Origin of the sequence: Lysinibacillus sp. Bpr_S20 (genome assembly GCF_023337835.1) — a bacterium.
In the GTDB taxonomy this organism is placed as follows: Bacteria; Bacillota; Bacilli; order Bacillales_A; family Planococcaceae; genus Lysinibacillus.
Genome location: NZ_JALNLQ010000006.1, coordinates 114,580 through 172,250 on the forward strand (window position 1 = coordinate 114,580; position 57,671 = coordinate 172,250).

The following is a 57,671-nucleotide window of genomic DNA, read 5'->3' on the forward strand; positions in this document are numbered from 1 at the left end:
GTTTGCCAAAGTATTCAGTCTACATTCCCAGTAACTGTGGAATTCTTAGCGACTTTCTGCGAGCCAAGAGCAGAATTACCATTCGCATGTCCGGGTGTAGTTCGCCCACAACAGTGCCCTGCTATATTCCCACCTGTCGGTTAATAGTACTAACACATAGAAGAAAGTCATATTGTAAAGAGAGGTTAATCCTCTCTTTTTTTTTTATGAAAGGACGAAGTTGTCACATATTGAGTTTACTTTGATTAATTAAATACTATTAGTAAGGGGGTACTGATTATGATTACTCGCATCGATCGTGTTGAAGGAAAAATAAATGAACTAAAAGAACAAACGGATTTTTATGTTCATGAAATTAAAAAAACGGTTGAGAAGCTTATTATTCCGGATAGTGTCAACATCATTAGTTATTTCACATCCTCGTTCAATATTTCTTATCATCCTGATGAGGAAAGCTTATGCTTGGGCTCTTATCATATTCGCAATATAGGTAGTCAGCCTATAACAAATCCGTATCTATGTATAAAACTGCCTGAAGACTCTCCATTCTCTTTCTCTGGAAGGTATGTCTATGAACATTTTGCACCGAATTTAAAAGGAAACAGTAGCTGGGAGCGAATCAATGATCAATCAAGCAAGGAGGAATTCTGGCTTAGACCTATAGGGAAAACAACATTAGAGCCAAACGAAACACTTTCATTCCCTAACTTTCAAATCAAATGGGGTCATAATTTTTCTTATTCGGGAAGTATCATGGGTTTTACATATTGTGATCAGCTAAAAGATGGTGCTGTTGTCTTAAATCCTATTAATCTCAATGGAATTAGTCATACACAGGAGGATGAAAATGAGTGAGTCTGAAAATATAAATCAAAAAATAGATAATGTTGTCCATAAACTAATGAAGGAACAGCTTGCGAATCTACCTACCAAAAATAGTGTGGAAAATAATAGCTTCGCTTATCTTGAAAAAGGCACGTTGAATCTACTTCTTGCCTATTTACTATCTGGAGAAAAGAGCAAAGCTGAAGAAATTGACGATGAAGAATTAGAAATGAAGCTTATTAAGCAGCTTGATGAAATGTTAGAGGAGAGTAAGGAGCAATTTGAAGAGGTCATTCGTTTACTTAAAAGTTTGTCGTGATAGGAGGTGCAAGTGTGGATAATGATATTGTTAATAACAATGATCCTATTCAACTTCAGCAGATGATCATTTTTTTAAGAGCGGAATTAGCGAAATATAAAAATGAAGTTAAAAGGCTAAGAGATAGTGATTATTATTCACTAGTACTGAGACTAGAGCGAGAAAATGTTGAATTAACAAAGCAGAAAAAAGAGCTTTCGATGGAGGTTTTAAAGCAGAAGAGAGACCATGAAAGAAAAATGAAAACTTACTATGATGATATACAAGCAAGGGAAATCCAAAAGAAAAAACAACTTGCTTCTATAGAGGGTTTATTAAAAGAATTAGAAGAATTGCGTGTAGAAAATAAGCTAATGAAGGAAAAATTAAAATTCACTAAAGATGAATTACATTCTACAAATTTAGATGCTAAGTATGAGACTATAGTGGATGTCTTTGAAAATAAGTTAAATGATTTTACAAATGATATAAGCCAACAAATGAAGACTATCATTGAAGCCTTTGAAAGATCCCGTATAGAGCAAGCTAATTCAGAAGACCTTCATAAGCATTTGGCCAAAGAAATAGAAGGAAAAAGCAGAGAGATAGAAAAATTATCAGAAGAATTAGCGGATATGAAAAAACAAAACTTTTCACGAGGTGGGAAAACGATCTTGAATGCAGGGGTTCTTTCACACTTAGATACCCAAGTGAATAAGGTATTGGCTCAATCAATTGAATTTGAGAAGCAATTGAATCATAAGTTACGTTTGCTTGGTGAATTAGAGCATAAATTGAACGAGCTAACTTTAGAAATAAATGTTCATAAAACGAAATAAATTAATTTGGTGAGGGCTGTTTCGAAAGTAAAGAACTTTTGAAACAGCCATTTATGTTATGAGGGAATACAGGCAACTCTCTTCAAACGAAGGAAATTTTTTTCTGCATTGAATAACAAAGAAGATTTCGGCTAGGATTCCGAAATCTTCTTTTGAAATACATGATTATAATTCGTCGCATCCCGTAAAGCTTTTTCCTCAACTGGAATACGCACGGACAGCATGGTCACATTTAAAAGTGTAAAGCAAAATGCTGTGAAGTATGCTTGAAACATTAAAGGCAGTAGAATAATTTCTAAGCAAACAACGGCGTAATTAGGATGACGCATAAATGTGTAAGGACCTTTCCGTACCACTTTTGCATTAGGCAATATGAGTATTTTTGTGTTCCAAAAGGACCCTAACGACCGAATACACCAAATACGTAAAGCTTGAACGGCAATAAATAATAAGAACAATATCGGAAATAAAGGCGATACACTTTTGTGATTAGTAACTACTTCAATAATTAAAAATAGGAAAAAACCGACATGCAAAGAAACCATATATGGATAATGAGAGGAGCCAACTTCATATGCCCCTTGCGAAAGCATCCAATTTTCATTGCGTTTTGCAATGAAAACCTCTGTCAATCTTTGTAGAATGACTAGGATTAAAATAATGTAAACAATCATGCTACTCCCTCCATTTAAGTAATACAGCTTCTGCACAGAAGCCAGGGCCGAGAGCGACGAGCAAACCATTATCCTTTACTTGTCCTTCGTTTAACATAAATTGCTCTAATACATATAGCACCGTAGGAGACGACATATTTCCATGATATTTTAATATTTCCCGAGAAATGTCGGTTTTTTGGGGAGCTAGATAGAGAGTATCTTCATAAGCTGTTAACACTTTTTTACCGCCAGGATGTGCAATGAAATGATTGAGCTGTTCACTGTAAAGTTCATGTTCCAATAAAAATTGTTCAATGAATGGGCCGAGCCAATTGGTGATGATGGCAGGAATACTCTTCTGAAAAACGACATGTAGACCATTATTTTTAATATTCCACCCCATAACATTTTCTGAATCCGGCATCCACTTAGAGCCGGTTCCAATAATAGTAGGGATTGATTTTTTAACGTCGATATTCACTTCATCTCCACAGACGAGTATACATGCTGCCCCATCTGCAAAAAGAGAGGCACCGATTAAATTACTTTTTGAAAAATCATTTGGCTGAAAGGTTAGACTACAAAGCTCAACACAAACGACAAGAACTTTTGCTTCCGGATGGGCACGACAAAAATCATAGGCTCTACTAACACCGGCCGCACCACCAGCGCAGCCAAGCCCCCAAAGTGGAATACGCTTAAGCCTGTCTGAAAAAGGAAGTTGATTCATAACCCGTGCATCAATACTTGGTGTGGAAATGCCTGTGCTACTCACAAAAATAATGGCATCAATATCTTTAGGAGAAATCGGTGATTGTAAAAACGCTTCATTTTGTAAACAAGCTTGAATAACGTCAACGCTATATTGTGTAGCTAGCTCAATATATAAATTGTTACGTTCCTCAAAGGAATGATCAGTGCGATGCCATTCAGGTGGCACACAAAAATGACGTGTTGCAATACCACCATTCTCAAACACTTTTAAGTAGCGTTCTAATTTAGGGATTTTTGCATGAAATAGCTCCTTCGTTAGCTCCTCTGCATTAGTCTGTTGTAATGTGTACGGTGGCTTGTATGTACTGATCGAAATGATTTTTGACAATTCAACATCTCCTTTGCCAATAGTGGTCTTGTTTATTGTATGCAGGGAGGTGGGAGATAAATGCTTGTTAGATTACATTGGGCGCATCACTCGTGGATGACATTTGTTAAAACATATACTATGTAAGTAAGTCGGAACGGAAATCAACCATAAATTTTGGTGGTAGTCCTTATATTGACAGTTACTGAATATTTCGTTATATTGAAACTAACAAAATCGGAAGTAGGTGATGTGACATGATGAATAGAGCCGCTTTTAACGAACAGCAATTCGGTTTGTTCAATTTCACACGCCTAAAATATATTATTTGACCACGCATTGTAGATCACAATAGTGGTGATTTGTATATGCTCTTAAATGTGCCTGTGAAACCTTGTAACTGCCGAATTGCGCAGAGACAAGGTTTTTTATGTTTTTAACGATTGATGACAAATGATATGCACATTTAGGAGGAAGACGAATTGAATTTAACAACTTTAGGATTTTCAACATATTTTGAAGAGCAAATGATTGGATTTAAACGGGAGGCTAAGCTGGCGAATTGTGTACCGGCAAGGGTTACCTTAGAGCATAAGCATTCCTATCGTGTACTGGCTGAAGAAGGAGAGTGGCTGGCAACGATCGCTGGACATTACGCGTATACATCATTAGCGCGTGAGGATTTCCCGGCAGTTGGGGATTGGGTGCTAGTTGAGAAAATGCCGGGTGAGGACAAGGCGATTATTCATAAATTATTTACACGAAAATCAGTGTTTTCCCGCAAGGCAGCGGGGCTGGAAATACAAGAACAGATTGTAGCATCGAACGTGGATATCGTGCTTCTAGTGATGAGTTTAAATGCTGATTTTAATATTCGCCGTTTAGAACGTTATTTAGTAGCAGCGTGGGATTCGGGTGCGAAGCCAATCGTTGTTTTGACGAAGGCTGATCTCTGTGAAGATGTTTCAAGTAAGATAAGTGAGGTTGAGTCTGTAGCGTTCGGTGTGGATATTTTTGTGACTAGTGCTCTGTCAGGTGAGGGCTTAGAAGATATTCGTGCGCTATTTACAGAAGGTGTGACAGGAGCATTGCTCGGCTCTTCTGGTGCTGGGAAATCCACATTAACAAATGCTCTTAGTGGTGAGGAGCTTATGAAAGTTTCAGGTATTCGTGAAGATGATGCGAAGGGGCGCCATACAACCACACATCGAGAGTTAGTTCTATTGTCAGGCGGCGGCTGTTTAATTGATACGCCTGGAATGCGAGAGTTACAATTGTGGGATCAGAGTGATAGCCTATCCTCTAGTTTTCAAGATATAGAGGAACTTTCTGCAGCCTGTCGCTACAGGGATTGTAAACATCAGAAGGAGCCTCATTGTGCTGTACAGCAAGCCATTACAGATGGTGCGCTTGAACAAGGACGTCTCCAAAGTTACTTTAAATTGCAAAGGGAGCTTGCTTTTATCGAACGAAAAGCAAATGCACAAGCAAAATTAAATGAGCAACGCAAATCAAAGCAAATTGCGAAAGGAAGGAAAGGGAAAAAATCAAATTAAACGCAGCTTGGAATGAGGGTGAGCGAGATATCAGCGATATTGAAAGCTTTATCAGCGCAAATGACACTTTATCAGCGATTTTCAAAAGTTTATCAGCGATAATCACACTTTTATCAGCGATTTCATAGTCGGGGGACACACGCATGACAATCCAAAACATAAATCATTTATTATTTTCAGTCTCAAATTTAGAGGAATCCATCGCATTTTATGAACAGGTTTTTGATGCGAAATTATTAGTGAAAGGTAGAAGCACAGCCTATTTTGATGTAAATGGGCTGTGGCTTGCCCTTAATGTTGAAAAGGATATTCCTCGTAATGAAATACATCAATCCTATACACATATAGCGTTTTCGATTCAGGAGGACGATTTTGACAACATGTATGAGAAGCTAATCCAACTTAATGTCAATATCCTAGAAGGCAGACAAAGAGATGTACTAGATAAAAAATCAATCTATTTCACAGATCTAGACGGTCATAAATTCGAATTCCATACAGGAACTTTACAGGATCGATTGGATTATTATAAGAAGGAAAAAACGCATATGGAGTTTTTTGATTAAAATAGAAAAATGGGTGTCTCTATCTGTAAAAAGGAGGACATCTATTTTTTTTTGCAACGTGTTGAACAACTTAGAGAAAGAGATATACACTTTGTTATTTTAAACTTAGGAATAGATACCAGAACACCAACTGGTAAATTCTTTTTAACGGTAATGGCAGCCTTTATTGAACTAGATCGAGAAATGATTAAAGAGAAGCAACGTTCAGGAATTAAATTAGCCAAACAAAAGGGGAAATATCGAGGAAGGGTTAAAAAATATACAGAAAAGCATCAAGGTATGAATCATGCCATTGAATTACGTAAAACTACCAATAAAACTGTAAAGAAGATATGTGCAATTATAGGAATCAGCCAGGCGGCATTTTATCGTAGGCTAAAGGAAATGGAAAAAGATAATGGATAACAATTTTAATACATTTAATTATTTTGCAACCGATTTACTTCCTCATTCGACTTTTTTGTGTAACGGAGAGGAGAACCAAAATGGATCTAGCAAAATTAGTGAAAAAAGCAAAAAAAGGTGATGATGAAGCATTTGAACAACTGATTGGTTCTGTTCGACAAAAGCTGTACCGAACAGCCTATGCATATGTTAGAAATGAACAAGATGCTCTTGATGTCTATCAGGAAACAATTTATACAGCCTATATTTCCATAAAGACATTAAAAAAGCCTGAAAGTTTTTCGAGTTGGATTACAAAAATTCTAGTATTTAAATCCATTGATTTTATTCGTAAAGAGTCCCGCCATTTTACTACAGATAATGAGGAAATCTTTACTGAATTAATCGCTTCTGAAAATGTTGATTTTATCATGCATTCAATGGATTTATCAGAAGCCTTTAAATTCTTAAATCCTACTGTTAAGACCATTATTTTGTTGAGGTATTATCACGATCTGTCCATTAAGGAAATTGCCACCATCATGAATTATCCGGAGGGAACCGTGAAATCACACTTAAATCGAGCGAAAAAAGAGCTAAGACCCATTTTAAAGGAGGGCTATCTTTATGAATAAAGACAAATTCAATCGATCTTTCGACAACATTAATGTACCTGTTGAAAAGCTAATGGCAAGGGAGAAGACGGCTATTTTTCAAGCTAAGAAAAAAAGAAAAGTAGGAAGAACCATAAAACAGTCAATCTTGGTTGCATGTGGGTTATGTCTATCTTTGCTTGGTTCTGGATTTGTTTCAACAGGCATGGCGGAAGCCTTATCAAATATCCCCCTAATTGGTCCAATTTATAAAGATTTTAGAGACATTGCCTCAGAGAAAATTGAACACGATCAACTTACGACAGTAATTGATAAACAAGATAGTAAAAACGGCTTAACGATGACTGTAAAAGAAGCAGCTTATGATGGCAACCGGCTAATCGTAACAGTAGTTTACACAGGTCAAAAAGAACTTTCGATGAAGGAAGAAAAGGCCGGCTTTAGCTATATAACAATTAATGGACAACAAGAAATTAAACCAGCGATTGGTTCAACAGGTCAGGACGACTTAAACTCGAAAACAATAATTGAACATCATCAATTTACCTTCTCTCAATTTAATGAATTTGGCGATAACATTGAGATTGAGGTCCATGGAGATAACTTATTTGGCTATGAGGGCAAGTTGAAGGTGGCTTTCCCACTTGAAAAAATAAAAGGCGATGTGTTTGAGTTTTATCCAAAGGTTACAACTAAAACGGTAGATGAAGTTTATAAGTTAACAGCGGATAAAGTAACCTTTTCACCGCTATCAACCAGAATAGACCTAACGATTGATTACCCTGCTGAAATGGATAAAAACGATACTTGGCCATGGTTTGATTTCTCTGTAGTCGATGATAATGGTCAGGTATATGATAAACTGAAACTACAATCAGGCATGGCAGTTGGGAACTATGGTCATCATATGGTACTGACACTGCCTCCAATGGATACGATACCAAAATCATTTACACTCAAGCCAAGTCGACAAAATAGTGAAGGATATAGTGAAGAAATAAAGGCATTAGAATTAGTCGTTCCTTTAAATAAAAGTAAATAATGACCTCGTTTGCTTCGTTTACTCATATCGCGGAAGTACCTTAAGCTAACGAACACGCGATAGTTGAATAACGAGTTTAATTAAAAGTCGTCATGAAAGCTGGATTCCATAGCTATTGGAATCCGGCTTTTTCACATTAAATTTCCTTAACGTTGTAAATCTGCATTTTCCTGACCAATTAGATAGAAATGATAAATGGCCATTTTTTGAGTTTAAGGTAACTGATAGTGAAGGAGAGTTACACGAGAATATACAAATGGGTGCGACCAAGGATAATAGACATCATATTATTCTAGAGCTGCCTCCTATGGAGAAAATGCCGAAATCTTTTACACTTAAACCAGGTAAGACGAATGAGCAGTGTTATTGGGAGGAAATGAAGGAATTAGAAATGGTAGTACCCCTAGAGCCTTAAAAGTTATGATCCCCTTTAGTTTTAGGAACTGAAGGGAGCATAAAATTTTAATGGCATTAAAGAGAAACAATAAAAGAGTAGAAAGCGTTCATAACATTAGAAGGGGTGATTTTGTGAAAAAAGCTATTATTTTTGATATGGATGGTACTTTATTTCAAACAAACCTAATTTTAGAGCCAGCGTTATCGGCAACATTCGATGTTCTACGTGCAAAGGGTTTGTGGCAGGGAGAAACACCAATTGAGAAATACCGCGAAATTATGGGTGTTCCATTACCTGTTGTCTGGGAAACGTTATGTCCTATGTATACGCTAGAGATACGTGAAGAAAGTAATGCCTTATTCCATGTTAAGCTTATTGAACAAATACGTAATGGCCAGGGCGCATTGTATCCACATGCAGAGCAAACACTTGCTACTTTAGCAGAAAACTATGAGTTATTCATCGCGAGTAATGGACAAACAGAGTATTTACAAGCAATAGTAGAGACCTATCAATTACAGCGTTTTATCAAAGGTACATATAGTATTCAGTCTGTTTCGAGTGGTCATAAATCTGATTTAGTGAAGAAGGTCATCGAGGAAAATGCCATTCAACGTGGAGCAGTTGTAGGTGATCGTTCTTCGGATATTCGGGCAGCTCAAGATAATCAGTTGCTTTCAGTTGGTGTACGTTTCGACTTTGCGCAGGAAACAGAATTACAAAAAGCGGACATAGTGATTGATCGTTTAAAAGAATTACCTGGTTTAAAGCTAGGATAAAATTTTATCGACGACATTTTCTGATTATCACCCAACTTTTTCGTTTTATCGACATGCATTGCAATTCAACAGCAGAAAGAGTAAAATGGTGGAAATCTATAGTAAAAGCACTGATAAGGAAAAGTAAATTGGATAAGCATTATATAGAGAGCCTCTGTTGGTGGAAATGAGGTAAATGCCCCCTTTTGAAAATGACCTTTGAGCTTCGTACCGAAAGCAAATTTGCGAGTAGATTACGACGAGATGGGCACTCGTTACAACAGCGGCAGTATCTCTCATTGAAATTTGAAATGAGACGCACTGATGGAGGCAAATAGTGTGAGCTATTTGTAAATATAGGTGGTAACACGGGTATACTCGTCCTAATCAATTTTGATTAGGGCGTTTTTTTATACACTTTTTAGGTGTGCAGATGAGAGGGATATAGATTTTTATCGGCACGCCTTACACTTTTTAATTTTTTCGAGGGGAGCAACTTAGGATGACAATTATTATTGGAGGCGCGTGGCCATATGCAAATGGTTCTTTGCATTTAGGGCATGTCGCCGCATTATTACCAGGTGATATTTTGGCTAGATATTACCGACAAAAGGGCGAGAAGGTTTTATATGTTTCGGGAAGTGATTGTAATGGTACACCGATCTCCATTCGGGCTGCACAGGAAAATACGACAACGGAAGCAATTGCTAATCATTATCATGAAGAATTTTCAAGATGCTTCAATGATTTAGGATTTACCTATGATTTGTATACGCGAACAGATGCGCAGCACCATCATGAATCTGTTCAGACAATTTTTTTACAGCTGCTAGCGAATAATTTTTTATATAAAAAGAAAATTGAACAAGCATACTGTGAAACAGACAAGCAGTTTTTGCCTGACCGATTTGTAGAAGGGGTTTGTCCGAACTGTGGTGCGAAAGCGCGAGGTGACCAATGTGATAATTGCTCGACAATTTTAGATCCGCTCGATTTAATCGATAAACGCTGTAAAATTTGTGGGAATGAGCCAATAATCAGGGAGACAGAGCATTTTTATTTTGCTTTTAGTCAGTTTCAAGGGAGACTGGAGACTTATTTAGCAGAGGCGAAGGCAGAAAAACGCTGGCGAGACAATGCCTTAGGTTTAACAGAGCGTTACTTAGCAGAAGGTGTTCCGGACCGAGCTGTAACAAGGGATTTACCAAATGGAATAGATGTGCCAGTACCAGGTTTTGAAGGCAAAAAAATATATGTGTGGATTGAAGCTGTAGCAGGTTACTTAACAGCGAGTATTGAATGGGCGAAGCAGCATAATATAGCAATTGAAGATTTGTGGAATGAAGAAACGATTTCATATTACGTTCATGGTAAGGATAACATCCCGTTTCATACAGTGATATGGCCAGCTATTCTGATGGGGATAGGAGCAAAGGCCTTACCTACACATATTGTATCAAACGAATATTTGACATTAGAAAAACGAAAATTATCAACGAGCCAAAACTGGGCGGTATGGGTACCTTATATTTTGAGTCGATACGATGCCGATTCTCTTCGTTATTTTTTAACAATAAATGCGCCAGAAAATCGTGATACTGATTTCTCATGGCGAGAATTTATTTATAGTCATAATGGTGAATTACTCGGTGCTTATGGTAATTTTGTCAATCGTACATTGAAGTTTTTAGAGAAATCGTTTGCTAGCCAAGTACCCCATGCAGAGGTAGATGATACTATTCGAAAACGTACGATTCAGTTGTTTGGTGATGTCGGGATCCATATAGAAGCGGGTTATTTTAAACAAGCTTTAGAAGCTATTTTTGAATATATACGTGCGGCTAATCGATATTTTGACGAGCAGCAGCCGTGGCTACAAGTGAAAGACAAAGTGGAAGCTGGCAATCGGACACTAGCCACGTGTGTTTATATTATCGCTAATCTTGGACAACTGTTACATCCTTTTTTACCGTTTTCAGCTGAGAAGGTAAGAAAAATGTTAGGAATCAACGAAGTGAAGTGGCGTGAACAAGTGGACTTACCAACAAGTATTAGCGAGGTGACGCCACTGTTTGAGCGTCTTGATGTTGAATTAATTGAAGAGGAATATCGAAAGTTAGTAGAGGGCAGTCGATAGGAAAAATGAAAGCAGTATGACACTATTGGGCCATACTGCTTTCGACTATTTAGTTCATAACAGGCGTTAATTTAGCAACAACGATACTATTGATCGCATTAATATAAGCTAGCGCACTTGCTTTCAAAATATCTGTATCCGCAGCTTTGGCGATATATTTTTCACCGCCATGCTCAATTGTAATTTTTACTTTACCAAGCGCTTCTTTACCACGGGAAACACTATTGATATTATACTCTACAAGTTTTACATCTATATTTGTAATGTCTGCGATGGCTGAATAAAGGGCATCAATTGGGCCAGAGCCAACAGCGCTTGCTTTAAATATCTCGCCACCTTTACGTATTTTCACACTTGCTGAAGGGAAGCTTGCGTTGCTGACGACTTGTAAATCATCAAAGTCAAAGAATTGATCACTGTAATGAGTGGCATTAGCATTGTTCGCATCATGCTTTTCATAATAGCTTTCCACAATGACATATAAATCGTGATCGTAAACTTCTTTCTTTGCATCAGCAAGCTTTAAGAAGCCTTCGAAGATTCCTTCAAATTCATCCGTTGAAAGATTGGAAAATCCAAGTTTCTCAAGGGCATTTTTCACCGCATGACGCCCAGAGCGAGCTGTAAGGACTAACTCCATATCGTCAAGACCGACATCTTCTGGATGTACAATTTCATAGGCATCACGAGATTTAAGAAGGCCGTCTTGGTGAATACCAGAGGAATGGGCAAAAGCATTATCCCCAGTAATCGCTTTGTTTACTTGTACGTCTAAGCCCATGAAGCTTGAAACAAGACGAGACGTATTCATAATTTCTCTTGTGTTAATACGTGTCTCAGCATTGTAAACAGAGCTACGTGTTTTCAACGCCATGACGACTTCCTCTAATGCTGCATTTCCTGCGCGTTCGCCAATGCCGTTAATTGTACATTCTACTTTATCTGCACCGTTTTTAATCGCAGCTAGTGTGTTCGCAGTAGCCATACCCAGATCATTATGGCAATGAACACTCAACAAAACGCTATCGTTTAGGTTTTTCATACGCTCATTTAGTTTATAAATCATCGCTCCGAATTCTTCTGGTTCTGCAAAGCCGACTGTGTCAGGTACATTAATCATTGTTGCACCAGCTTTCATCACGGCTTCGATTGTTTTCCAAAGATACTCGAAATCAGAACGAGATGCATCTTCTGTTGAATATTGGACTTGTGGTAGAAGCGTTTTTGCATATTTTACTGCATCAACGCCAATTTGTAGAATCTGATCCTTGGATTTGCTAAATTTTTTCTCAACATGAATATCAGAAGTACCAAGCACCATATGAATCATCGGATTTTCAGCGTATTTTACAGCGTTATATACTGCATCAATATCTGATTGTACAGCACGTGCTAAAGCAGTAATCATAATATCACTTGTATGCCCGACTTTTTGTGCGACAGCTTTAACTGCATCAAAATCTCCTTGTGATGAAGCCGGGAAACCAGCCTCGATAATATCGACGCCTAATTTTTTGAGTTGCTGTGCAATCTCTACTTTTTCGTATAAATTCAGTTTTGCACCAGGCACTTGCTCGCCGTCACGTAAAGTTGTATCAAACACCCAAATTTTTCTTCCCATTTTCAAACACTCCTTTTGTTGTAGTTGTCAATATATTGATAGTGTCTCTGTTAGAGACATAATCCACACCTAGGCTAATAAACTTTTTGGAAACAAAAAAACTCGCCTCTATATAAAAATATAGAGACGAGTTATGCTCGCGGTACCACTCTAATTGACCTTCTCTTTACAGAAAAAGTCCCCTTATCGACAGCTATCACTGTCTATCCCGTTAACGGGGGAAACCGACGTCCCTTACTTGAAGTTCAGGGAGTGGCTCATGGACGAGTTCAAAATGTGTGCCTATCGGTTTGCACCAACCACCGACTCTCTACAAGTACACTGCATTTCTACTATTTCCAATCTTGGCCTACAATGTGTTGTTGAAAGCAATGATACTTGGATAACGGCTGAATGTCAACAATATTCTAAAAATTATTTTTTTTCTATCTATTTTAGTGGATCAATAATTTATAATGAAGTCAACCATTTGATAATAATAAAAAACTCTCTTGTTTTTGGCTAATATCTCAAATTTGGGGATGGTATTGTTAAAACGTATGCCATGTATCTAGGTTGATTGGAGTGGAGGCTGGGTGACTCCTTGGGGATCAGCGTCACAGATAAGACCCTGCAGCGAAGCGAAGCGGCTTATCGGACGCCCCCAGGAAAGCGCCCAGCCGGAACGGAAATCAACCCCACGTTATGATAATTAATTCCTTAATCCACTGTAAAACGCGAAACTTGCGTTTGTAATTCCTCGGCCATGTTTGATAGTGTGGCAGCGGAAGCGGCAACTTCCTCAATAGTCGCTAGTTGTTCCTCAGAAGCAGAAGCTACACTTTGCAGATTTGAAGAGGACATCTTTGCGATTGTTGCAATTTCATCGAAGGATGCATAAATTTGTTCTGCACTTGATGACATTTCCTCTGAAACTGTTGTTGCTTCTTGAATTTGCCCAGATACTTGTTCAATCAGTTCAACGATTTTTGAGAAGCCTTCCTCAGCTACTTTTACAACTTGCATACCCACTTGTACCTCTTGCGTACCAGTATCCATAACGGTTACGGCATGGTTTGTATTGTGTTGGATTTCTGAAATCAAAGTAGCAATTTGTTCAGCGGATTTCTTAGATTGCTCAGCTAATTTTTTCACTTCACCTGCAACTACTGCAAAGCCACGACCATGATCTCCTGCACGTGCTGCCTCAATTGCAGCATTAAGTGCTAGTAAATTTGTTTGCTCGGCGATATCCGTGATGAGACCAATAATATTTCCAATTTCAACAGAATGGTTTTCTAAATTTTTTACAACGCTAGCAGATTCTAAAACCGCTGAATTAATTGTGTCCATCTGTGTAATAACGCGGTGAAGCGATTCATTTCCTTTATTAGCCTCCGTATTTGTTTCTATAGCAAGCTCTGAAACGGCAGCTGTCGTCGCAGCCAATTGTTGAATGCCTTTCGTCATAGATTTCATAGCTATTGAGCTTTCAGTTGCATTTTTGCCTTGAGCCTCAGAGCCACTTGCAACTTCTTGTATAGAGGAAGTGATTTGTTCTGTCGCTTGGATGGTTTGCTCGGCACTTGCGGTTAATTCAGCAGCAGCCCCACTTACTTGCACGGTGTTATGACGTACATTTGAAATAAGGTCCTTTAAATTTACCGCCATTTGATTAAAGGCGAGTGCTAAATCACCTACTTCATCACGGTTTTTAATGTGAATTTGCTCAGTTGTTAAATCACCCTCAGCAATCTTTTTCGCAGTCTTTGCCATACCTTTGATAGGGCGGGAAATAAGGCTTCCCATGACCATGGCAATTATCAGACTAATGACAACAGCAAAGATGCCAAGAATAATCATTTGAAATTTAATGGATTGTATTTCTTTTGATGTAGCAGCGATTTTCCCTTTTATATATTCATCTTGGTAGTCAGCAAGATTAGCTACGCGTTGATCGAATTGTTTATTAATGAGGCGGCCTTGTGAGCCATCAAGCTTTTCATATTGCTCAGTTTCTCCTGCAGCTTTTAATGAAAACATTCGATCTGCGAACTTTTGTACATCTTGTTCACTTTTTTTGATTGCCTCTAATAATTCAATAGATTTTTGAGAATCGAATGATGCCATTAACTCATCATATTTCTTTTTAAATTCTTCACGTGACGCCGTATTACTTTGGAAATTTTGCTTGTCCCCAAGTAAAAGATAGCCTCTCATACTTACAAGTTCTTGTTTAGCAATTGCACGTAGCTCTTGAATATTCATAGATTTAGTTATTTGTTCCTCGAGTAACACACGATATGATTTGTTAACAGAATCAAGCTGTTTGAAATTTACGCCGATTATTCCAACTAACACTAAAATAACAATAAAAAAACCGAGTACTAACTTCTTATAAATCGTAAATCGCATAGTTGTCGTTCCTTTCGCAGTAATTTAGTAGAATTGTTACAAAAAAATGAAATATGTATATACCATTTATATCAGATTATATGAATTTTACAAAGTATTATGAGTATTTGAACTATATACATTAGGAATAATAAGGTAATTAGTTGTAGATTGCATGATAAAAAAAGTATAATAAATTGCTATTTTCCTGTATTTGAAAGTGGAAAATTACCTGCATATCTCAAACAATTGTGACAATTTGCATAAATTTGAAACTAATTGAACTGTAGTAACGTAAAATTATTAATAAAGGAATAAGCAAGGATGTGTGAAGATGTATAGACCTGTTTTAAAATTGCCAAAAACAAGATATGAAAAGGTTTGGGACTATATCGGCGGTGGGGTATTTGTACTGTCCATTCTTTATATTTTGGTTATGTGGGGCAAACTACCCGAGGAGATTCCAGTTCACTTTAATGGTGCAGGAGAAGTTAATCGCTGGGGTTCAAAAATAGAGGTACTCATCATGCCTTTTATCGGAATATTTCTATGGATTTTTCTGGGGGTTCTTGAAAGGGCTCCGCATATGCATAATTACCCAGTACGCTTAAATGAAAGTAATGTAGAGGCATTTTATTTAAATAGCCGAAAAATATTAAATGAAATAAAAAACCTCTGCCTCATTTTATTTGCAGCTATATCAATCCAAATGGTCCGTATTGCACTTGGTGGGGTAGAGAGTATTGGTTGGTGGTTCCTACCGATAGTGCTAATTGGAACAGCCATTCCGATTATTAAAGGAATAGTAGCGCGTACCAAAATAAAGTAGCTTATTTCAATATAAACTAAACGCTCGAGAATATTTGAGCGTTTTTTTTGTACGAAAATTTCACTAAATCAGCTATACTATCAAAACTAAGAGAAAATTGTATGGATAAGTAGAAGAGGTGTCAAAACTATGCAAAAGAAATTTAAACTTAAGGATGGACTATCCATTTGGATTCATAATCAACCAAAGGAGATGATACTAGAGGGAATATCGCAAATAGGCAATGCACCCCATGATCGAATCATTGCTTTTGTGTTTACTATTGATGAAATGGTTATGTATTTGCAAAATGTACTAAAGTTAAACATGCTTGTGGAGCAGGGTTATTTATTTTTTGTTTATCCGAAAAAAGGAAATAAAAAATATGAACAGTTTATTCATCGTGATGAAATTTTCCCAGCCATTCAAGTGGACGAAGAAAAATACATTGTTGGCAGTGATTATAAATTTGCAAGTCTTATGTCATTGGATGAGACTTTTTCTATAGTAAGCATAAAGAGAGATAGTAAGGGGCGTGGCAAGAAGAAAACAGCAAGTAGTCAATGCGTTAGTGACTATGAAGGCATGATTCCTCAGTTGTGTGATGCACTTGCTGAAAATCCGGATGACTTAACATTTTATAATGGATTAACACCGGGGTATCAAAAGGATTGGGCCCGTTATATCTATAGTGCGAAAAAGGAAGAGACGCAAGTTGCACGTTTAGAGGAGATGCGTGAAATTATTAGATTAGGCTACAAAACAAAGGAACTATACCGAAAAGCAAAGGCAGAAGGTAAAGCATAAACAACAACAAAGAGACTTTATTGATTTCTTTTAGTGATGCAATATTCATGGAAATTGGCGATCCTATGATTATGCTACACATTACGCAGCATTGTGAAAAAATTAGGGGTGTTTTTTAGTATGAAATTTAAGTTGATTGGAGTGTAGACTAGGCGACTCCTTGGGGATCAGCGATAGGGGAACGAAGGCTAAGAACATTACATCCTGTGATAACGCCTACGTGACCAACCTCGTGTTGGCCCAAGCGGCTCATCGGACGCCCCCAGGAAGCTCTGCTCTGCGCGAAAGCGAAGCGTCAGCGGCAATGTTTTATCTGTGCGAAAGCGAAGCGTCAGCAACAAATGTTTTCTGTAGCGAAAGCAAAGCGGCAGCTACAAATGTTTTCTGTAGCGAGAGCAAAGCGGCAGCTACAAAGCGCCTAATCGTAACGGAAATCAATTCTACGTTATGGAACGACCCTTCTATAACAGCAATAATACTATGTTGAAAAGGGGACAGAGTATGAAAAACACTTATATTGAGCAAGTAGATGAAAAATGGCAGGAGGGTTTTGCCAAACTTGTAGATGTAGTAGCAAGCAATTTGCCAGAGGGTTTTGAAGAAAGTATGATTTATGACATGATAAGCTACGTTGTCCCGTTATCTACTTATCCGAAGGGCTACCATGTTACACCGAATACTCCTTTACCCTTTATAAGCTTAGCTGCACAAAAACGTCATATTGCGGTTTATCATATGGGTATTTATGCAGATCAAGCATTACTCTCGTGGTTCCAGGAGGAATATGCGAAACGAGTACCGACAAAGCTTAACATGGGGAAAAGCTGTATTCGTTTTACAAATACTAAAAATATCCCATATGAATTAATTGGAGAGCTTGTTTCGAAAATGACACCAGCACAATGGATAATAAAATATGAAGGGGAGTTAAATAAATGAAAAGTGCCACTACATTTTTAATGTTTCAGGGACAAGCTAAAGAAGCTATTCAGCAATATCAACAATGGTTTCCGGAGTTACAGGTAGAAAGCTTAACTTATATGGAAAACTCACACCATGTTGCGATGGCTATTCTTCATTTAAAGGGTTTGAAAATGATGGTGAATGACAGTGTAATACAGCATAACTTTACATTTACACCGTCAACTTCTATTTTTGTGGAATGTGAGTCTGTAGAAGAAATCGATAGTCTTGTTACACAAATTTTAGAGGGTGGACAGGCGTTGATGCCACTTGATAATTATGGATTTTCTAAGAAATTTGCCTGGATTCAGGATCGCTTCGGTGTATCCTGGCAACTAACGTATAATTGACTATCAAAAGAAATATATATATAAATGGATTAAATAACGCCATTATCAGTAAAAAGGGGAATAGAATATGGCAGTAACTTTAGTAAGACATGATATAAAATATGCTGAAGCAATGCATGCACTGTCTTCCATGCCACAGGTTCGAGATGCACTAGGGCTACCTGCCGGTAAAGTGGAAGATACTATTAATTTTATTAAACGTGAATGTGTGGATGAAGAAGCTGGAAAGACAGTTCCTCGTGTTATTTTAGATGAGGAAGGACAACTTATTGGTGTGACGGCGTTAATGTTTATTGACCACAATAAAAAGAGCTGTCATATTGGTTCATGGCTAGGCTATGAATTTTGGGGAAAAGGCTATAATCTTCAATCAAAAATTGCAATTTTAGATATTGCATTCTTTGAGCTAGGGCTAGAACGTGTTTTTGCAGGAGCTAGAAAAGTTAATATTCGCTCACAAAAGGCACAGGAAAAGTTGCCTTTTATTAGACTAGGAGTTGAGACTGATTTTCCGCAGGAGCATTCGTGGCTAGAGGTTAAAGAAAAGCAGCCTTGTGTTTTAAATGTTTTTGAGCGTAAGGATTTTGTTCAATATCGTACATCCTTAAAGAAAGTGGAAGGTCAGAGGGAAGACTATTTACCACACTTATTATTAGCTGATGAAAGTGAAGAAGCTGTTCGAAAATATTTAAATGACGGTGAACTATATGAGATTAAATGTGGTGAGCAGTTAGCGGGTGTGGCTTTACTTCTTGCGCAGAATGATACGACAGTAGAGTTAAAAAATATTGCAATCGTACCGAAGTATCAAGGTAAAGGGCTTGGGAAGGAAGCACTAAAACATATAACAACAAATTGTCTATCTCAAGGCTATCAAACGATAATCGTCGGAACGGCAAATTCTAGTATTGATAATATTGCATTTTATCAAAAAGCAGGTTTTCGTATGGAAGCGATTGAAAAAGATTTTTTCAGTAATTATCCAGAGCCAATTTACGAAAATGGAATTCGCGCACTCGATATGATTTTCTTTTCAAAGGCATTGTAACATAATATAAACATAAAAATACCCGTCCAACTTGAGTTGTGCGGGTATTTTTATTCGCCAAGCAACAGTGCCATCAACTTTTCTTTCGAATGTAAAAAATCATCAAGCGTATAGCGATCTAAGACTGTTAAATAAGCTTGTAATGCTTCATACAAAACGCCTTTTAGCTGACATTCTGGCGCAATTTTGCATAAATTATTTTCTTTGTCAAAGCATTCGACAAGATGAAAATCCTCTTCTGTATGACGTACGATTTCGCCAATTGTAATAGTCTTTGGATCAATCGCTAGGCGAATTCCACCTCCACGTCCTCGAATCGTTTCAATATAGCCCAATAATCCAAGCTGGTGTGTCACCTTCATTAAATGGTTTTTCGATATATTATAAGCATTTGAAATTTCTTGGATAGTTGATAATTGGCCATCTTCCTTTGCACCCAAATATATGAGTGTTCGAAGGGAATAGTCTGTGTATAAAGTTAAGCGCATAAGAACACCCTACTTTCTATAGTTCAAAATAATTATAGCATTTTTACTTTAAAGTATTATAATTTCCAATGTTTTTTTAAAGATGTATTTAAAATACATTAATTATGTCCATTTTGTTAAAGATGTATTTAATATATTGCTTTTAAAAAAACAAAGCGCTATATTGTAATCACGAAAGGATGGTTAGCGATATGTTAAAACAAGAAACAGTACAAATTATTAAAGCAACAGTTCCGGTATTAGAAGTTCATGGAGTGGAGATTACTAAAACGTTTTACAAAAATCTGTTTGAAGCTCATCCAGAATTATTAAATATTTTTAACCATACAAATCAAGAAAAAGGTCGTCAACAAACAGCGTTAGCAAACACAGTTTATGCTGCTGCGGTTCATATTGAAAATTTAGAAGCTATTTTACCAGCGGTGATGTTAATTGCTCATAAACACCGTAGTCTAGGTATTTTACCTGAGCATTATCCAATTGTTGGAGAAAACTTATTAAAAGCGATTAAAGAAGTGCTTGGTGATGCAGCGACAGATGATATTATTAATGCTTGGGCTGAAGCATATGGCATAATTGCAGACATCTTCATTCGAGTAGAAGAAGAGCTATATCAAAAAGCTGAACGTAATGGTGGATGGCGCTTATTTAAACCATTAAAAGTGGCGAAAAAAGTAGTAGAAAGTGACCTTGTTACATCTATTTACTTTGAAAATGAAGATGGTTCAAATCTACCAGCTTATGAGCCAGGTCAATATATCAGTATCCGTGTAAAAGTGCCAGGCGAAGAATATTTAATGAATCGTCAATATACACTTTCACAAGCAAGTGCAGAAGACGGCTATCGCATTTCAGTGAAACGTGAAAGCGATCATACGCCAAATGGTAAAGTATCTAACTTTATTCACGATGTATTAGAAGTGGGAGATTTAGTAGATGTAAGTTCTCCAGCAGGACTATTTGTCTTAGAAGAAACTACTGCTCCGATTACATTTATCAGCGGTGGTATCGGTGTAACACCATTAAACAGTATGTTACAATCACTAAAAGATGATGCAACAAATGAAGTGAGCTTCATCCAGTGCGCACGCAATGAAAAAGTTGTAGCGTTTAGCGATGACATTCAAAAGAAATTAAATGTGCTACCAAATACAACATACACAGCATTATATTCGGATGAAAATAAGAAAATCTCAAAAGAATTATTAGCGGAAAAAGTAGCCGATAATGCAGATGTTTACGTATGTGGACCTGTTGGCTTTATGGAAGCTGTCATTGAAAATTTACATGAGATTGGCGTAAAAGACGAAAAAATTCATTATGAATTCTTTGGTCCAGCCATGAAATTAGTAAAATAAGATTTTCAAAATTATGGGTGACGTGCTTTTATTTAAAAGCACGTCATCTTTTTAATTTCATAAAGAATTAGTTTTTAAAATAATCTGGTCGATGAAATCCTTCGTAGGCTTTATTAGATTCAATAAATTTTTGAAAAGCTGCAGAATGATATGCTTCAATTAAATCCTTTACAAATTTTTTATCTTTATCCTCAGTACGAACTGCTAATAGGTTTTGGTATTCGAAGGTTGGGTTCTCTAATGCTAAGTTCGATGATAGTTTTCTTCCAGATGACAAAATAAAGTTACCATTTACAAGTGCAAAATCTACGTCAGGCAGTGAACGTGGCAATTGTGCTTGCTCCATTTCGACGAAATCAATAGTGTATACATATTTACTGATATCTTGTTTACTCACTGTAGTGGATGAATAACCTTCTTTTAGTTCAATCCATCCAAGATCGTCTAAGATTCGTAGAGCACGTGCAATATTATCTGGATCATTAGGAATTGCTACTGTATATTCTTTATTTTTCTCTAAACTGTTGATAGAATCAAAACGATCTGAATAGACCCCCATTGGTGCAGTAGGAACTTTAAGTATTTCTGTCAAATCTAAATGCTTCTCTTTTTTAAAGTTTTCCAAATAGGCCGTGTGCTGAAAAATATTAGCATCAATTGAGCCATCACCTAAAGCGATATTAGGCTGGACGATATTACTGAATTCAATTGTTTCAATTGTGTATCCTTTTTCTTTTAGTATCGGTGCAATGCCGTATTGAAATTGGTCGCTGTATGGACCGGGTGTAAAACCTATTTTAATTGTTATATTTGATGTATCTTGTGCAGTTCCGTTTGAATTACAAGCTGCTAACACTGATATCAATAGCATAGTACTTAAAAGGAAAAGAAATTGTTTCATTATTTTATCCTCCATTATCTAAAAAAGTAATATTGACACTGACTACTAAATATAAGCAATAAAAAAACGCGTAAACGACAATTGTTTACACGCCTCCGGTGATTCCGGTCAGTAATTATTTTAATACCAATTGGATTAGTGGGATTATAGCAAACGCTTTTTAAAAATCAATAAGTTTTTAACTTCTTTCAGTAAGTGTTTTGGTAGCGAAAGCGAAGAGACAGGTAACAGAAGTCTCCCACTTCTATAGGTGGAGAGATGAATGCGGCGGACTCAATTATGTCGAGGCATCATTGATTAATTGATTTTTTAAAATATACTTGACTTATCGGTTTTGTTTGGTTTAATATGTAAATTAATTTATATAATGTGGCGACTGAAAAAATCGGAGCTTTAGTTTTAGAACTGAAAGCTCCGATTTTGTTTTTAGCCTAAAAAATATTCATAGTGACCATAAAAATGGAGCTCTCATTGATGTCTTAAGCAAAGATTTGCGAAGGAGATTTGGTGGGAGTTTTTTGTGTTCATGAAAAGGAGTTGGAGATAATAAATGTCTTTTAGTGGAAGTTTGAAAGATGGAAGAAGTGTGTGGCTAGACGGAGTAAAAGTGGACGTAACAACTCATCCTGCTTTTACGGGAACATTAGTAACTATCACAAATTTATTAGCACTTCTAGATGATGAGAAGAAACAAAGCATTGCAGGCTTTAAAAGTCCGAAAAGTAATCGATTTGCTCATAGTGCATTTTATATTCCACGTAGTTATGAGGACTTAATAAAGCGTAAAAAAGCATTTGCTCTATGGTCGAATAAAACATATGGAGTGATGAGTCGTTTATCTGATTATGCTAATTCTCTAATTACCGGATACTATTTGGATCGTCATCAGTTTGCGCAATATGATGTTGGATTTGTTGAAAAAATAACGAAATATTATGAGTTAGCTAGAGATGAACGGCGAATTGTTACTACTGCAATTTTGGATCCTCAAATTGATCGTTCGAAACCAGCAGAAGAGCAAGATGAAGACGCATTATTGCATATTATACGGGAGACCGAGGAGGGGGTAGTTGTACGAGGGGCTAAAATGATTGCAACTGGTGCTCCGTATGCACATGATGTCATTGTTACCTCTCCGCAAAAATTATCATCAAATCAAATAGCACAAGCAAATATGTTTATTGTGCCATTAAATTTACCTGGGCTACAAATTGTTTGTCGAGAATCATTTGCTTCAAATAAAGAGCATCATAAATTAAGTTCAAGATTCGATGAAATGGACGCTGTTTTATTATTTGACGATGTTTTAATTCCGTGGGATAGGGTGCTTATTAAAGGTTCACCTGAGGGCGTGTTGAAAGCTCATCAGCATCAGCAAATCGATGCGCTAGCACAGCATCAAACGGTGGTTCGTTTACTATCAAAATTAGAATTTATTGCTGGAGTTACAACAGCAATAGCTCAATCAATTGGTGCAGATTACTTTCTACATGTTCAAGAAAAAATAGGGGAACTTTATACACAAATTGATAGTATTGAAGCTTTATTAATTTCATCAGAAAAAGAAGGGCTTCTAAATGAGCAGAATGTTTATTTGCCTAATATTACGCCACTACAAACAGCAAGAAATTTAGGTACCCATTTCTATGGCCGTGCTCTAGATATTTTAAAGCAGATTGGTGCAGGAGGCTTTATTCAATTATCGTCATTTCCAATTCCAGAAAACCATGAACTATACCCATTATTCTCTAAATACTATAAAGGGGCAAAGGTGGATGCACGAACAAAAGAAAAGTTATTTAGAATTGGGTGGGAGCTTATTGGCAGTCAACTCGGCTCACGTCATGATTTATACGAACGGTTTTATACAGGGGATCCAATTCGCGTTTATGCATTGCAGTATGAAACTTATGATAAGTCCTATTTAAAAAATAAGTTAAATCATTTTTTGAATAATTTAGTTGAAAGGGAGGTAAACGAAGATGAATACGCCGATTCCGTATTTGCAGAGGTTGAATAATGGGCGAACAGTTTGGTTAGATGGGGAGATTGTTAATAATTTAGAAAACCATAATGCCTTTAAAGGGATTGTTCAAACAATACAGCATTTATTAAATTTACAAACAGTGGAGCCGACAAAATCGATTTTAACGTATGAAACAGAAAAAGGTGCAAACGCCCATTTATCTTTTTTAGTTCCAACATCAATCAATGATTTGAAAAGGAAAAGTTTAGCTTATAAATGTTGGGTAGATGAAACATTTGGCGTAATGAGCCGTTTATCCGAATATTCTCGTTCGCAGTTAGTAGGTTGGTATGCAAGTAGACAACAATTAGATGTTTTGTCACCGGGCATTGCAACAAAGCTTGAAAAACTATACGAAGCGGCACGTGATTTAGATTTATTATCAACGGTAGCAGCACATGACCCGCAAAAAAACCGTTCAAAATCTGCTGAAGAGATAGAGCATGGGAAATTACGTGTAGTTACTAAAAATGAAGAAGGTATTTTTGTGAGTGGTGCTAAAACAATTGCTACAGCAGCACCATATGTGGATGAACTGCTCATAACTTCTTATCATAAGCGAGGATTAGAGGAAGCACCAATGGCAAATGTATTTTATGTTCCAACTTCAGCTCAAGGGCTACATATGGTATGTCGAGAATCGTTTGCTTCAACTGATACAAACAACCACCCTTTAAGCTCTCGTTTTGATGAAATGGATGCTGTCTTAATTTTTGATAATGTTCTAATCCCTTGGGATAGGGTGTTGGTAGCAGAAGATCCTGAATTAGCTTGGAAGCTACGAATTGAAACGGCATCATCTTTGTTAAGTCAGCATCAAACGGTTGTACGCCTGATTAGTAAATTAGAATCGGTCGTCTCAATTGGCAACGCACTAGCGGAAACAGCTGGAGCGACGGAGTTTTTACATGTGAAAGAGAAGTTGAGTGAGTTAATCATACAGTTAGAAACTATAAAGGGCTTATTAAATGCGGCTGAATATGAAGCTATCGAACACAATGGAATATATCTACCTAAACAACGATTTTTAACGACTGCCCGAAATTTAGGTACACGTTATTATCCACGTGCTTTGGAAATATTACAGCAAATTGGAGCAAGCGGATTACTGCAAGTGCCGTCTACTATTGAAGAAATCAATGGGCCAATAGGCGACAAGTTACAGGCGTATTATGGAGGTACACATACAAGTGCATTTGCAAGAACCAAATTTATTAAACTAGCTTGGGATTTAATAGGTAGTCAACTTGGAGCGCGTCACGAATTATATGAACGTTTTTATTCAGGTGATCCTGTTCGTACCTTTGCAGCGCAATATCAAAATTACAGTGAAAAGGAACGATTGTTAAAGCTAGTTGAAGAATTTAATTAGGTAAGGAGAGAGGACTATGAAACCACATTTTTATTGGTTTGCTCCTACAAATGGAGACGGCAGGTATTTAGGGTTAAAGCAGCCTGAAAGAGAGCCGACCTTTGAGTATTTAGTAGATATAGCTCAAACTGCAGAAAAAGCAGGATTTGAAGGGATTTTGATTCCAACAGGTATTCCTTATTTAGATTCTTGGCTTGTAGGGTCTGCGATCGTTCATCAGACAAAGCATATAAAACCGTTAATTGCATTTAGACCCGGCTTTGTTTCACCGACAGTTGCATCTAAAATGGCAGCAACTTTAGATCAATTTTCGAAGGGAAGAGTGTTGGTTAATGTTGTAACGGGCGGTTCAGAAAAAGAGCTAGCACAAGACGGCGACTATTTATCACACCAACAACGCTATGAACGTACAGATGAATTTTTAACTGTAGTGAAAGAAACATGGCGAGGAGAATCGTTTCATCATGATGGCGAGTTTTTTAATGTAACTGAAGGAAAGTTGATTCCTACTCTCTATCAAGAAAAAGGTATTCCTATTTATTTTGGAGGTTCTTCCGATGTGGCTAAGGAAATAGCTGCTAAAGCTGCAGATGTTTATTTACAATGGGGGGAGCCAATTGCGAGCATTCAGGAGCAAATTCAAGATGTTGAAAGACGAGCTAAAAAGTATAATCGTCAATTAGAGTACGGTATTCGAATTCATATAGTTGTACGGGATACAGAACAAGAGGCTTGGGATGCTGCTTATAACATTATTAGTAAAATTGAAAATCCTGTACAATCGAATCTTAATCGATATTATGAAACGGTAGATTCAGTGGCTCAAAAAAGAATGAATGTCCTTACTGCTGAAAACGAGCGATTTGATCAATACAGTTGGGCAGGTATCGGGAAAATTCGAAAAGGTGCAGGAACCGCCATTGTTGGTACACCGGAGCAAGTAAAAGCAGGGTTGCAAGCGTATATTGATATCGGCGTAAGGCACTTTATTTTATCAGGCTTCCCTCATAAAGAGGAAGCGGAAATTTTCGGAGAAAAGGTATTACCATTATTTGAAAAAATGGAGTGATCATTAAATGGAATTTGTTATTTGGGGCTCAAATTTAGCAGGTGGATTTTTACGTTCTAGGATAGAGCAAAATACAGAAGGAAGCTTTGAGTACAATAAAACATTGATAAAATTAGCTGAAAAGTTAGATATAAATGCTGTTTTATTTCCGATCCGATATATGGGTAATATTGGTGGTAATGATAGTGCTGAAGAAGGGCAGCTGGATGCCCTAACGATTGCGGCAGCGTTATTTGCTGAAACGAAAAATATTCACTTTATAGCAGCTGTTTTGCCTGGGTTCATCCATCCAGCAACTTTAGCCAAAATAGGTTCAACAATAGACGTCATTTCAAATGGGAGATTTCATATTAATTTAGTGAGTGGTTGGTTTAAAAAAGAGCAAGAAACCTTCGGTATTGAGTGGATCAACCATGAAGATCGGTATCGACGTTCAACAGAGTATTTAGAGGTATTGAAAGGTCTTTGGTCACAAGATAACTTTAGCTATGAGGGCGATTTCTATACAATAAAAAATGCTACGCTTACACCAAAACCAATTCAAAAGCCATATCCTTCAATTTATCAAGGTGGTAATTCAGAAGACGCTCAAGTTATGGCAGGCGTACACAGTGATGTTTATTTTATGAACGGAGCTCCGATTGTAGAGTTGCAAAAACAGATTGAAAATGTAACTGAGATTGCGAAAAGAAAGGGTCGGACGATAAAATTTGCTGTTAATGCATTTGTGATTGCCCGTAAAACTTCTGAAGAAGCGTTCCGAGAATTTCAATCTATTATTGACCATGCCGATGAAGAAGCGATCCTGCAGTTCCAGAATCGCAAAGAAACGTTAGGGATGTGGAAAAATGCCACTCAGTTAAGTGATTTTGTAGCTAATAATGAAGGTTTTCGTACTGGGTTAATCGGTAGTTATGATGAAGTAATTGCTAAATTACAAGAATTAAGTAGCATCGGTATTGAAAAGGTACTAATTACATTTAAAGAACCGTTAAAGGAATTACCGGAATTTCATAAACATGTTAGCACAAAACTAAATCACAGTATTTTTAACCATTAAAACATTGTAATTCTATAGGCAAAATACAAAATAGGGGGTGTTATAAAGCATACTTTTATTTGTGCAGAGCGTACAATTCCTTTGAAATTATACTGTGAAAAAAACGAAAACAATCTATAAGAAACCTTTACAAAGAAATTAAAAATTTACATGAGATTGATGTGAAGGGCAAAAAAATTCATTATGAATTCTTTAGTCCAGCAATACAGTCAGCAAAATAAAATAAATAAACATATGAGCCCTTGTTATAAGCAGCAGTTATCTGCACTTGTAGCAAGGTTTTTTTGTGTGCATAGGCACGAAAGAGTTATTAGATTTTTCGCAGTTTTAAAAAAGTAATTGAATTCTTAGTAAAACAAGTGGTAATATAACTTATAAGAATACTAGGGTATTGAAAGGGGAATTGTGGATGGTCCAAATGGTTATTACAGGACTTATTTGTGGAGCTTTACTTGGATTTGTTATGCAGCGTGGTCGTTTTTGCTTAACTGGTGGCTTCCGCGATATGTTTTTGACGAAGGATAATCGTATGTTTTACGCATTACTTATTGCAATAGCAATTCAAAGTGTGGGTGTATACACCTTAATTAGTCTAAAGGTATTTGAATTTAGTGCTGGTTCTTTACCAATCGTAGCCGTTATTGTAGGTTCATTTATTTTTGGAATTGGCATTATTTTCGCTGGTGGTTGTGCAACAGGCACTTGGTATCGGGCAGGAGAAGGTTTAATTGGTAGTTGGATTGCATTAGCTGGTTATATGCTCGTAGCGGCAATGATGAAGTCAGGTGTATTGTTGCCCTTAGATAAGGCTATGAAAGAAACGAGCGTAGAAACTAATTCTATTGCCGAGACAATTGGCGTAAACAACTGGTTGATTATAACGATTTTCGTAGTAATAGTTGCATGTATCATATACCGTGAGTTAAAGAAACCACGATTGAAAATCCCAGGGTTAAAGCCGAAAAAAACGGGATTAGCACATATTTTATTTGAAAAACGTTGGCATCCATTTATCACTGCAACAATTATAGGTGTGATTGCAACTTTAGCATGGCCATTAAGTGTTGCTACTGGGCGCATAGGCGGGCTAGGCGTTACAACACCATCTGCTAATATTTTGCAATTTTTAGTGACGGGGGAAATTAGCTTCATCAACTGGGGTGTTTTCCTAGTACTAGGAATTTTCTTAGGATCATTATTCGCAGCAAAAATGAGCGGCGAATTTAGATTCCGTATTCCAGATACAAAAACGGCGATTAACAGCTTATGTGGTGGACTTATGATGGGATTCGGAGCAGGTTTAGCGGGAGGTTGCTCGATTGGTAATGGCTTGGTGATGACAGCAATGATGACTTGGCAAGGGTGGATTTCATTAGGGTTTATGATTTTAGGTACATGGACAGCATCTTACTTTGTGTTTGTACGACCAAGTAAAAAAGCGAAGCAGGCTACGCACGTAGTAACAGCCTAAAAAAAGGAGTGTTTTCATATGAAAAAAACATTAGAAGTAATGGGGATGGTTTGTCCATTTCCTTTAGTAGAAGCAAAAGAAGCTATAAAAGATTTAAATTCAGGCGATGAATTAGAAGTGCAATTTGATTGCACACAAGGAACAGAATCCATTCCTCGGTGGGCTGCTGAAGAGGGGCACGAGGTAACAGAGTATGAACAAGTTGGCGAAGCTGCTTGGACCATTACTATTAAAAAGAAATAAGTCTTCAATATAACGAGAAATTCGATGATAGAATCGTCGAATTTCTCGTTTTTTTTTATAAAAGAGAGGTGAAGATTGGGATAAAACCAGAAATTAACGGGGATGAAATGTTGATATAAGGGGAATTAACAATGTAGCGATGTTTAACTTCTTTCCGATTTCCGACGCAATGATGTCGAGGTGTACTTGATTAAAAAAAGTTAGAGCTTCGATGTTGACATTATACCTAATGGGGTATAATATGAATCTCGTAAGCAAGTTCAATCAATCGTTTTGAAGGGAGGCGTGAATAGTATGGCTTACGGTACAAAAACAGCTAATCGAGTGAAACGAATAGAAGGTCAATTGCGTGGTGTTTTACGCATGATGGAAGAAGAAAAAAACTGTAAAGATGTGATTACACAGCTATCTGCCGTGCGTTCTGCGGTTGATCGAACTATTGGAGTGATTGTTAGTGAAAATTTATTAGAATGTGTAACGACTGCTGAAGGAGATGCTGAAAAAGTGAATACAGCTATCCAAGAAGCGATGGATTTAGTCGTGAAAAGCAGATAAATTTTATATACCCTTAATAGTATATGGAAGGAGGCTATGTTAATTGGGAACATGGATTTTGCTTGCTGTTGTAGTGGCATTTTTTATTTGGCGCATGAAACCGGCAAAAGGAGTACGAACAATCTCGACAGCGCAATTAAAAAACATCTTGAATGAAAAAGACAAAGTATTTGTTGATGTGCGAACACCAGCTGAATATAAAGGTCGTAACATTCCACAATTCAAAAATATCCCTCTTGGTTCAAGTTTCGATAAATTACCTAAAGATAAAGAGATAGTGGTCATTTGTCAAAGTGGGATGCGTAGTAGTCAAGCGTGTAAGCAATTAAAAAAACGAGGATTTGAGCGTGTGACAAATGTCCGCGGTGGCATGAGCGCGTATTAGGAGGAGAATAGCATGAAGGAAATTTCAGCTAAGGAAGTACAACAAGCTTTCGAGCAGGGTCAGTCATTGAATTTAATCGACGTGCGTGAAGTTGATGAAGTGGAAGTAGGGCATATTCCTGGCATTATTCATATTCCACTTGGTTTACTTGAATTTCGTATGCACGAACTAAATAAAGATGAATCATATATTATGGTTTGTCGATCAGGTGGTCGTAGTGGTAGTGCTACTCAGTTTTTGGAAAGCCAAGGCTTCGATGTTTCCAATATGGTTGGAGGCATGCTAGCTTGGGAAGGCGAAGTAAAGTAGCCTATAACTCTTGCTATATTTTTTTAGAAAAAATAATACCCATATAGGTATGAAGGGGGAAGTTATGAGTATTAAAGCAGATTTTCAGCTAGATGCTAAGGGGCTTTCTTGTCCTATGCCGATTGTTAAAACAAGAAAGGCAATTGCAGACTTAGTAGATGGCCAAATTTTAGAAGTATCAGCGACAGATAAAGGTTCAAAGGCGGATATTGCTGCATGGGCCGAATCTGTGGGGCATCAATATATTGGGACAGTGGAAGAAGGAAGTGTGCTGAAGCATTACATTCGTAAATGCTCAGACGACACGATGGATGAGCAAGCATTTGAGCAAATAATTGAGTTAGATGAGGCTATGAAGAGAGAAGGTCTCATTCTCGATGTTCGTGAGGAGGCAGAGTTTGCTTTTGGCCACATCGAGGGTGCGAAGTCTATCCCGATGGGTGAATTGGAAGCGCGTATTGGTGAGCTTGATAAAGAGCAAGAGATTTATGTCGTATGTCGGACAGGGAAGCGTAGTGATTTAGCTGCTCAAAAGCTTACGGCACATGGTTTTACAAAGGTATTTAACGTTTTGCCGGGGATGACTTCCTGGACAGGGAATTTAACAAAAAACATTTAGGAGGAATTTATTATGTCAAATAAAGTAGCGATAATTGCAAGTAACGGTGGTCTTTTCGATGCGTATAAGGTGTTCAATATTGCGACGGCAGCGGCCGCAACAGAGAAAGAAGTAGCGATCTTCTTTACATTCGAAGGGTTAAATTTAATTCATAAACAAGGAATGCATGCATTACCTATGCCTGCGGGCGCTGAGCATTTTGCAGAAGGGTTTGCTAAAGCTAATGTACCAGCAATTCCGCAATTAGTGGAGATGGCGCTGGAATTAGGTGTGAAAATGATCGCTTGTCAAATGACGATGGATGTAATGGGTTTAACGACAGATGATTTTATTGAAGGTGTCGAGGTTGGGGGAGCTGTAACGTTCTTAGAGTTTGCAAAAGATGCAGCACCGTCACTAACATTCTAATTAACATGAATGAGTCACTATATAGGCGGAGAGGACAATCCTTTCCGCTAAAAAAATCAACAAAATAATACCTTGGGGGGTAACGGAAGTGTCAGTTCTAAAATGGAGCGCAGCAGAAGTAGCGAAAAAAGTAATTAATAATGAAGAATTATTTATTTTAGATGTTCGAAATGCTGATGCATTCGAGGATTGGAAAATCGATGGTCATAAATTTGAATACCTTAATATTCCGTATTTTGAGCTATTAGATGGCGTTGAGGATATTTTACCGAAGATCCCAACCGATAAGGATGTGTTAGTCGTTTGTGCGAAAGAAGGATCATCGCTAATGGTAGCTGAGATGTTATCCGAAGCAGGTCGTACAGTGGCTTATTTAGCTGGTGGGATGAAAACGTGGAGTGAATATTTAGAACCGATTAAAGTTGGAGATTTAACAGGTGGTGGAGAGCTTTATCAATTTGTACGTTTAGGGAAAGGTTGCCTTTCTTATATGGTCATCTCTGAGGGTGAAGCAGCAATTATTGATGCTGTACGTTTTACGGACGCATTCACAAGCTTTGCGGAAGAGAAAAACGTAAACATTAAATATGTGTTCGATACACATTTGCATGCGGATCATATTTCTGGTGGCCGACATATAGCTGCTACTACTGGTGCGACGTATTATTTACCGCCGAAAGATGCAGAAGAGGTTGTGTTTGATTATACACCTTTACTTGATGGAACAACTGTACAAGTTGGTGCATCCAAAATTGACGTAGGAGCAATTTATTCGCCAGGTCATACAATTGGTTCAACGTCATTTGTTGTGGACAGCAAGTATTTATTGACTGGAGATATATTATTTATTGATTCAATTGGACGCCCTGATTTAGCGGGTCTTGCAGAAGACTGGGTTGGTGATTTACGCGAAACACTTTATAAACGATACAGAGAATTATCGAATGATCTAATTGTTTTACCAGCTCATTTTATGATCATTGATGAATTAAATGAAGATGGAACTGTAGCAAAACATCTTGGACAATTATTTGCGGAAAATCACGGTTTAAATATTAAGGATGAAGCAGAGTTCAGAAGCGTTGTGACAGAGCATTTGCCTCCACAGCCAAATGCATATCAAGATATTCGTCAAGTAAATATGGGTAAGATTACGCCAACGCAGGAAGAGCAAACAGAGATGGAAATTGGTCCGAATCGTTGTGCAGTTCGATAGAGTTGTCTATCCCGTACTCGTAAAAGTTCGGTGAATACTAATAATTCTTGGGGGATGAAGAAAACTCCCAATGGTAAGATGCAATAACTATACATGCTTACAGCGTGTTAATAGCGCGAAGCGAAGGCGCTCATCCTTCGTAAAGTGTAAAAAATACAGAACAGGCAAAATCGCTTACAACCTTTGCCGTTCCAAAGGAGAAAAAATATGAAATCAACTTTACAACTAGATGCAAAAGGTTTATCTTGTCCAATGCCTATAGTGAAAACGAAAAAAGCTATAGATACATTAGCTTCTGGGGAAATTTTAGAGGTTCAGGTAACAGATAAGGGAGCTTTAGCGGACATCCCTGCTTGGGCCAAAGCCGGTGGTCATATCATTTTAGACAAAGCTGAAGACGCTGGTGTTATTACGTTCTTTATTCAAAAAGCTTAAAACTGGTGAGGGTTGTTTGAAGGTAGAACAGCCCTCCTTTCATTTAACTTATTTTAGTGGGTGTCCGTACATCCAGTGAAATAGAGGAGCTCAGGCTAAGAACTTTATATCCTTAAAAGTAACGGAAAGAAGGAAAAGTATGGATGTAGCATGGATGATTACAATATTTTTAATTGGCTTTGTAGGTTCATTTGTATCAGGAATGCTAGGAATTGGCGGAGCCATTATAAAATATCCAATGTTATTATATATCCCACCTTTACTTGGTTTTGCAGCATTTTCCGCACATGAAGTATCAGGTATTAGTGCGGTTGAAGTGTTATTTGCCTCTATGGCTGGGGTATGGGCATATCGAAAAGGTGGTTATTTAAATAAATCACTGATTATATATATGGGTGCTGCCGTATTAGTAGGAAGTTTTGTTGGTAGTTTTGGCTCCAAATTTTTATCTGAAGTGGGCGTTAACATCGTGTATGGTGTATTAGCGTTAATTGCTGCAGTGATGATGTTTATTCCTAAGAAGCAGATTGACGACAAGCCTTTAGATGAGGTAACGTTCAATAAACCGATAGCGGCCATATTAGCGTTTATCGTTGGTATTGGATCGGGGATTGTTGGAGCGGCTGGTGGATTCTTGTTAGTACCTATTATGCTAGTCGTATTAGGTATCCCGACACGTATGACAATAGCTACAAGCCTCGCGATTACCTTTATATCCTCAATAGGCGGGACAGTCGGAAAATTGATGACGGGACAAGTTAATTACTATCCTGCAATCATTATGATTATAGCTAGTCTAATTGCTGCCCCATTAGGTGTAAAAGCGGGTAAAAATGTAAATACAAAAATTTTGCAAGTTATTTTAGCGGTTCTTATATTGGCGACCGCTATTAAAATTTGGATGACTATATTGTAGGAGGCATTAGTAGATGAAAATTGAGATTTTTTCGGACTTTACATGTCCTTTCTGCTATATTGGCAAACGGGAATTGGAACGTGCTATTAATTTAGCGGGTTATTCGGGAAAGGTAGAAATTGAATACAAAGCATACCAAATTGGTCCGGATACGCCTAAGAAAGATGCGCCAACTTTATATGAGGGTATGGTTGCGAAATTTAACGCTACATTAGAAGAAGTAAAGGAAATGACTAAGGGCATAGCGGTACGGGCCGAAGCGACTGGCTTACATTACAATTTTGAAGATATGAAAACGGCTCATACCGAAAAAGCTCATCGATTAGCAAAGTGGGTAAGACAGTTTGGTAAAGAGTCAATCTATACGGAAGAGCTTATGAGAGGTTACTTTACGGAAGGAAAAGACTTAAACGATGATATGTTCTTGTTAGAAGTCATTGAAAATTTAGGCTTAGATGTTGAAAAAGCAAAAGGTGTTCTGGCGTCAAACGACTTCAGTGAAGCTTTAGACAAAGATCGATATGACGCCCAACAACTAGGTGTACAAAGTGTGCCGTTCTTTGTGTTTGAAAATCGTTATGGTATTAAAGGTGCGGAGCCAAATGAGGTTTTTGTACGAACTTTACATCAAGCGGCAGAGATAGCGGGTATTCAGCCGGTTTTAAGGATGACGGGTGATGGTGAAGCTATTTGTGCTGATGGTGAATGTAAATTATAAGGGGGGAATGCCGAGTGCGATGCTGTGCTCGGCATTTTTATTTACGCGAAAGCCAAGTGTTGCAGTAGATGTTTTAGTAAAGTAGTAGCTAGCATTACGCTAAGGCAAAATTAATTAGGTCAGGAAATAGTACATACTGCAAGAGGTATTAAGTCTCGATTGATGTGTTATAGAACAAAAGAATTCATAATTTTATCCTCTAAATGGTTCTATTTACGCGAGGTGTGAGAAATTTCACATCGGAAAACATGCTATTTTGCTAAAATATAGGTGATTATACAAAGGGGGGTATTATAGATGAAACCTATAGTAGCGGGAGTAGCGGGAGTAGCGGGGACGGTGCTGTTAGCAGGTACACTTTTTGTAGGAGCAGCCATTAGCGACAAAATTTTAGGGGATGCAGAAAGCAAAGAAGCCGCTGAACAAACAAAAATACCGACAACAGCAGCTGCTCAGTCAGTTGTCTATGCGCCACCAAGTATTGAAGAAGTACCAGATGGGCCAATGAAGGAAGCAATATTATATGGTTATGAGCTTGTCAATAATACACATGTTGCTGCAGAAGAATATGTTGGGAATCAATTGTCTTGCACAAGCTGTCATGCAGGGGCAGGTTACGATGAGCAAGTATCGTCGTTAGTAGGCGTTATGGCGGATTATCCCCAATATATCGCGCGCTCTGGTGATATTGTAACGATTGAGGAGCGTATTAATGGATGTATGGTTCGCAGTATGAACGGTAAGAAATTCGACATGAATAGCAAAGAGCTAGAAGCGATGGTTTCGTACTTCGCCTATATTTCAGAAGGTGTACCGATCGGAGCAGAACGTGAATGGGTGGGTACAAGTACTATGAAGGACATTCCTATACCAGATGTTAAGAATGGTGAGGAAGTATATGCTCAGTCTTGTATCGCTTGTCACGCAGCTGATGGCTCAGGCAATGGTGCTAATACAGGCCCGGCATTGTGGGGTGAAAAATCATTCAATGATGGAGCGGGGATGGCAAGAATGTCTAAAATGGCTGGCTACATCAAACATAATATGCCAGTCGGTGCAGCGGGTACTTTGACAGATCAAGATGCCGCTGATTTAGCAGCCTTTATTTTATCGCAGGATCGACCTGAATGGGCAAATCATAATAAAGATTGGCCGAAAGGCGGAAGACCTAATGATATTATGAATAAAGAAAAACGGGAACAAGTTAAAAATAACACAATAGATTGGGAGAAAGTGCTTTCTACTAATTAATAGAAAAGGGATGCTGAAACTTACGGCATCTCTTTTGTGTTATTTATAATTATAGGCCGTGACAATTTTATCTCTGTTAGTTGTCGTATCTGTGAATTATTCATACAAGCAAATACCAAGGGAGGAACCATCGACATTAAAGACATTAGAGAAACTATTATCCTTTTTCAAACATGATAATCTCACCTGTTTATCGAGACACAACCAGCGACACCACTGATTGCTAAATATTTTTTACGCATGTGTAAGCACATCCTTTCCTTGTCATATACATATAGGGGTATATTGTGGATAAAATAAAGGTTTTTTTGTATTGGTGATAAATAAAATTGTGGATAACTATCAGTTTAATCAGGTGATATACCATGTTAGGTATTTTATCAACAAAAATGACTGAGTAAAAATCATTGTAAGTGGATAAATACTAAAAAAGTGAACAAATAGACGAAATTTTGGGGATAAACCTAGGCGTAAAAGAAATTAAGTACCCCGATTTGGTTATCACTAAAAGTAAAGAATGCAGTCGGAATGGAGATGAATTTCGCGTTAGGGTGATGAGCCTTAGATTTGTTATACTAGCAGTATTAGGAAATGGCATCGGAGGTGACGCTATTGATTTATTTGAAGTTTTTCATTCAAATCATTGTTGTATCAGGGCTTATTTATATTGTAAGTGGTCGATTAATTGGTTCAAATATAAATTTTATACGTAGGATTCTTTCTGTCGTTATTAGTGTGACGCTAACGTCCTTTGTTTACTGGTACACTTATTTACGTCATACAGATTTTTTGTACGAACCGGTGATGCAAACTGTGACAGAGGTCAGTACACTTATTTGGATTGGTTGCATGCTACTAATTTCGATGTTGCTCTATCTCGTTTTTGAGCTTTTCGATTCAAGTGGTATTAGGGCCAGGGATCGTCGTAATGGGCAAAAAAATTTTTTCATGCGCCTTCGAAGCTACTGGCGACAACAAAAGCGCTTGCGTCAGGTGTTAAAAATAGCTGTGACAAATGGCGTTGTTCAAACGATTAAATACGCAAGACAACGAGAAAATGAAAAAGAGCTTGCCGTTGCTTTAAGAGTAACTTTGGAGCAATGTGGTGGGATATTTATTAAATTTGGTCAGGTACTTTCTACTCGTAAGGAACTATTTTCGCCTATCTTTATTGCCGAGTTAGAGAAACTACAGGATAGTGTGAAGCCTTTACCGTCAGAGCAGGTAACACAAATATTAGAAAATTCACTTCCAAAGCCTATGAATGAAATATTTACAAGCTTTCAAATGGAGCCTATTGCAGCAGCATCCATTGGACAAGTACATAAGGCACGATTGAAAAATTTTGATGAAGTCGTGGTCAAGCTACTGCGTCCAGAAGTGAAGGGGATTATGCGAGACGATCTCGATATTTTAGAGGAATTTGCCAACTGGCTTTCAACTAAGTCTACATGGGCTGAATCACTTGGTTTTCGAGAGCTTGCTAAAGGATTTGCAGATGGGTTACGTGAGGAAACCCATTTAGATATTGAGGCTCGTAATACATTACAGGTGACGAATGCACTTGCCAAAAGCGATTATAAGGTGAGGATTCCTAAAATCTATATAGAATATTGTCAGGAAAATATTATTGTCATGGAATACGTACGAGGGAAAAGTGTTGCCAATGCTACGGCTGCATTTAACCAATTAGAGTGTGATCGTAAGCAGTTTGCACGGACTGTGTTATATTCCTTCTTTGAGCAGGCGCTTCTTTCAGGTATATTTCATGCAGATCCGCATCCGGGGAATATTCAAATTGATGAGATGGATGGCAAACCGATACTGCTGGATTTTGGAGCTGTTGGCCGTTTGGGGGCTACACAACAAGAGGGCTTAAAGCAATTTTTAATGGGAATTCAGCTAAATGATTCAAGTATTTTATATGACGGCCTAACATTAATGGTTGAAAATGCTGATCATGCAGAACGTGCAAAGATGGAGCAAGCTATAGATCAAATTCTCTTGAAAATCTCTTACGTTGATCGGATTCCAACAGAGGAATTAATACATGCGTTATTTACGGTTGTTCGTGATTTCGGTCTTGCTTTCTACCCTGCAGTAGCTTTAGCACTACGTTCCTTAGTAACATTAGATGGAACATTACGGGTGATTGACCCAAGTTTTGATATTTTTACAGAAGCGAAAGAATTTTCATCTGTCTATATGCGAGCATCCTTCCTGAAGCCATTTAAAGAACCAATGGCCGCAAAGGAACGTTTACAGGAAGAATTGTCAATGCTTATACCGACATTGCGCAAAATGCCAAGACGAATCGACCAACTTATTCAACGGGTAGAAAGTGGAAAAATTATTTTACATCACGATGTTTTTTCGGATGAGGATAATGCTCGTTTTATAACCAATCTATTTTCCCGTTTCGTCCTGCTGCTCGTTGGTATTACCTTTGGTATTATTTCGGTAGCACTTTTAGCCATCTCACAATTCATTCAGGATACGTATGCTGTTTACTTAAATACAGCTGCATACTTGGGGTTATTTTTATGTGCCATTCTCTTAGTACGGCTTTCTATCCAAGCGCTACGTTCTATGAAGCAATAGAAGTGCCACTAGCAGTGAAAATCAATCTTTGTTTATGGATATACATTATTTTTAGGTAGGGGACATGTTCCTTTACCTATTTTTATTGTGAAAACGTTCCTTAGAAATATTACAAAAATATTACAAAGAAGATAGTGGGTCTAATGGTAAAGCAGTTAAAAACGTTGTCGTGTAGAATAAAACGTAATTTTGTAGAATATATTAGAATTTACATGAATATTACAAGAATGTTTCGAGTTTTACTATACGATTAAAAAGGCGTGAAATAGTATAAAAGTTATGCTGATAGTGCTAAACTTTAAAAGGCTAATAAAATATAAGATAAATAAAAGAAATCGTTCCAATGATTACATTAAAATTCTAAGAACGAAATTGACTAGTGAAGGGAAAGAATAACGTGGGTAAGCGCAATAAATGGCGTAAGTCGATGGTGCTAGCATTAGCACTAGCTGGCGGCTTATTATTTAATACAGTTCAACCAACAGTAGTGCACGCAGAAGAAACATCTCAACAAATGATTGATAAGAAGGCTAAAATAGATAAAGAAGTTAAAAAGCTACAAGAAGAATTAACTAAACTAGAAAAAGAAATCGATGAAAAAGTAAAAGTATTTAACAAAGTACAGGCGGATATTAAAGAAGTTGATGCAAATATTGTAGATACTAAAAAACGTATTGAGCAACGTTCAGCGATTTTAAGTGATCGTATGGCTGCATACCAAGCTCAAGATACTACTGTAGGTGTTTATTTAAACGCTGTTCTTGAATCAAAAAGCTTTGCAGATTTAATGGACCGTGTCGTAGCGGTAAAAACATTAATGGATGCTGACCAAGAATTAGTTGATCAACAAGAAGCAGACAAGGCTGACTTAGAGAAACAAAAAACAACATTAAATGAAAAACAAAAAGAGCTTCAAAAGCAATTCCAAGAGCTTCAACAAAAGGAAAGCGAAATGGAAGTGAAAAAAGCTGAAAACGAAGCGAAATCTCTTGCATTAAAGGCACAAATTGCAACGAAACAAGAAGAAGAACGTTTAGAAGCAGAACGTAAAGCAGCAGAGGAAGAAGCAGCTCGTTTACGTGCACTTCAAGCAGCCACTCCAGTTGTACAAGCAACAAACAACAACGGTAACAACAATGCAAATAACAACGTGAACAATAATAGAAATACTAGCAACGCTAACAATAGTAGCAATAGTGGCAAAGAGAACAATGAAAAATCACCACAAGTAACTATTGGTTCTGGATCAGGCACTGCATCTTCAGGTGATGCTATTTCAACTGCGAAGCAATTCCTAGGTCGTAGCTATGTTTGGGGCGGAAGTAACCCATCGACAGGATTTGACTGTTCAGGTCTTGTACAATGGTCTTATAAACAAGCAGGCGTATCTTTACCACGTACAGCATCACAACAATATTTAGCAACACAACGTATTTCAGCAAGTGAGGCACGTGTAGGTGACCTAGTATTCTTCAGCTATGGTTCAGGTATCGCGCATGTAGGTATTTACTTAGGCAACAACACGATGATCGATGCTCAAAATAGAGGTGTTGTTATCGAATCACTTGATTGGTGGAAGCAATATTTAGTAGGCTTCGGTCGTATTTAATTTTTCAGCAAAAGAGATTTACTGAGCCCTACTATTATATAGACGATTTAAAACACGAAAAGGTTATCTTTGTAAGTCATTTACAAAGATAACCTTTTTTTATTATTTGGAGTGTAGCCCGTAAAAGCTAACTGATAAATCACGCAAGGATAGGGCTATCCGATAAATTAGGCTCGACTACTCGACGAATAATGAGTAAAATAACATCTAGGATGAATAAATTTACATAAGTTGATATATTTACTACTATAGACATGGTTATTAAAAGGATTATGTGTTTTTCCCGTAACCGGAAATGATTTCTTGCATCTTGAACCTCATTTCTGATAATTTTGAAATATACAGTTATGAAGCTATCCTAAAAAATTAAATTATTTGAGACTTTAGTTTTGTAGCACTAAAGTAACAAATGATAGAAATTAAGATAACACTTGCAAGTTCACCATTTTTTACGTTCTGAAACAATAAAGGTAGGGATGAATCATGGAAAAAGAGATTTTGCAACTTTTTAGTAATTTAACAGAGCATGACCGAGATATTCAATATAAATCATACGAAGAATTAATGAAAATTATGCAGGAACCAGTTGACTGGACATATTCAGTTTGGGAACAACTTGTTCAGGCTCTTACATCTAAAAATGGACATGTCCGTGCAAGTGCTGCACAATTTTTATGCGCATTAGCAGCAAAAAGTGACCCTGAAGAAAGAGTGTTAGAGGATTTCTTAAAGATTTGGGCAATAACTTATGATGAAGAAACAGGAACGGCGAGGCATACTTTGCAGGCGATTTGGAGAATAGGTTTAGCAGGGCAGGTACAAAGAGATTTAGTCGTTTCATATTTGGCGAAAAGATTTCAAATATGCCTTGATGAAAAGCACCCGACATTGATACGTTATGATATTATTGTATCTTTTAAAAAGCTATTCGATGCAACGAATGACCCAAAATTACTAGAGATTGCACGACGTTTAATAGAAGAAGAGGAAGATGCAAAAAGCAAAATGAAGTATAAGAATGCCATCCGTTAAACGTTTGGAATGGCTATTTTTTGTACAGATTCTTTCGTTAAAAATTAAGCAATTCATTATATGTATCAAAACAAATACCAGCACGAGTATGGGAAATGTCTCTGAAGGCAATCAAAAATATTTGTGTGCATAAAGATACCTACATGATTTTATTCATCGTATTTGTTTATTCTAATTCCACAGCTATTTTTTCCTATCAATCTATGTTAAACTGCATAACAAGTGAATAATTCTTGCAGAATAAGGGTGCTGAACTATAGCATAATCGGGAATTCGGTGAAAATCCGGAGCTGTTTCCGCAACTGTAAGTACAGAAATCATAAAAATATGCCACTGTTGAACTATTTAATGGGAAGGCTTTTTATGACTCACGACGTGATTATAATGTAGTGAACTGTACAAGCCAGGAGACCGACCTTTGTTTGAACGTATAGATAACTCTTCGGAAGCTAGGAGAATATGCGGCAAATACATAGGCTTTGATGTGTCTACGCGACACTATTTTATGTTATTTTCGTTGTTTCCTTAGGAGTGGAAACAACGTTTTTTATGTGCACTTATTAATGCATCTGATGAGATTCACGGATGTTATAAGTAAGAGTTTTTCACGAGGGAAAGCGGGGACTTAGATTTGAAAAAAGATGCACGTTATTCTTGTTATCCATTTATGCGTGAACAGGCATCCACAGTAGATTTTGAAATTCGAACGGATAGCCTTACTACACATATTGGTGTCGCTTTGGCGGCGGTGAAAAAGGAAAATGTAAAAGTAGTATCAGATGATTTACTTACCATTTTGCCAATGGCTTACCATGTAAATGGCTCTGTCCGAGGTAAATTAGCAGTAACCGCAGATGATTTGACTTGGCTAAGTAATCGCTATGATTTCTATGTTAGTCATGTTAAGGATGAAATACAAAACTTTGTATTACCTCAAGGAACAGAGGCTGCTACTGCATTACATTTATGCCGCAGTGAAGCGAAAAAATCATATCGTGTTTTGCACAAAGTATCTGAAGAACGAGAAGTACCAGCTATTCTCTTTGATTACTTAGGATTACTGGCCAATGTCTTTTTTGTAATGGCTGTCTATATGAATCAGCATGCTGGTATTGCTGAAATACCGTTTATTAGTAAGTCATACCCGATGAAAAAGAAAAAGGAGAATCAATGAAATGAAGAAAATGTTAAAGCTGCAATGGCTTTCAGTATTGATGCTGGCACTTGTATTAGTTGGCTGTGGTACGAAAGAGGATACTAATAAAAAGACCGTTTCTAAAGAAGATCAACAAGTCGAGAAAACAAGTTATAAAGTTAAGGATGACCGTGGCGTAGAAGTAGAGTTTGCTGCAGTACCTAAAACTATTGTTTCGTTGCAACCGAGTAATACAGAAATTTTATTTGCTCTAGGCGTTGGCGATAAAATCGTTGGTGCAACAGAATTTGATACGTATCCAGAAGAAGCTCAAAAAATTGAGCGTGTTTCTGATTCCGTAAAATTCAATAGTGAGCGTATTTTAACGTTAAAGCCAGATGTAGTTATTGCCTATACAACTGGAAATGAAGAAACGTTAACGGCATTAAAAGGTCTCGAGGATGCAGGTATTAAAGTGTTTGCCATTCAATCAGCTACTTCATTTGATGATGTTTACGGTGATATCCAACAAATCGCAACGGTGATGGGAATCGAAAATAAAGGCGACAAATTAAATGAAGATATTAAAGCTAAAATTGCGGAAGTCCAAGCGAAAGTTAAAGATGTGAAAACGCCAAAAAATATTTACCTAGAAATTAGTCCGAAGCCAGACATATATACGGCTGGTTCTGGTACATTCCAACAAGAGATTTTAAATGCTGCGAATGTTAAAAACGTTTTTGATAACCTCCAAAGCTGGGCAAAGGTATCTGAGGAAGATGTTATTGCGAAAAACCCAGATGTTATATTAACAACAGTAAACTATGCGAAAGACCCAGCTGCAGAAATTCTTTCTCGTGATGGATGGAATACAATCACGGCTATTCAAAATAAAGCAGTTTACTATATAGATACTGATGTTTCCAACCGTCCAGGTCCACGTATTGGTGAAGCTGTTGAGTTAATAGCAAAAGCTGTATACCCTGAGTTATTTAAATAATTGATATTGAAAAATAGTATTTTGGAGCTGTCCTTTATCGAGGGCAGCTTTTTTTGCTGGATAATTTTCTGGTAGTGAGTGATTTACTATGAAGATTCTTTGGCCCTGCCCTGCTTTGAAGGAAAAGTGATCGGGTGGAGTGGGAAACTGCTCCGCTTTGCAGGAAAAGTGATCAGGTAGAGTGGGAAACTGCTCCGCTTTGCAGGAAAAGTGATCAGGTAGAGTGGGAAACTGCTCGGCTTTGAAGGAAAAGTGATCAGGTAGAGTGGGAAACTGCTCGGCTTTGAAGGAAAAGTGGTCGGGTAGAGTGGGAAACTGCTCGGCTTTGAAGGAAAAGTGATCAGGTAGAGTGGAAAACTGCTCGGCTTTGAAGGAAAAGTGATCAGGTAGAGTGAGAAACTGCTCGGCTTTGAAGGAAAAGTGATCGGGTGAAGCGTAGAAAAGTGATCACGGTCACCCCCTCCTCATCGCTCGAATTAGTGTATGACATTCCCTAGTGCGAAAATTGGTATTATATCGAATTGTTCTATAAAATAGAACTAAGTATGCTTGCTAATAGGAAGAGGTGCGGTGAGTGAAACAGTTTGATATGAAGATTATTCCGTTTGAGGCAGTTTATAATTTTCGTGATATGGGTGGTTATAAGTCGAGGGATGGGCGCGTAGTTAAGAATGGTTTGATTTATCGCTCAGCAGCACTTGGTAAAATGACGAAAGCGGATAAGGAGCTATTTGAAACACTAGGTGTGAAAACAATTTTTGATTATCGAGACAATCATGAGGCTCAAAATAATCCAAATCCGGTATTCACACAAGCTGAGTATATTCAAATTCCAGCGAAGGGAAATCATGCTTTTGAGATGCCTACAAACACTGGTGGAAAGGATTTTTATAAAGTTGTAAGCACAGAGATGTTCCGAGAATTTTATGCACAAATGCCTTTTAACAATGACTCATTTAAAAGGTTAATGGCAACGATTCAATATCCTGAAAACTTAGGCCTTGTTCATCATTGTGCGGTCGGGAAGGATCGAACAGGTATTGGTAGTGCACTTATTTTACTTGCTTTAGATGTACCTGAGGAAACGATAATGGAGGACTATTTAGATACAAACGTACATTTAAGTCCCTTAGTAGAACGAATGGCTCAGACCATTCAGCAAGATTATAACGATCGAGAATTACAGCAATTTTACGCATTGATGTCTGCCCGTGAGGACTATTTACAAGCGGCATTTGATGCAATGGACAACCGATATGGCTCTAAGATCGCTTTTTTAGAGCAAGAGTTTGACTTAACGATAGAAAAACGTAAGCAATTACAGGACTATTGCTTAAAATGATAAGAAGCCCTTTCACATAAAATTGTGAGAGGGATTTTTTTGCCGTATTATAGTAGCCTAAAGATCTATAGTAAGATACTATATATTTTTGTCATGTGTTAATCTGTACCGAAAGCGCAGCGTCAGGAACAAAACGTTCACCTTATAAGGACAAGTCCAATTCTGAGCTGCAGCGTTTAGAACGGGGCCGACGTGGCGGAAAGAAGTCAGAGCGACGAATGAACGGGTCGAAGCAGCTGATTGAAAAGGCAGGGTGACGGAAAGAGGTCCGTCAAAATTGGCAGCTTGCCGACTGACTGCCCGCAAAATCTTTATGAAGCGTATAGGAGAAGTGAAAAGTATTGGGAGATGCATTAAGAGAAAGTGATATAAAAGAAACAAATAAGTTAAGTTTATTCCATTTAACATGGCCTATATTTTTAGAAGTATTTTTATTTATGTTAATGGGACTAGCCGATACTTTTATGCTCAGTGCTTTATCAGATAATGCTGTATCAGGGGTTGGTGCGGCCAATCAATATATTCATATTGCAATTTTAATACTTGAGGTAGTGGGTAATGGTGCTTCCATTGTTGTATCTCAATATTTAGGTTCAAGGCGCTTTTTTGAGGCTGCGAAGATTTCCGCTTTAGCAGTAACGATGAATTTGGTCGTTGGATTACTGATGAGTATCTTATTTTTCTTCTTTTCAAGTCATTTAATGTCCATGATGAACTTGCAGGGAGAAGTGCTTAAATACGCTCAAAGCTATTTAATAATTATAGGAAGCTTTATTTTTTTACAGGCGATTATAAATGCGCTAGCCGCGATTATCCGTGTACATGGATGGACAAAGCAAACGATGTATGTATCACTAGGGATGAATGTGCTACACGTTATCTTAAATTACGGTTTAATCTTTGGTAACTTAGGAATGCCGGAGTTAGGTGTAAAAGGTGCGGCTATTTCCTCGGTTGTCAGTAGGGGATTAGCAGTTGTTGTGTTTTTCTGGCTGTTGTATCAAGTCATGGAAGTAAGAGTGAAGCTAGAATATTACTTCGAGTTTTCAAAGGAATATGTTCGAAAAATATTAAATATAGGTTTACCGTCAGCATTTGAGCAGGTACTTTATCAGTTCTGTCAGATTGTCTTCCTTTATTATGCAACCTATTTAGGCGCAGAAACACTGGCAGCAAGACAATATGCCATGAATATTTCGATGTTTACGTATTTATTTGCGATTGCAATCGGGACAGGCACAGCTATAATTATTGGGCGAAATGTTGGTGCTGGTAAGAAAGATCAAGCGTACCGTCAGCTTTGGATAAGTGTCCGTGCAGCTTTTGCCTTTACGATAACTATGGTTGCGGTTGTGACAATATTTCGTAAGCAACTTATGCACGTTTTTACTGATAATCCAGAGGTCATAGCTATCGGGGCATCTGTCCTAGCGTTAAGTATTTTACTTGAAACAGGGCGCACGATGAATATTGTCGTTATAAACTCGTTGCGTGCCTCAGGGGATGCAAGATTCCCAGTGAAAATTGGTTTCTTATCAATGGTATGTATGAGCCTCCCACTCGGGTACTTGTTTGTCTTCGTGTTGGATTGGGGGTTAGTAGGTATTTGGCTGGCGATTTCGGCAGATGAATGGATGCGGGCCATTATCGTATACTTTAGATGGAAAAGTCGTAAGTGGGAGCGTTTTGCACTTGTTTCACCTACAGAACAGAAGGAGGTAAATTAATGGGGGCACTTTCTAAAAGAGCTGCAGGGGCAGCCTTAATGACTAAAAATATGAAGATTTTTGCTTGTCCAATTTGTCAGGAGTCAATGGATGTTTTTGAGCAAGGTAGATTAGTTTGTTCCTCAAATCATTCTTTTGATATTGCCAAGCAGGGCTATGTCAATATGCTGACACATGGTGCTGTTTCGAAGTACAGTAAAGATCTCTTTGAATCTCGAAAAGCAGTTATCGATAGTGGTATCTATGATGTAGTAGAAGATAAAATCGGCGAGCTAATGGCTAATGCAGAAACCGTTCTAGATACAGGGTGTGGCGAGGGTTCGCATTTAGCCCGTATTATGGAGCATAAACAAGATAACTGTATTGGCATTGGTATTGATATAGCGAAGGAAGGCATACTTGCTGCAGCCCGACATTATCCAGAGCAAATTTGGTGTGTTGGTGATTTAGCGAAAAGCCCATTTGCCAAATCAAGCTTTGATGCTATATTAAATATTTTATCGCCTGCCAATTACGAAGAATTTAAACGTCTATTAACTCAGAATGGTTGTGTTATTAAGGTTGTACCTCAAAGCGGGTATCTACAGGAGCTTCGAGCGCAATTATATGCAGATTCTACTAAGGAGTCGTATTCGAATGAACAAATAGTTGCTCGCTTTAAAGAAAGCTTTGCTGAGGTTAGTGTGGAACGCATAACTTATACGGTACCGTTAGCTACAGAGCTTGTACCAGCATTGCTTGAAATGACACCGATGGGCTGGCATAAAAAAGAGGAAACCGATATCCAGTTAGAAGAAATTACGATTGATGTTGATATATTAGTGGGAAAGGTTTAATTATTTTACATGCAATTGCGATATACTGGTCTTTTCGATTACAATGAGAATAACTATTGAATAAGGTAGGAATGAAACAGTGTATAAATTTATAGCAAATGTTGTCAAAGTGATTTTGAAATTAACGGGTTCAAAAGCGCGTGTATATGAAGAGCAAAACTTACCGAAGGAAGGTGGGTTTATTATTGCATGTACACACACGGGCTATGTCGATATTTTAAATCTTGGTGTTGCAGTATATCCTCGAGAAATTCACTTTATGGCTAAAAAGCAATTGTTTGATATAAAAGGTCTTGGCTGGCTAATAGAGCGATTAAATGCTTTTCCGGTTGACCGTGAAAATCCGGGACCGAGCGTTATTAAGATTCCTTCGCAGTTATTGAAAGAAGGGAAAGTTGTTGGGATATTCCCTTCTGGTACGCGAAATGCGGAAGGTTCAGATTTAAAGCAAGGTGCAATTACGATAGCACAGTTAGCCAAAGTGCAAATTGTCCCGGCTGCTTACGTGGGTGCACGTAATGCTGGGGATGTCTTTAAACGTGGAAAAGGTTATTTAATTTATGGTGAGCCATTTTATGTAACGGGTAAAGGTAAAGAAGGGCGCGAGGAATTTACACATCGCCTTGAGCATGAGTTAGTAGCATTAACCGAAGATTTAGAGAAGCGAGTTGCAGCGGCAAAGAAATAAAGTGAAACATCATGCGTAGGACAACTCCTAGTGAGGAACACAAACAAAAGCTTTCACATCCTTTGAAGTAAGATTCTGTCAGTAGTATGTGAGACAACTAAGAAGCACTTAGAATCAAGTTGATTTTGAGTGCTTTGTTGTAGGAGGATATAAAATGATTCGAGTACTTTTTGTATGTTTGGGGAATATATGTCGATCACCAATGGCTGAAGCGGTCATGCGTGATTTAGTAGAAAGAGAGCATTTAAGTCATAAAGTCGAAGTAGATTCGGCAGCTACAAGCTCTTGGCATATTGGCGAACCTCCACACAGGGGAACACAAGATAAGCTAAAAGAGTATGGCATCTCAACAAAAGGGATGCAGGGCCGACAATTACAAAAGGCGGACTTTGAAAAATTTGATTACATTATTGGAATGGATGAAAGCAACATACGTAATATCCGAACGATGCTTGGCAATCCCAATTCTCCAAAGATTTTCCGCTTTTTAGATTTAACTGACCATAGAAAAGACGTACCTGATCCGTACTATACAGGAGATTTTCAGGAGACCTATGATCTAGTTTTAGAAGGGTGTCGGGCATTGTTAGAAAAAATCAAAGTAGAAAAACAATTGTAAAGTGGCTCAACTGAAACAATTTTTTTGATGATCACCATAACGTGTGGATGACATTTAGAACTGATGCTATGCAAATAAGTTGATTGGAGTGGAGGCTAGGCGACTCCTTGGGGATCAGCGGCTCATCGGACGCCCCCAGGAAGCTTTGCTCTGCGCGAAAGCGCAGCGTCAGCTACAAATGTTTTATCTGTGCGAAAGCAAAGCGACAGCAACAAATGTTTTCTGTAGCGAAAGCGCAGCGACAGCAACAAAGCGCCCAGCCGGAACGGAAATCAACCCCACATTATGGTGATGATCTGATTTTTTACTTTATTCTTCAAAAACCGACCTTAAACATTGGTATATCTAGCTTTGCAAGCATCATTTGTGTTATTATTTGCAGAGTAAAGATACGATACGTATTTCATTACCATTAACAGATGTGCAGCTGCGCATCTATGATTTTTATAAACTTCAACATTGAAAGAGAGTGGAAACTATGGGTCGTAAGTGGAACAATATTAAAGAAAAGAAAGCGTCTAAGGACCAAAGCACAAGCCGTATCAATGCAAAATTTGGCCGTGAAATTTATGTGGCAGCTAAATCAGGCGAGCCAGATCCAGAATCAAACCGTGCACTTAAAGTTGTTCTTGAGCGAGCAAAAACATACAGTGTTCCTAAACATATTATTGAAAAAGCAATTGATAAAGCGAAAGGCGGCGGCGATGAAAACTTCGACGAATTACGTTACGAAGGTTTTGGACCAGCCGGCACTATGCTAATTGTTGATGCCTTAACAAACAATGTGAATCGTACTGCTTCTGATGTACGTGCAGCGTTTGGTAAAAACAATGGGAATATGGGTGTCAGTGGATCTGTTGCCTACATGTTCGATTCAACAGCAGTTATCGGTTTAGAAGGTAAATCAGCAGATGAGGTTCTTGAAATCTTAATGGAAGCAGATATTGATGCTCGTGATATTTTAGAAGAAGATGAGGCTGTCATTATTTATGCAGAGCCAGACCAATTCTTTGCTGCACAAGAAGCACTTAAAGCTGCTGGTATTCAAGAATTTACAGTAGCAGAGCTTTCAATGCTTCCGCAAACAGAAGTAGCATTAACTGGTGACGACATTGCGAAATTTGAAAAACTAATTGATGCACTAGAAGATTTAGAGGATGTCCAAAACGTTTATCATAACGCAGATTTAGGCGAATAATATAAACATATGAAACCAGTAGCAAATTAAGCTACTGGTTTTTAACTTCTTGCAAAGCAGATTACGGACGCACTTATGCCGAGACATAAGTGCTTTGCGATAAAAATCAAAAAACTATTTTTCTATAAGGTATATCCTTGTAGAAAGATAGTTTTTTCTTCATGATTGAAATGTGTATAATAGCCTATTTCTAACGCCTTCAAAAAATTGCTAAGTGGAATGGAAATTAGGAAATAAAGTATATTTGGGTAAAAAGTCGAATAATTCATACATAAATTACGATTTACCCATTGTGAAAAATTTCAAATCATTACATAATATAGATTAATAGTCATGCGAACGAAGAGAAAAAAGGGGGGCTAAAGCATGAAGTTTACACGTTCGATACAGGGGAAATTAATTATTATTTCATTAGCGCTTTTAATTGTGCCTAGCTTAGTCATAGGTTTAGTAAGTTATGAAAAAGCAAAAAAAGGTATGGAGGATATTGGCAAACAAGTTATTAAAAATAGTGTTGAATCTTCTTTGCAATTAATTGAGCTTACGAATGAGAGTGTTAAGAGGGGCGACATTTCTTTAGAAGTCGCACAGGAGCGAGTGCGGGAGGCGTTTCTAGGACCAAAGGATAGTGAAGGAAAGAGGCCGATTAATTATCCTGGAGACTTAGGGGAGTATGGATACATATATGTTTTAGATGATAAAGGAACATTAACTACCCATCCGACTCGGGAAGGGGACAGCCTATGGAACGATCAAGATAGTAGTGGCAATTATTTTATTCGAGAAGTGACTGAAAAGGCACTTGCTGGTGGAGGGTATACACAATATGAGTTTGAGCTACCGGGTCAAGATGTATTAGCTGATAAAATAATTTATTCTGCAAAGGATCCTAATTGGGGATGGATCGTTGTGTCAGGTACATATATGCAAGACTTTAATAAAGAAGCTAATTCACTATTACTCGTTATTGGTATTACATTATTAGGCGCCATCATTATAGGTGCTGTAGTTGTCATCATGGTTTCAAGACACTTAGCTTTACCTGTTAAAAAGTTATCAAAACGTGTGCGAGAGGTAGCAAAGGGGAATTTAACTGTGGAAATTGAACATCTACAACGCACAGATGAGATCGGTCAATTAAATGAAGGCTTTAATGAAATGGTTGATCAACTGAAAACATTAATTACAGATGTAGAGGAAGCTATTGTAGAAATTCAGTCGACGTCGTTAAATTTAACATCTGTGGCAGAGGAAACTAACGCTTATGGAGATGCAATCGTAAAAGCGATAAATGAGGTCTCAGATGGTGCAGTAAAGCAAGCTTCAGATGCTGAGGATACGAATAAAACAACCATCGATTTCGCCCAGCAGATTGAAGGATTGCATGACAAAAATGAAGTAATGCTTGATGCATCTCGACATATGAAGCGAACAAATCAAGAGGGGCTTATAAATTTAAATGGCTTAAAAGAGAAATCACACGAGTCTTCAGAATTGATTAATAATGTGCATGCTGTATTTAATAGCTTAATTGTGAAAGTAAGGGAAATTGAGGGTATTGTCGGTACCATTACCGAAATTTCTGATCAGACGAATCTACTTGCATTGAATGCATCTATAGAGGCAGCTAGAGCTGGTGAGCATGGCAAGGGCTTTGCGGTTGTTGCAGAGGAGGTACGTAAGCTAGCAGATCAAACATCTGTAGCAACTGAGCTAGTGCATACAACCTTAAAGGGGATTGAAAGCGAAACGAATTTAGTGAACGATGAAATGAAGAAAACAAACGTTATTGTTCGTGAGCAAAATGATTCGGTTGCCGTAACAGAGGCATCATTTAAGGAAATAGAATTGTCCGTAGAGAAAATTATTTCAGTCATTGGGGAAATGACTGAGGGAGTAGAACACTTGAATAGCTCAAAGGATTATATTATGCGATCTATCGAAAGTATTGCGATGATTAGTGAGAAAAATGCTGCTGCATCAGAGGAAGTAACGGCATCTGTTGATGAACAACAACGTGCCATTCAGCTTGTTAGTGAATCTTCTAGTGATTTAACCGATGAAATAACGGCGTTACAGGAATCTATTAAGCGCTTTGTATTAAGATAATCAATCAGGATGTTTGTACAGTAATTCTAGTACAAGCATCCTTTTTCTTTACCTTACGTTAATAATTGGTAAAGGGGAGGTAAATCATGAAGAAATGGGTAACGAGGTTAGGGGTTATACTACTTGCTATGAGCTTTGTTGTTTATATTTGGCTCGGTGAGGAGATTAGACAAGGTGTCCAGCCAGCTGCAGATGGAACAGCTGCATACATGATTGTCCTGGGGGCAAAGGTAAAGCCGGGTGGAATTCCATCGCTTTCTTTGCAAAATAGATTAGAGGAGGCTGTAAAGTATTTAAAAAAGTATCCTCATGTAAAAGTAATTGTATCAGGTGGAAAAGGGGAAGACGAGGATCGTACTGAGGCTTCTGTAATGCTTAAATACCTACAGGACAATGGCATTGAGACTGATAGAATAGTAGTAGAAGACCAATCTACTTCGACTTATGAGAACTTATTATTTTCTAAAGAACTTTTACCTAAGGAAATGAAGAAAATTACGATTCTCTCTAATGATTTTCATTTAAAGCGTGCAAAATTTTTAGCTGAATCTTTAGGTTTTGAAGTAGATGTCGTTGCGGCAAAAACGCCAAAATCGGTGGAATTGAAGTTAACGCTACGGGAAAAGGCAGCATTATTAAAAACATATATATTTGGCTATTAATTTATTTCTTAATAATATAGATTTGGCATATAATAGAAACATAACGGGGTATATGACAGAAAGAGGGGATTTCTATGAAAACGTTTAAAGACTATGCGTACAGCCGTCCGAATATCGAGGCAATGAAGGAGCAACAATTATCTTTAATTGACCAATTTAAAAATGCACAAACGATGGACGAGCAAAGTGAAATAATTGAGAAATTAAACGAATTGAGTAATGACTATGCTACGATGGCGAACTTAGTGTACATTCGTGCTTCTATCGATACTAATGATGAGTTTTATCATGCAGAACGCGATTATTTTGACGAGGTTGGGCCAGAGTTGGAAGAGGTAACAACAGAATATTATAAAGCACTCATCGCTTCACCATTCCGTGAGCAGTTAGAAGAAAAATGGGGTCAGCAATTATTTGATTTAGCGACGTATCAAATTAAGGGCTTTTCACCTGTAGTCATTGATCTAATGCAAAAGGAGAACAAGCTTGTTTCAGAATATAATAAACTAGTTGCCTCAGCGCAAATTGACTTTAATGGTGAAACATTAACGCTTGCTCAGCTTGGCCCATATGCAGAGTCTACTGATCGTGAAATGCGTAAGGCAGCAACGGATGCACGTTTTGGCTTTTTTGCCGAGCATGAAGGGGAATTTGATCGACTATATGATGAACTTGTGAAGGTGCGTCATGAAATGTGCGTTAAATTAGGTTATAAAAACTATGTTGAGCTTGGTTATATTCGTATGAATCGCATTGATTATAATGCAGATATGGTAAAGAAATTCCGTGACCAAGTTCGTGATTTAATCGTACCGATTGCAACCAAATTATATGAACGTCAGGCAAAGCGTATTGGTATATCTGATTTTAAGTTCTATGATGAAGCATTCAACTTTGTAACAGGAAATGCTACACCAAAAGGCGATCCGGAATGGATTGTTGCGAACGGTAAAAAAATGTATGAAGAGTTATCACCAGAGACTGGTGAATTCTTCAACTTTATGATTGACCATGAATTAATGGACTTAGTGGCAAAGAAAGGAAAAGAGAGTGGTGGTTATTGTACGTTTATCGAAAACTATCATTCACCATTCATCTTCTCGAACTTTAATGGTACTTCCGGCGATATCGACGTGTTAACACATGAAGCAGGGCATGCTTTCCAAGTCTATTCAAGTCGGAACATTGGAATCCCGGAATATTTATGGCCAACATATGAATCTTGTGAAATTCATTCGATGAGTATGGAATTTTTCACATGGCCATGGATGGAGCTATTCTTTAAGGAAGATACAGAAAAATATAAATTCACACATTTAAGTAGTGGTTTATTATTCCTTCCTTACGGTGTTGCAGTGGATGAGTTCCAGCATGTAATCTATGAAAATCCGAATATGACACCAGCAGAGCGTAAAGCTGCGTGGAAAAAAATTGAGGAGACATATTTACCACACCGTGACTATGATCATAACAGCTATTTAGAAGCTGGCGGTATATGGCAACGTCAAGCTCATATTTATTCAAGTCCGTTCTATTATATCGATTACACATTAGCGCAAATTTGTGCATTCCAATTCTGGAAACGTTCGCGTGAAGAATTTGAAGCTGCCTGGAAGGACTATATTCATTTATGTGGTTTAGGGGGTTCAATGTCCTTTACGAAGCTTGTAAAAGAAGCAGGCTTAATTTCGCCATTTGAGGACGGTTGTGTTGAATCGGTTATTGGTGATATTGAAGATTACTTAAATTCAATAGAAGATACAAAATTATAAACTATTATATTCTATTACATTAGCGAAAATTTGCGACACTCCTGTGGAAGGCAAGCTGTGTGAGCCTCTTCAGATGCTTTAGCATTTGAGGGCTCAAGGGATTGCCTGTTGGAGGGTTGCGAATTTTTTTAGTTTCAAAAACTCTTTTATTTTGTCGATAGCTAATAGGATACTTGCGAAATGGTGAATATATAAGTAGTATTTTCAGTAACTGTGATAAAAGGAAGTGAAGAAAGTGACGAGGAAAGTTTGGTTTCAAGTAGGGGTAGGGATTTTACTTGCACTACTAGTTATTAAATATTTTATAGAGATTCATTGGATTTTTTCGCCGCTAGTGATTATTTTAAAGGCTATTTTTGTACCTTTATTGCTTGGCGGTGTGTTGTATTATGTTACGGAGCCGATTCAAAGGTTTTTAGAGAAGCGTAAATTTCCGAGATGGGCAAGTATATTAACGATAGTCATTGGACTAATAGCGCTTGTTGGTGGCTTTGGTTGGATTGTTGGTAATCCGATTGCCGTGCAGGTAAATAATTTAGTGAAAAATGTACCACAGATTAGTGCTGGTATTCAAGATGCAGCTGATTATGTGTTTAAAATGTTTAAAAACAAGGATAACTTCCCGCCACAGTTAAAAGATTTTATCGACAATATGGCAAATTCTACGCAGCATATTGCCGTTGTGGCAAGTAAGGGGCTAGTTTCATTTTTACAATCAGTTGTATCAGTATCTTTATTAGCTATTTTAATTCCATTTTTCTTTATTTTTATGTTGAAGGATCATGAAAAATTTGCACCATCGATTTATAAATATTTCAGTGGTGAACGTCGAGAATGGGTGAAAAAGACGTTAAGTGAAATTGACGATGTTTTACGTAGCTATATTCAAGGACAGCTGCAAATTAGTTTTTTACTAGCGCTCATTATGTATGTCGGGTATTTAATTATAGGTCTAGAATATTCGTTGCTACTCGTTATATTTGCTTTCTTTATGAATATGATTCCGTTTATTGGACCTTGGATCGCCTTTACACCAGCACTAATCGTGGCTGTTGTTCAGGATCCAGTGTTAGTCATATGGGTGTCAGTAGTCACACTCGTGGCACAGCAAATTGATAGTAACTTTATAACGCCTAATGTAATGGGGAAAAGTCTAGATATACATCCGTTAACAGTTATTACAGTTATTTTAGCAGCAGGTAATATTGCAGGCTTTATCGGTATTATCATTGCTGTACCATTTTATGCAGTATTGAAAGTGATCGCATCCAATATTTATGATGAACGTAATGTCATTAAGAAAAAGGCTACGAAGTCAGTTTAGGAGTCGAAAAAATGGAACAAGAAATTGTGAAAGTTTTTAATGAACAGCATGAACAGATTGGGACAGCAACGAGAGCAGAGGTACATCAAAAAGGACTATGGCATGAAACATTCCACTGTTGGCTTGTCAATGAGGACTATATTTATTTCCAAATCCGTAGTGCTCAAAAAAAGGACTACCCTGGCTTGCTCGACATTACAGCAGCGGGGCACCTATTAGCCATAGAGACAGTAGAATCGGGAATTCGTGAAGTGAAGGAAGAGTTAGGGCTCGATGTCGATGTACACGATGTTGTTAAAATGGGCATGACATCTTGTAGTATTGTTTCAGAAAACATGATTGACAATGAATTTTGTCATGTTTTTATTTATCCATTCAAACACGATTGGGAATCATTCGAACTGCAGTATGAGGAAGTGTCAGGGGTAGTTCGTGCAAAGCTTGACGAAGCAGAGGCATTCTTTTTAGGAGAAACAGCTACTTTGAATATTGAAGGCTATGAATATTTCCCTGATGGTCAACGGGTGAAAATTGTACGCCCGGTAAGTACAGCACAATTCGTCCCTTACCGTGAACTATACGTTGCACATGTTATACAGTTTGCAAAAGATAAAATATTTAATAAAACGTTATGAATTGTGGAGGGTGACTGAAAAGCACGCCATAAGAATTCAAAGATAAAATCCGCTTCGCTTTCTGTGGACAAGGTATGAGCCATATCGGTGTGCTCTTGCTTTTTCCACAGGGAGTTTTAAGCGGATTTTTTTACTTTATAGGGAAAATGATTAGGCTCTGATTTCTTGTCTCATCATCAATTTTGTTAAAGAGTATGTCATGTATATAAGTTGTGTCCTACCTTGAATGTTTTCTGTAGCGAAAGCGAAGCGTCAGCTACAAAGCGTCCAGTCGGAACGGAAATCAACTCTGCGTTATAGTGCTGTAATTTTCTAATTTGGGTCTCTCATCGTAATTTAGGGATGACATTTTGTTAAAACATATGCTACGCAAATAAGTTGATTGGAGTGGAGATTGGGCGACTCCTCGGGGATTAGCGATAGAGGAACGAAGGCTAAAAACATCACATCAATATAACGCCTGCTACGTTATATTGATGTGATTTTCTATTTTGGGTCTCTCGTCTTAATTTAGGGATGACATTTTGTTAAAACGTATGCTATGCGAATAAGTTGATTAGAGTGGAGACTGGGCGACTCCTTGGGGATTAGCGTCACAGATGAGACCCTGCAGCGAAGCGAAGCGGCTCATCGGACGCCCCCAGGAAAGCGCCCAGTCGGAACGGAAATCAATCCACACGTTATGGACATCAAACTTTACTTTTAGTACTATCTATTTTACTTCAATATAACAGGAAGAATAAGTTATACTAAAAGAGATATTGAATAGAAAAGGAGCATTTTTATATGCTAACATTTGAACAAAAGCAAGCAATCATCGACTCATTTCCTGAACTGACAAAGAAGGAAATTTCATTAAAACGCTTAAATTATCACTTTATGGATAGCCTTTACGAAAAGACCATTGTTGTGGAAAAGCTACACCCAAATGGCAACGGCTTCGTCTTTGTTGGTGATTTATTGCGCTATGAGGAAGAAGCAAATGATAAAGGTCTAGTCAATATTCGTGACTATGATGAACAACAACTTCGCGAAATTATTGAAGATGCCATTCAATATTTATCAGAAGAAGTAGAGGAGCAAGGGCCAATCGAAGAGATATGGCAAAATCGTGAGGGTGCTCAATTAATGCTAGCCTTTGAACAACGTTCATGGAATGTTTATCATGGTGACAATTTAGAGGAAGCCTTTGGTACACATGATGCTGCGAAAGAATATTTACTTGAAGAAGGTTTTCGTAAAAAGAAATAAGTAATTCGGGGGATACTAACGAATGAATGGGAAAAAATTAGTGGGAATAGTTATTGTTGTTGTTCTAGCTGCTTGTTTATTTTCAGTATTTACGATCACAAAATTTTATAAAGATCATAAGGAACAGCCAAATAGTGAAAATCGAGAAATTAATAAGTCAAAGAGCTTGAATTTAATTTTGCCACAGGCTACAATTATCTCGAATTCA

58 protein-coding genes, 1 pseudogene, 1 riboswitch and 2 other annotated features (2 of these 62 only partly in view) are annotated in these 57,671 nt (G+C 37.6%); of the genes and pseudogenes, 53 read left to right on the forward strand and 6 right to left on the reverse strand.

Annotated features, from left to right (window positions below; all coding sequences use genetic code 11):
- From MWJ95_RS15880 to MWJ95_RS15895, 4 genes are all read left to right on the forward strand, one after another.
- Positions 1-144, forward strand: partial view of a BMQ_0737 family morphogenetic spore coat protein gene (locus tag MWJ95_RS15880; protein WP_249074835.1) — the 3' portion only. 495 nt of this gene lie to the left of the window's left edge; only the last 144 of its 639 coding nucleotides appear in the window; the start codon falls outside the window, past its left edge; its stop codon occupies positions 142-144.
- Positions 145-279: 135 nt separating this feature from the next.
- The gene (locus MWJ95_RS15885; protein ID WP_249074834.1) at positions 280-855 is read left to right on the forward strand and encodes a hypothetical protein; all 576 of its coding nucleotides are present in this window, start codon (positions 280-282) and stop codon (positions 853-855) included.
- Entirely contained in the window at positions 848-1,144 is a 297-nt protein-coding gene (locus tag MWJ95_RS15890; protein ID WP_249106676.1) for a hypothetical protein, read from the forward strand. The genes MWJ95_RS15885 and MWJ95_RS15890 overlap by 8 nt, the downstream gene beginning before the upstream one ends.
- Before the next feature lie 14 nt (positions 1,145-1,158).
- Positions 1,159-1,962: a hypothetical protein gene (locus MWJ95_RS15895; RefSeq protein ID WP_249106677.1), complete on the forward strand. Its 804-nt coding sequence runs from the start codon at positions 1,159-1,161 to the stop codon at positions 1,960-1,962.
- Between the two features lie 131 nt (positions 1,963-2,093).
- On the opposite strand, the gene MWJ95_RS15900 is transcribed toward MWJ95_RS15895, so the two are convergent.
- On the reverse strand, positions 2,094-2,636 hold the full coding sequence (locus tag MWJ95_RS15900) for an isoprenylcysteine carboxyl methyltransferase family protein (RefSeq protein WP_249074831.1): 543 nt from the start codon (positions 2,634-2,636) through the stop codon (positions 2,094-2,096).
- Between the two features lies 1 nt (position 2,637).
- Positions 2,638-3,720 carry a type III polyketide synthase gene (locus tag MWJ95_RS15905; RefSeq protein ID WP_249074830.1) on the reverse strand — a complete coding sequence of 361 codons (1,083 nt, stop codon included), beginning with the start codon at positions 3,718-3,720 and terminating at the stop codon, positions 2,638-2,640.
- Positions 3,721-4,181: 461 nt separating this feature from the next.
- Here MWJ95_RS15905 and rsgA point away from each other — a divergent pair, with 461 nt between their 5' ends.
- The 8 genes and pseudogenes from rsgA (at position 4,182) to metG (ending at position 11,153) form a co-directional block, all read left to right on the forward strand.
- A complete protein-coding gene (gene rsgA, locus MWJ95_RS15910) occupies positions 4,182-5,255 on the forward strand; it encodes a ribosome small subunit-dependent GTPase A (RefSeq protein WP_249106682.1) in 1,074 nt (357 codons plus the stop codon).
- Between the two features lie 143 nt (positions 5,256-5,398).
- Positions 5,399-5,821, forward strand: a complete 423-nt coding sequence (gene fosM / locus MWJ95_RS15915; RefSeq protein ID WP_249106685.1) for a FosM family fosfomycin resistance protein — start codon at positions 5,399-5,401, stop codon at positions 5,819-5,821.
- A 51-nt stretch (positions 5,822-5,872) separates the two neighbouring features.
- A pseudogene (locus MWJ95_RS15920) lies at positions 5,873-6,226 on the forward strand (recombinase family protein); the annotation flags it as partial.
- Between the two features lie 80 nt (positions 6,227-6,306).
- Complete coding sequence (locus tag MWJ95_RS15925; protein ID WP_249074828.1) at positions 6,307-6,840, forward strand: sigma-70 family RNA polymerase sigma factor; 534 nt, start codon at positions 6,307-6,309, stop codon at positions 6,838-6,840.
- Positions 6,833-7,861 (forward strand): DUF4179 domain-containing protein, encoded by a 1,029-nt coding sequence (locus MWJ95_RS15930; protein WP_249074827.1) that lies wholly within the window; start codon positions 6,833-6,835, stop codon positions 7,859-7,861. Before MWJ95_RS15925 ends, MWJ95_RS15930 begins: the two co-directional genes overlap by 8 nt.
- Before the next feature lie 115 nt (positions 7,862-7,976).
- Positions 7,977-8,276 carry a hypothetical protein gene (locus tag MWJ95_RS15935; protein WP_249074826.1) on the forward strand — a complete coding sequence of 100 codons (300 nt, stop codon included), beginning with the start codon at positions 7,977-7,979 and terminating at the stop codon, positions 8,274-8,276.
- 113 nt (positions 8,277-8,389) lie between these two features.
- Positions 8,390-9,037: an NIF family HAD-type phosphatase gene (locus MWJ95_RS15940; RefSeq protein ID WP_249074825.1), complete on the forward strand. Its 648-nt coding sequence runs from the start codon at positions 8,390-8,392 to the stop codon at positions 9,035-9,037.
- A gap of 101 nt (positions 9,038-9,138) precedes the next feature.
- Positions 9,139-9,405 (forward strand) — a binding site (T-box leader).
- A gap of 113 nt (positions 9,406-9,518) precedes the next feature.
- Entirely contained in the window at positions 9,519-11,153 is a 1,635-nt protein-coding gene (gene metG, locus MWJ95_RS15945; protein ID WP_249074824.1) for a methionine--tRNA ligase, read from the forward strand.
- A gap of 49 nt (positions 11,154-11,202) precedes the next feature.
- Here the strand turns inward: metG and MWJ95_RS15950 are convergent, their stop codons facing one another.
- Positions 11,203-12,774 carry a 2-isopropylmalate synthase gene (locus MWJ95_RS15950; protein ID WP_249074823.1) on the reverse strand — a complete coding sequence of 524 codons (1,572 nt, stop codon included), beginning with the start codon at positions 12,772-12,774 and terminating at the stop codon, positions 11,203-11,205.
- 119 nt (positions 12,775-12,893) lie between these two features.
- Positions 12,894-13,129 (reverse strand) — a binding site (T-box leader).
- A 344-nt stretch (positions 13,130-13,473) separates the two neighbouring features.
- Positions 13,474-15,168, reverse strand: a complete 1,695-nt coding sequence (locus MWJ95_RS15955) for a methyl-accepting chemotaxis protein (RefSeq protein ID WP_249074822.1) — start codon at positions 15,166-15,168, stop codon at positions 13,474-13,476.
- Between the two features lie 313 nt (positions 15,169-15,481).
- On the opposite strand from MWJ95_RS15955, the gene MWJ95_RS15960 reads away from it, so the two are divergent.
- The 6 genes from MWJ95_RS15960 to MWJ95_RS15985 all read left to right on the forward strand — a co-directional run bounded on the left by MWJ95_RS15960 (position 15,482) and on the right by MWJ95_RS15985 (position 19,123).
- On the forward strand, positions 15,482-15,976 hold the full coding sequence (locus MWJ95_RS15960; protein ID WP_249074821.1) for a DUF1648 domain-containing protein: 495 nt from the start codon (positions 15,482-15,484) through the stop codon (positions 15,974-15,976).
- Between the two features lie 129 nt (positions 15,977-16,105).
- A complete protein-coding gene (locus MWJ95_RS15965) occupies positions 16,106-16,762 on the forward strand; it encodes a YdeI/OmpD-associated family protein (protein WP_249074820.1) in 657 nt (218 codons plus the stop codon).
- A 220-nt stretch (positions 16,763-16,982) separates the two neighbouring features.
- Positions 16,983-17,249, forward strand: coding sequence for a hypothetical protein (locus tag MWJ95_RS15970; protein ID WP_249106687.1), 267 nt, complete (start codon positions 16,983-16,985; stop codon positions 17,247-17,249).
- 14 nt (positions 17,250-17,263) lie between these two features.
- On the forward strand, positions 17,264-17,701 hold the full coding sequence (locus MWJ95_RS15975) for a DUF1801 domain-containing protein (RefSeq protein WP_249074819.1): 438 nt from the start codon (positions 17,264-17,266) through the stop codon (positions 17,699-17,701).
- Positions 17,698-18,075 carry a VOC family protein gene (locus tag MWJ95_RS15980; RefSeq protein WP_249106688.1) on the forward strand — a complete coding sequence of 126 codons (378 nt, stop codon included), beginning with the start codon at positions 17,698-17,700 and terminating at the stop codon, positions 18,073-18,075. The genes MWJ95_RS15975 and MWJ95_RS15980 overlap by 4 nt, the downstream gene beginning before the upstream one ends.
- A gap of 67 nt (positions 18,076-18,142) precedes the next feature.
- A complete protein-coding gene (locus MWJ95_RS15985; RefSeq protein WP_249074817.1) occupies positions 18,143-19,123 on the forward strand; it encodes a GNAT family N-acetyltransferase in 981 nt (326 codons plus the stop codon).
- Positions 19,124-19,173: 50 nt separating this feature from the next.
- On the opposite strand, the gene MWJ95_RS15990 is transcribed toward MWJ95_RS15985, so the two are convergent.
- On the reverse strand, positions 19,174-19,611 hold the full coding sequence (locus MWJ95_RS15990) for an Rrf2 family transcriptional regulator (RefSeq protein ID WP_249074816.1): 438 nt from the start codon (positions 19,609-19,611) through the stop codon (positions 19,174-19,176).
- A 191-nt stretch (positions 19,612-19,802) separates the two neighbouring features.
- On the opposite strand from MWJ95_RS15990, the gene hmpA reads away from it, so the two are divergent.
- Entirely contained in the window at positions 19,803-20,969 is a 1,167-nt protein-coding gene (gene hmpA / locus MWJ95_RS15995; RefSeq protein WP_249106698.1) for an NO-inducible flavohemoprotein, read from the forward strand.
- Positions 20,970-21,036: 67 nt separating this feature from the next.
- Here the strand turns inward: hmpA and MWJ95_RS16000 are convergent, their stop codons facing one another.
- On the reverse strand, positions 21,037-21,870 hold the full coding sequence (locus MWJ95_RS16000; RefSeq protein ID WP_249106707.1) for a MetQ/NlpA family ABC transporter substrate-binding protein: 834 nt from the start codon (positions 21,868-21,870) through the stop codon (positions 21,037-21,039).
- Positions 21,871-22,420: 550 nt separating this feature from the next.
- On the opposite strand from MWJ95_RS16000, the gene MWJ95_RS16005 reads away from it, so the two are divergent.
- From MWJ95_RS16005 to MWJ95_RS16170, 34 genes are all read left to right on the forward strand, one after another.
- The gene (locus tag MWJ95_RS16005; RefSeq protein ID WP_249106709.1) at positions 22,421-23,890 is read left to right on the forward strand and encodes a 4-hydroxyphenylacetate 3-hydroxylase family protein; all 1,470 of its coding nucleotides are present in this window, start codon (positions 22,421-22,423) and stop codon (positions 23,888-23,890) included.
- Positions 23,853-25,268: a 4-hydroxyphenylacetate 3-hydroxylase N-terminal domain-containing protein gene (locus MWJ95_RS16010; RefSeq protein WP_249074812.1), complete on the forward strand. Its 1,416-nt coding sequence runs from the start codon at positions 23,853-23,855 to the stop codon at positions 25,266-25,268. The genes MWJ95_RS16005 and MWJ95_RS16010 overlap by 38 nt, the downstream gene beginning before the upstream one ends.
- Positions 25,269-25,284: 16 nt before the next feature.
- The gene (locus MWJ95_RS16015; protein WP_249074811.1) at positions 25,285-26,337 is read left to right on the forward strand and encodes an LLM class flavin-dependent oxidoreductase; all 1,053 of its coding nucleotides are present in this window, start codon (positions 25,285-25,287) and stop codon (positions 26,335-26,337) included.
- Positions 26,338-26,344: 7 nt separating this feature from the next.
- A complete protein-coding gene (locus MWJ95_RS16020; protein WP_249074810.1) occupies positions 26,345-27,397 on the forward strand; it encodes an LLM class flavin-dependent oxidoreductase in 1,053 nt (350 codons plus the stop codon).
- 409 nt (positions 27,398-27,806) lie between these two features.
- Positions 27,807-28,868 (forward strand): YeeE/YedE family protein, encoded by a 1,062-nt coding sequence (locus MWJ95_RS16025; RefSeq protein ID WP_249074809.1) that lies wholly within the window; start codon positions 27,807-27,809, stop codon positions 28,866-28,868.
- Between the two features lie 18 nt (positions 28,869-28,886).
- Positions 28,887-29,111: a sulfurtransferase TusA family protein gene (locus tag MWJ95_RS16030; RefSeq protein WP_249074808.1), complete on the forward strand. Its 225-nt coding sequence runs from the start codon at positions 28,887-28,889 to the stop codon at positions 29,109-29,111.
- A gap of 294 nt (positions 29,112-29,405) precedes the next feature.
- The gene (locus MWJ95_RS16035; RefSeq protein WP_249074807.1) at positions 29,406-29,666 is read left to right on the forward strand and encodes a metal-sensitive transcriptional regulator; all 261 of its coding nucleotides are present in this window, start codon (positions 29,406-29,408) and stop codon (positions 29,664-29,666) included.
- 94 nt (positions 29,667-29,760) lie between these two features.
- Positions 29,761-30,051: a rhodanese-like domain-containing protein gene (locus MWJ95_RS16040; RefSeq protein WP_374110193.1), complete on the forward strand. Its 291-nt coding sequence runs from the start codon at positions 29,761-29,763 to the stop codon at positions 30,049-30,051.
- Between the two features lie 12 nt (positions 30,052-30,063).
- Positions 30,064-30,360, forward strand: coding sequence for a rhodanese-like domain-containing protein (locus MWJ95_RS16045; protein WP_249074805.1), 297 nt, complete (start codon positions 30,064-30,066; stop codon positions 30,358-30,360).
- 64 nt (positions 30,361-30,424) lie between these two features.
- Positions 30,425-30,979 carry a sulfurtransferase TusA family protein gene (locus tag MWJ95_RS16050; RefSeq protein ID WP_249074804.1) on the forward strand — a complete coding sequence of 185 codons (555 nt, stop codon included), beginning with the start codon at positions 30,425-30,427 and terminating at the stop codon, positions 30,977-30,979.
- A 12-nt stretch (positions 30,980-30,991) separates the two neighbouring features.
- Positions 30,992-31,387: a DsrE/DsrF/DrsH-like family protein gene (locus MWJ95_RS16055; protein ID WP_249074803.1), complete on the forward strand. Its 396-nt coding sequence runs from the start codon at positions 30,992-30,994 to the stop codon at positions 31,385-31,387.
- A gap of 88 nt (positions 31,388-31,475) precedes the next feature.
- Positions 31,476-32,603, forward strand: coding sequence for an MBL fold metallo-hydrolase (locus MWJ95_RS16060; protein WP_249106711.1), 1,128 nt, complete (start codon positions 31,476-31,478; stop codon positions 32,601-32,603).
- Positions 32,604-32,810: 207 nt separating this feature from the next.
- Positions 32,811-33,038: a sulfurtransferase TusA family protein gene (locus tag MWJ95_RS16065; RefSeq protein ID WP_249074801.1), complete on the forward strand. Its 228-nt coding sequence runs from the start codon at positions 32,811-32,813 to the stop codon at positions 33,036-33,038.
- 139 nt (positions 33,039-33,177) lie between these two features.
- Positions 33,178-33,954, forward strand: coding sequence for a sulfite exporter TauE/SafE family protein (locus MWJ95_RS16070; RefSeq protein ID WP_249074800.1), 777 nt, complete (start codon positions 33,178-33,180; stop codon positions 33,952-33,954).
- A gap of 13 nt (positions 33,955-33,967) precedes the next feature.
- Complete coding sequence (locus MWJ95_RS16075; protein WP_249074799.1) at positions 33,968-34,672, forward strand: DsbA family oxidoreductase; 705 nt, start codon at positions 33,968-33,970, stop codon at positions 34,670-34,672.
- 297 nt (positions 34,673-34,969) lie between these two features.
- Positions 34,970-35,923, forward strand: coding sequence for a c-type cytochrome (locus MWJ95_RS16080; RefSeq protein WP_249106719.1), 954 nt, complete (start codon positions 34,970-34,972; stop codon positions 35,921-35,923).
- Between the two features lie 612 nt (positions 35,924-36,535).
- Positions 36,536-38,524 (forward strand): ABC1 kinase family protein, encoded by a 1,989-nt coding sequence (locus tag MWJ95_RS16085; protein ID WP_249074797.1) that lies wholly within the window; start codon positions 36,536-36,538, stop codon positions 38,522-38,524.
- 379 nt (positions 38,525-38,903) lie between these two features.
- On the forward strand, positions 38,904-40,133 hold the full coding sequence (locus tag MWJ95_RS16090) for a C40 family peptidase (RefSeq protein ID WP_374110184.1): 1,230 nt from the start codon (positions 38,904-38,906) through the stop codon (positions 40,131-40,133).
- Positions 40,134-40,616: 483 nt separating this feature from the next.
- Positions 40,617-41,165 (forward strand): hypothetical protein, encoded by a 549-nt coding sequence (locus tag MWJ95_RS16095; protein WP_249074795.1) that lies wholly within the window; start codon positions 40,617-40,619, stop codon positions 41,163-41,165.
- 226 nt (positions 41,166-41,391) lie between these two features.
- Positions 41,392-41,599, forward strand: a riboswitch (cobalamin riboswitch).
- A 197-nt stretch (positions 41,600-41,796) separates the two neighbouring features.
- Positions 41,797-42,339 (forward strand): hypothetical protein, encoded by a 543-nt coding sequence (locus MWJ95_RS16100; protein WP_249074794.1) that lies wholly within the window; start codon positions 41,797-41,799, stop codon positions 42,337-42,339.
- Between the two features lies 1 nt (position 42,340).
- Positions 42,341-43,300 carry an ABC transporter substrate-binding protein gene (locus MWJ95_RS16105; RefSeq protein ID WP_249074793.1) on the forward strand — a complete coding sequence of 320 codons (960 nt, stop codon included), beginning with the start codon at positions 42,341-42,343 and terminating at the stop codon, positions 43,298-43,300.
- 574 nt (positions 43,301-43,874) lie between these two features.
- The gene (locus tag MWJ95_RS16110; RefSeq protein ID WP_249106721.1) at positions 43,875-44,642 is read left to right on the forward strand and encodes a tyrosine-protein phosphatase; all 768 of its coding nucleotides are present in this window, start codon (positions 43,875-43,877) and stop codon (positions 44,640-44,642) included.
- A 368-nt stretch (positions 44,643-45,010) separates the two neighbouring features.
- Entirely contained in the window at positions 45,011-46,369 is a 1,359-nt protein-coding gene (locus MWJ95_RS16115; protein ID WP_249074950.1) for an MATE family efflux transporter, read from the forward strand.
- Complete coding sequence (locus tag MWJ95_RS16120) at positions 46,369-47,205, forward strand: putative RNA methyltransferase (protein WP_249074791.1); 837 nt, start codon at positions 46,369-46,371, stop codon at positions 47,203-47,205. The genes MWJ95_RS16115 and MWJ95_RS16120 overlap by 1 nt, the downstream gene beginning before the upstream one ends.
- A gap of 79 nt (positions 47,206-47,284) precedes the next feature.
- The gene (locus tag MWJ95_RS16125; protein ID WP_249074790.1) at positions 47,285-47,893 is read left to right on the forward strand and encodes a lysophospholipid acyltransferase family protein; all 609 of its coding nucleotides are present in this window, start codon (positions 47,285-47,287) and stop codon (positions 47,891-47,893) included.
- 154 nt (positions 47,894-48,047) lie between these two features.
- Positions 48,048-48,512 carry a low molecular weight protein-tyrosine-phosphatase gene (locus MWJ95_RS16130; RefSeq protein WP_249074789.1) on the forward strand — a complete coding sequence of 155 codons (465 nt, stop codon included), beginning with the start codon at positions 48,048-48,050 and terminating at the stop codon, positions 48,510-48,512.
- 478 nt (positions 48,513-48,990) lie between these two features.
- Positions 48,991-49,710 carry a YebC/PmpR family DNA-binding transcriptional regulator gene (locus MWJ95_RS16135; RefSeq protein WP_249074788.1) on the forward strand — a complete coding sequence of 240 codons (720 nt, stop codon included), beginning with the start codon at positions 48,991-48,993 and terminating at the stop codon, positions 49,708-49,710.
- A 366-nt stretch (positions 49,711-50,076) separates the two neighbouring features.
- On the forward strand, positions 50,077-51,819 hold the full coding sequence (locus MWJ95_RS16140; protein ID WP_249106723.1) for a methyl-accepting chemotaxis protein: 1,743 nt from the start codon (positions 50,077-50,079) through the stop codon (positions 51,817-51,819).
- A gap of 86 nt (positions 51,820-51,905) precedes the next feature.
- A complete protein-coding gene (locus MWJ95_RS16145; RefSeq protein ID WP_249106725.1) occupies positions 51,906-52,481 on the forward strand; it encodes a YdcF family protein in 576 nt (191 codons plus the stop codon).
- A 74-nt stretch (positions 52,482-52,555) separates the two neighbouring features.
- On the forward strand, positions 52,556-54,253 hold the full coding sequence (locus MWJ95_RS16150) for a M3 family oligoendopeptidase (protein WP_249106727.1): 1,698 nt from the start codon (positions 52,556-52,558) through the stop codon (positions 54,251-54,253).
- Positions 54,254-54,488: 235 nt separating this feature from the next.
- Positions 54,489-55,577, forward strand: a complete 1,089-nt coding sequence (locus MWJ95_RS16155) for an AI-2E family transporter (RefSeq protein WP_249074784.1) — start codon at positions 54,489-54,491, stop codon at positions 55,575-55,577.
- An 11-nt stretch (positions 55,578-55,588) separates the two neighbouring features.
- Positions 55,589-56,212, forward strand: a complete 624-nt coding sequence (locus MWJ95_RS16160) for an NUDIX hydrolase (RefSeq protein WP_249074783.1) — start codon at positions 55,589-55,591, stop codon at positions 56,210-56,212.
- A 786-nt stretch (positions 56,213-56,998) separates the two neighbouring features.
- Positions 56,999-57,463, forward strand: a complete 465-nt coding sequence (locus tag MWJ95_RS16165; RefSeq protein ID WP_249074782.1) for a P-loop NTPase family protein — start codon at positions 56,999-57,001, stop codon at positions 57,461-57,463.
- Positions 57,464-57,485: 22 nt separating this feature from the next.
- Positions 57,486-57,671, forward strand: the 5' portion of a protein-coding gene (locus MWJ95_RS16170) for a hypothetical protein (RefSeq protein ID WP_197143811.1). It continues 6 nt past the right edge of the window; only the first 186 of its 192 coding nucleotides appear in the window; its start codon is at positions 57,486-57,488; its stop codon lies off the right edge, out of view.

Coding starts and splice junctions, on each gene's coding strand:
- MWJ95_RS15885 (WP_249074834.1), top strand. CDS start 280: ATGATTACTCGCATCGATCGTGTTGAAGGAAAAATAAATGAACTAAAA.
- MWJ95_RS15890 (WP_249106676.1), top strand. CDS start 848: ATGAGTGAGTCTGAAAATATAAATCAAAAAATAGATAATGTTGTCCAT.
- MWJ95_RS15900 (WP_249074831.1), bottom strand. CDS start 2,636: ATGATTGTTTACATTATTTTAATCCTAGTCATTCTACAAAGATTGACA.
- fosM (WP_249106685.1), top strand. CDS start 5,399: ATGACAATCCAAAACATAAATCATTTATTATTTTCAGTCTCAAATTTA.
- MWJ95_RS15925 (WP_249074828.1), top strand. CDS start 6,307: ATGGATCTAGCAAAATTAGTGAAAAAAGCAAAAAAAGGTGATGATGAA.
- MWJ95_RS15930 (WP_249074827.1), top strand. CDS start 6,833: ATGAATAAAGACAAATTCAATCGATCTTTCGACAACATTAATGTACCT.
- metG (WP_249074824.1), top strand. CDS start 9,519: ATGACAATTATTATTGGAGGCGCGTGGCCATATGCAAATGGTTCTTTG.
- MWJ95_RS15950 (WP_249074823.1), bottom strand. CDS start 12,774: ATGGGAAGAAAAATTTGGGTGTTTGATACAACTTTACGTGACGGCGAG.
- MWJ95_RS15955 (WP_249074822.1), bottom strand. CDS start 15,168: ATGCGATTTACGATTTATAAGAAGTTAGTACTCGGTTTTTTTATTGTT.
- MWJ95_RS15960 (WP_249074821.1), top strand. CDS start 15,482: ATGTATAGACCTGTTTTAAAATTGCCAAAAACAAGATATGAAAAGGTT.
- MWJ95_RS15965 (WP_249074820.1), top strand. CDS start 16,106: ATGCAAAAGAAATTTAAACTTAAGGATGGACTATCCATTTGGATTCAT.
- MWJ95_RS15975 (WP_249074819.1), top strand. CDS start 17,264: ATGAAAAACACTTATATTGAGCAAGTAGATGAAAAATGGCAGGAGGGT.
- MWJ95_RS15980 (WP_249106688.1), top strand. CDS start 17,698: ATGAAAAGTGCCACTACATTTTTAATGTTTCAGGGACAAGCTAAAGAA.
- MWJ95_RS15985 (WP_249074817.1), top strand. CDS start 18,143: ATGGCAGTAACTTTAGTAAGACATGATATAAAATATGCTGAAGCAATG.
- MWJ95_RS15990 (WP_249074816.1), bottom strand. CDS start 19,611: ATGCGCTTAACTTTATACACAGACTATTCCCTTCGAACACTCATATAT.
- hmpA (WP_249106698.1), top strand. CDS start 19,803: ATGTTAAAACAAGAAACAGTACAAATTATTAAAGCAACAGTTCCGGTA.
- MWJ95_RS16000 (WP_249106707.1), bottom strand. CDS start 21,870: ATGAAACAATTTCTTTTCCTTTTAAGTACTATGCTATTGATATCAGTG.
- MWJ95_RS16005 (WP_249106709.1), top strand. CDS start 22,421: ATGTCTTTTAGTGGAAGTTTGAAAGATGGAAGAAGTGTGTGGCTAGAC.
- MWJ95_RS16010 (WP_249074812.1), top strand. CDS start 23,853: ATGAATACGCCGATTCCGTATTTGCAGAGGTTGAATAATGGGCGAACA.
- MWJ95_RS16015 (WP_249074811.1), top strand. CDS start 25,285: ATGAAACCACATTTTTATTGGTTTGCTCCTACAAATGGAGACGGCAGG.
- MWJ95_RS16020 (WP_249074810.1), top strand. CDS start 26,345: ATGGAATTTGTTATTTGGGGCTCAAATTTAGCAGGTGGATTTTTACGT.
- MWJ95_RS16025 (WP_249074809.1), top strand. CDS start 27,807: ATGGTCCAAATGGTTATTACAGGACTTATTTGTGGAGCTTTACTTGGA.
- MWJ95_RS16030 (WP_249074808.1), top strand. CDS start 28,887: ATGAAAAAAACATTAGAAGTAATGGGGATGGTTTGTCCATTTCCTTTA.
- MWJ95_RS16035 (WP_249074807.1), top strand. CDS start 29,406: ATGGCTTACGGTACAAAAACAGCTAATCGAGTGAAACGAATAGAAGGT.
- MWJ95_RS16040 (WP_374110193.1), top strand. CDS start 29,761: ATGAAACCGGCAAAAGGAGTACGAACAATCTCGACAGCGCAATTAAAA.
- MWJ95_RS16045 (WP_249074805.1), top strand. CDS start 30,064: ATGAAGGAAATTTCAGCTAAGGAAGTACAACAAGCTTTCGAGCAGGGT.
- MWJ95_RS16050 (WP_249074804.1), top strand. CDS start 30,425: ATGAGTATTAAAGCAGATTTTCAGCTAGATGCTAAGGGGCTTTCTTGT.
- MWJ95_RS16055 (WP_249074803.1), top strand. CDS start 30,992: ATGTCAAATAAAGTAGCGATAATTGCAAGTAACGGTGGTCTTTTCGAT.
- MWJ95_RS16065 (WP_249074801.1), top strand. CDS start 32,811: ATGAAATCAACTTTACAACTAGATGCAAAAGGTTTATCTTGTCCAATG.
- MWJ95_RS16070 (WP_249074800.1), top strand. CDS start 33,178: ATGGATGTAGCATGGATGATTACAATATTTTTAATTGGCTTTGTAGGT.
- MWJ95_RS16075 (WP_249074799.1), top strand. CDS start 33,968: ATGAAAATTGAGATTTTTTCGGACTTTACATGTCCTTTCTGCTATATT.
- MWJ95_RS16080 (WP_249106719.1), top strand. CDS start 34,970: ATGAAACCTATAGTAGCGGGAGTAGCGGGAGTAGCGGGGACGGTGCTG.
- MWJ95_RS16095 (WP_249074795.1), top strand. CDS start 40,617: ATGGAAAAAGAGATTTTGCAACTTTTTAGTAATTTAACAGAGCATGAC.
- MWJ95_RS16105 (WP_249074793.1), top strand. CDS start 42,341: ATGAAGAAAATGTTAAAGCTGCAATGGCTTTCAGTATTGATGCTGGCA.
- MWJ95_RS16120 (WP_249074791.1), top strand. CDS start 46,369: ATGGGGGCACTTTCTAAAAGAGCTGCAGGGGCAGCCTTAATGACTAAA.
- MWJ95_RS16130 (WP_249074789.1), top strand. CDS start 48,048: ATGATTCGAGTACTTTTTGTATGTTTGGGGAATATATGTCGATCACCA.
- MWJ95_RS16135 (WP_249074788.1), top strand. CDS start 48,991: ATGGGTCGTAAGTGGAACAATATTAAAGAAAAGAAAGCGTCTAAGGAC.
- MWJ95_RS16140 (WP_249106723.1), top strand. CDS start 50,077: ATGAAGTTTACACGTTCGATACAGGGGAAATTAATTATTATTTCATTA.
- MWJ95_RS16145 (WP_249106725.1), top strand. CDS start 51,906: ATGAAGAAATGGGTAACGAGGTTAGGGGTTATACTACTTGCTATGAGC.
- MWJ95_RS16150 (WP_249106727.1), top strand. CDS start 52,556: ATGAAAACGTTTAAAGACTATGCGTACAGCCGTCCGAATATCGAGGCA.
- MWJ95_RS16160 (WP_249074783.1), top strand. CDS start 55,589: ATGGAACAAGAAATTGTGAAAGTTTTTAATGAACAGCATGAACAGATT.
- MWJ95_RS16165 (WP_249074782.1), top strand. CDS start 56,999: ATGCTAACATTTGAACAAAAGCAAGCAATCATCGACTCATTTCCTGAA.